The sequence below is a fragment of the Tahibacter aquaticus genome, from assembly GCF_004363655.1.
Classification (GTDB): Bacteria; Pseudomonadota; Gammaproteobacteria; order Xanthomonadales; family Rhodanobacteraceae; genus Tahibacter; species Tahibacter aquaticus.
This window is the reverse complement of record NZ_SNZH01000012.1, coordinates 114,648-172,170: the sequence shown is the minus strand read 5'-3', so window position 1 is coordinate 172,170 and position 57,523 is coordinate 114,648. Positions and strand designations below refer to the sequence as shown.

Annotated in this window: 48 protein-coding genes (1 of these 48 running past the window's edge); 25 read left to right on the top strand and 23 right to left on the bottom strand. The window is 65.7% G+C overall.

Translation table 11 applies throughout. The annotated features are described in order from the left end of the window. Positions 1–121 precede the first annotated feature (121 nt). Together DFR29_RS18900 and DFR29_RS30350 are read right to left on the bottom strand one after the other, a co-directional pair. The gene (locus tag DFR29_RS18900) at positions 122–679 is read right to left on the bottom strand and encodes a DUF4166 domain-containing protein (RefSeq protein ID WP_166654199.1); all 558 of its coding nucleotides are present in this window, start codon (positions 677–679) and stop codon (positions 122–124) included. Positions 680–735: 56 nt separating this feature from the next. Then, on the bottom strand, positions 736–870 hold the full coding sequence (locus tag DFR29_RS30350) for a hypothetical protein (RefSeq protein WP_279571527.1): 135 nt from the start codon (positions 868–870) through the stop codon (positions 736–738). A 440-nt stretch (positions 871–1,310) separates the two neighbouring features. On the opposite strand from DFR29_RS30350, the gene DFR29_RS18895 reads away from it, so the two are divergent. Both DFR29_RS18895 and DFR29_RS18890 read left to right on the top strand, forming a co-directional pair. Continuing rightward, positions 1,311–1,697, top strand: coding sequence for a hypothetical protein (locus DFR29_RS18895; RefSeq protein ID WP_208113651.1), 387 nt, complete (start codon positions 1,311–1,313; stop codon positions 1,695–1,697). Further along, positions 1,694–2,209, top strand: coding sequence for a hypothetical protein (locus tag DFR29_RS18890; RefSeq protein ID WP_133820188.1), 516 nt, complete (start codon positions 1,694–1,696; stop codon positions 2,207–2,209). The genes DFR29_RS18895 and DFR29_RS18890 overlap by 4 nt, the downstream gene beginning before the upstream one ends. An 87-nt stretch (positions 2,210–2,296) precedes the next feature. On the opposite strand, the gene DFR29_RS18885 is transcribed toward DFR29_RS18890, so the two are convergent. Further along, on the bottom strand, positions 2,297–3,184 hold the full coding sequence (locus DFR29_RS18885; RefSeq protein ID WP_133820187.1) for a PhzF family phenazine biosynthesis protein: 888 nt from the start codon (positions 3,182–3,184) through the stop codon (positions 2,297–2,299). A gap of 541 nt (positions 3,185–3,725) precedes the next feature. On the opposite strand from DFR29_RS18885, the gene DFR29_RS18880 reads away from it, so the two are divergent. Beyond that, complete coding sequence (locus tag DFR29_RS18880) at positions 3,726–7,127, top strand: S8 family serine peptidase (protein ID WP_133820186.1); 3,402 nt, start codon at positions 3,726–3,728, stop codon at positions 7,125–7,127. A gap of 67 nt (positions 7,128–7,194) precedes the next feature. Here DFR29_RS18880 and DFR29_RS18875 read toward each other — a convergent pair whose 3' ends face one another. The 3 genes from DFR29_RS18875 to DFR29_RS18865 all read right to left on the bottom strand — a co-directional run bounded on the left by DFR29_RS18875 (position 7,195) and on the right by DFR29_RS18865 (position 12,320). Next, complete coding sequence (locus DFR29_RS18875) at positions 7,195–8,877, bottom strand: cytochrome c3 family protein (protein ID WP_133820185.1); 1,683 nt, start codon at positions 8,875–8,877, stop codon at positions 7,195–7,197. A gap of 74 nt (positions 8,878–8,951) precedes the next feature. Next, the gene (locus DFR29_RS18870; protein ID WP_133820184.1) at positions 8,952–9,860 is read right to left on the bottom strand and encodes a hypothetical protein; all 909 of its coding nucleotides are present in this window, start codon (positions 9,858–9,860) and stop codon (positions 8,952–8,954) included. A gap of 48 nt (positions 9,861–9,908) precedes the next feature. Continuing rightward, entirely contained in the window at positions 9,909–12,320 is a 2,412-nt protein-coding gene (locus DFR29_RS18865) for a cyclic nucleotide-binding domain-containing protein (RefSeq protein ID WP_133820183.1), read from the bottom strand. Positions 12,321–12,581: 261 nt separating this feature from the next. Between DFR29_RS18865 and DFR29_RS18860 the strand changes: the two genes are divergently transcribed. From DFR29_RS18860 to DFR29_RS18835, 6 genes are all read left to right on the top strand, one after another. Continuing rightward, a complete protein-coding gene (locus DFR29_RS18860; RefSeq protein ID WP_133820182.1) occupies positions 12,582–14,735 on the top strand; it encodes an acetyl-CoA hydrolase/transferase C-terminal domain-containing protein in 2,154 nt (717 codons plus the stop codon). Between the two features lie 93 nt (positions 14,736–14,828). Continuing rightward, positions 14,829–16,577, top strand: a complete 1,749-nt coding sequence (locus tag DFR29_RS18855; protein WP_133820181.1) for a hypothetical protein — start codon at positions 14,829–14,831, stop codon at positions 16,575–16,577. Positions 16,578–16,709: 132 nt separating this feature from the next. Continuing rightward, positions 16,710–17,963 carry a flavodoxin-dependent (E)-4-hydroxy-3-methylbut-2-enyl-diphosphate synthase gene (gene ispG, locus DFR29_RS18850; RefSeq protein WP_133820180.1) on the top strand — a complete coding sequence of 418 codons (1,254 nt, stop codon included), beginning with the start codon at positions 16,710–16,712 and terminating at the stop codon, positions 17,961–17,963. Between the two features lie 193 nt (positions 17,964–18,156). Continuing rightward, a complete protein-coding gene (locus DFR29_RS18845; RefSeq protein ID WP_133820179.1) occupies positions 18,157–18,570 on the top strand; it encodes a VOC family protein in 414 nt (137 codons plus the stop codon). Positions 18,571–18,891: 321 nt separating this feature from the next. Next, on the top strand, positions 18,892–20,739 hold the full coding sequence (locus tag DFR29_RS30140) for a DUF6351 family protein (RefSeq protein ID WP_243746108.1): 1,848 nt from the start codon (positions 18,892–18,894) through the stop codon (positions 20,737–20,739). Continuing rightward, entirely contained in the window at positions 20,736–21,272 is a 537-nt protein-coding gene (locus DFR29_RS18835; RefSeq protein ID WP_133820177.1) for a gamma-glutamylcyclotransferase, read from the top strand. Before DFR29_RS30140 ends, DFR29_RS18835 begins: the two co-directional genes overlap by 4 nt. A gap of 79 nt (positions 21,273–21,351) precedes the next feature. Here the strand turns inward: DFR29_RS18835 and DFR29_RS18830 are convergent, their stop codons facing one another. The 5 genes from DFR29_RS18830 to DFR29_RS29290 all read right to left on the bottom strand — a co-directional run bounded on the left by DFR29_RS18830 (position 21,352) and on the right by DFR29_RS29290 (position 24,106). Continuing rightward, positions 21,352–22,125, bottom strand: a complete 774-nt coding sequence (locus tag DFR29_RS18830; protein ID WP_208113650.1) for a DNA alkylation repair protein — start codon at positions 22,123–22,125, stop codon at positions 21,352–21,354. Beyond that, positions 22,122–22,547, bottom strand: coding sequence for a hypothetical protein (locus tag DFR29_RS18825; protein WP_208113649.1), 426 nt, complete (start codon positions 22,545–22,547; stop codon positions 22,122–22,124). Before DFR29_RS18825 ends, DFR29_RS18830 begins: the two co-directional genes overlap by 4 nt. Before the next feature lie 60 nt (positions 22,548–22,607). Next, a complete protein-coding gene (locus DFR29_RS18820; RefSeq protein WP_133820176.1) occupies positions 22,608–23,120 on the bottom strand; it encodes an SRPBCC domain-containing protein in 513 nt (170 codons plus the stop codon). 11 nt (positions 23,121–23,131) lie between these two features. Further along, positions 23,132–23,494, bottom strand: a complete 363-nt coding sequence (locus DFR29_RS18815) for an ArsR/SmtB family transcription factor (protein WP_133820175.1) — start codon at positions 23,492–23,494, stop codon at positions 23,132–23,134. Between the two features lie 210 nt (positions 23,495–23,704). Then, the gene (locus DFR29_RS29290) at positions 23,705–24,106 is read right to left on the bottom strand and encodes a DUF3574 domain-containing protein (RefSeq protein WP_166654198.1); all 402 of its coding nucleotides are present in this window, start codon (positions 24,104–24,106) and stop codon (positions 23,705–23,707) included. Positions 24,107–24,229: 123 nt separating this feature from the next. Here DFR29_RS29290 and DFR29_RS18805 point away from each other — a divergent pair, with 123 nt between their 5' ends. Then, the gene (locus tag DFR29_RS18805; protein WP_133820173.1) at positions 24,230–25,534 is read left to right on the top strand and encodes an amidohydrolase family protein; all 1,305 of its coding nucleotides are present in this window, start codon (positions 24,230–24,232) and stop codon (positions 25,532–25,534) included. Between the two features lie 107 nt (positions 25,535–25,641). On the opposite strand, the gene DFR29_RS18800 is transcribed toward DFR29_RS18805, so the two are convergent. Then, positions 25,642–26,670 carry a sensor domain-containing diguanylate cyclase gene (locus DFR29_RS18800; protein WP_133820172.1) on the bottom strand — a complete coding sequence of 343 codons (1,029 nt, stop codon included), beginning with the start codon at positions 26,668–26,670 and terminating at the stop codon, positions 25,642–25,644. 359 nt (positions 26,671–27,029) lie between these two features. Between DFR29_RS18800 and DFR29_RS18795 the strand changes: the two genes are divergently transcribed. From DFR29_RS18795 to DFR29_RS18785, 3 genes are all read left to right on the top strand, one after another. After that, complete coding sequence (locus DFR29_RS18795) at positions 27,030–29,192, top strand: putative bifunctional diguanylate cyclase/phosphodiesterase (protein WP_166654197.1); 2,163 nt, start codon at positions 27,030–27,032, stop codon at positions 29,190–29,192. Positions 29,193–29,282: 90 nt separating this feature from the next. Continuing rightward, positions 29,283–31,973, top strand: a complete 2,691-nt coding sequence (locus tag DFR29_RS18790) for a CHASE domain-containing protein (protein WP_133820170.1) — start codon at positions 29,283–29,285, stop codon at positions 31,971–31,973. After that, positions 31,970–32,419, top strand: coding sequence for a response regulator (locus DFR29_RS18785; protein WP_133820169.1), 450 nt, complete (start codon positions 31,970–31,972; stop codon positions 32,417–32,419). The genes DFR29_RS18790 and DFR29_RS18785 overlap by 4 nt, the downstream gene beginning before the upstream one ends. Before the next feature lie 6 nt (positions 32,420–32,425). On the opposite strand, the gene phbB (DFR29_RS18780) is transcribed toward DFR29_RS18785, so the two are convergent. The 4 genes from phbB (DFR29_RS18780) to gluQRS form a co-directional block, all read right to left on the bottom strand. Continuing rightward, on the bottom strand, positions 32,426–33,172 hold the full coding sequence (gene phbB, locus DFR29_RS18780; RefSeq protein WP_133820168.1) for an acetoacetyl-CoA reductase: 747 nt from the start codon (positions 33,170–33,172) through the stop codon (positions 32,426–32,428). A 166-nt stretch (positions 33,173–33,338) separates the two neighbouring features. Next, on the bottom strand, positions 33,339–33,857 hold the full coding sequence (gene phaR, locus DFR29_RS18775; RefSeq protein ID WP_133820167.1) for a polyhydroxyalkanoate synthesis repressor PhaR: 519 nt from the start codon (positions 33,855–33,857) through the stop codon (positions 33,339–33,341). A gap of 365 nt (positions 33,858–34,222) precedes the next feature. Next, positions 34,223–34,963, bottom strand: a complete 741-nt coding sequence (phbB, locus tag DFR29_RS18770; RefSeq protein ID WP_133820166.1) for an acetoacetyl-CoA reductase — start codon at positions 34,961–34,963, stop codon at positions 34,223–34,225. Positions 34,964–35,046: 83 nt separating this feature from the next. Beyond that, positions 35,047–35,979 carry a tRNA glutamyl-Q(34) synthetase GluQRS gene (gluQRS, locus tag DFR29_RS18765; protein WP_133820165.1) on the bottom strand — a complete coding sequence of 311 codons (933 nt, stop codon included), beginning with the start codon at positions 35,977–35,979 and terminating at the stop codon, positions 35,047–35,049. Between the two features lie 122 nt (positions 35,980–36,101). Between gluQRS and htpX the strand changes: the two genes are divergently transcribed. Beyond that, entirely contained in the window at positions 36,102–36,962 is an 861-nt protein-coding gene (gene htpX / locus DFR29_RS18760; RefSeq protein WP_133820164.1) for a protease HtpX, read from the top strand. Between the two features lie 140 nt (positions 36,963–37,102). On the opposite strand, the gene DFR29_RS18755 is transcribed toward htpX, so the two are convergent. Further along, on the bottom strand, positions 37,103–39,178 hold the full coding sequence (locus tag DFR29_RS18755; RefSeq protein WP_133820163.1) for an EAL domain-containing protein: 2,076 nt from the start codon (positions 39,176–39,178) through the stop codon (positions 37,103–37,105). 183 nt (positions 39,179–39,361) lie between these two features. Continuing rightward, complete coding sequence (gene epmB, locus DFR29_RS18750) at positions 39,362–40,372, bottom strand: EF-P beta-lysylation protein EpmB (RefSeq protein WP_133820162.1); 1,011 nt, start codon at positions 40,370–40,372, stop codon at positions 39,362–39,364. An 80-nt stretch (positions 40,373–40,452) separates the two neighbouring features. On the opposite strand from epmB, the gene efp reads away from it, so the two are divergent. The 7 genes from efp (at position 40,453) to DFR29_RS18715 (ending at position 49,293) form a co-directional block, all read left to right on the top strand. After that, complete coding sequence (efp, locus tag DFR29_RS18745; RefSeq protein WP_133820161.1) at positions 40,453–41,019, top strand: elongation factor P; 567 nt, start codon at positions 40,453–40,455, stop codon at positions 41,017–41,019. 100 nt (positions 41,020–41,119) lie between these two features. Beyond that, the gene (locus DFR29_RS18740) at positions 41,120–42,448 is read left to right on the top strand and encodes a TRZ/ATZ family hydrolase (protein ID WP_243746107.1); all 1,329 of its coding nucleotides are present in this window, start codon (positions 41,120–41,122) and stop codon (positions 42,446–42,448) included. 24 nt (positions 42,449–42,472) lie between these two features. Next, a complete protein-coding gene (gene ubiG / locus DFR29_RS18735) occupies positions 42,473–43,183 on the top strand; it encodes a bifunctional 2-polyprenyl-6-hydroxyphenol methylase/3-demethylubiquinol 3-O-methyltransferase UbiG (protein ID WP_133820159.1) in 711 nt (236 codons plus the stop codon). Continuing rightward, positions 43,180–43,854: a phosphoglycolate phosphatase gene (gph, locus tag DFR29_RS18730; protein ID WP_133820158.1), complete on the top strand. Its 675-nt coding sequence runs from the start codon at positions 43,180–43,182 to the stop codon at positions 43,852–43,854. The genes ubiG and gph overlap by 4 nt, the downstream gene beginning before the upstream one ends. Further along, entirely contained in the window at positions 43,851–44,687 is an 837-nt protein-coding gene (locus tag DFR29_RS18725) for a hypothetical protein (protein ID WP_133820157.1), read from the top strand. Before gph ends, DFR29_RS18725 begins: the two co-directional genes overlap by 4 nt. Positions 44,688–44,849: 162 nt before the next feature. Continuing rightward, complete coding sequence (folE2, locus tag DFR29_RS18720) at positions 44,850–45,818, top strand: GTP cyclohydrolase FolE2 (RefSeq protein ID WP_133820156.1); 969 nt, start codon at positions 44,850–44,852, stop codon at positions 45,816–45,818. Between the two features lie 553 nt (positions 45,819–46,371). Then, positions 46,372–49,293, top strand: coding sequence for a TonB-dependent receptor domain-containing protein (locus DFR29_RS18715; RefSeq protein ID WP_133820155.1), 2,922 nt, complete (start codon positions 46,372–46,374; stop codon positions 49,291–49,293). Between the two features lie 107 nt (positions 49,294–49,400). On the opposite strand, the gene DFR29_RS18710 is transcribed toward DFR29_RS18715, so the two are convergent. From DFR29_RS18710 to yidD, 3 genes are read right to left on the bottom strand one after another with little or no spacing between them, the layout of a single operon-like run. After that, entirely contained in the window at positions 49,401–50,270 is an 870-nt protein-coding gene (locus tag DFR29_RS18710) for a M23 family metallopeptidase (protein WP_166654206.1), read from the bottom strand. Between the two features lie 20 nt (positions 50,271–50,290). After that, complete coding sequence (locus DFR29_RS18705; protein ID WP_133820153.1) at positions 50,291–51,625, bottom strand: dihydroorotase; 1,335 nt, start codon at positions 51,623–51,625, stop codon at positions 50,291–50,293. A gap of 2 nt (positions 51,626–51,627) precedes the next feature. Beyond that, positions 51,628–51,885, bottom strand: a complete 258-nt coding sequence (yidD, locus tag DFR29_RS18700) for a membrane protein insertion efficiency factor YidD (RefSeq protein WP_133820152.1) — start codon at positions 51,883–51,885, stop codon at positions 51,628–51,630. 112 nt (positions 51,886–51,997) lie between these two features. Between yidD and dksA the strand changes: the two genes are divergently transcribed. Further along, entirely contained in the window at positions 51,998–53,032 is a 1,035-nt protein-coding gene (dksA, locus tag DFR29_RS18695) for an RNA polymerase-binding protein DksA (protein ID WP_133820151.1), read from the top strand. A 173-nt stretch (positions 53,033–53,205) separates the two neighbouring features. Here the strand turns inward: dksA and DFR29_RS18690 are convergent, their stop codons facing one another. Then, the gene (locus DFR29_RS18690) at positions 53,206–53,643 is read right to left on the bottom strand and encodes a SufE family protein (protein ID WP_133820150.1); all 438 of its coding nucleotides are present in this window, start codon (positions 53,641–53,643) and stop codon (positions 53,206–53,208) included. Beyond that, entirely contained in the window at positions 53,640–55,025 is a 1,386-nt protein-coding gene (gene cysS, locus DFR29_RS18685; protein WP_133820149.1) for a cysteine--tRNA ligase, read from the bottom strand. The genes DFR29_RS18690 and cysS overlap by 4 nt, the downstream gene beginning before the upstream one ends. Before the next feature lie 258 nt (positions 55,026–55,283). Here cysS and DFR29_RS18680 point away from each other — a divergent pair, with 258 nt between their 5' ends. From DFR29_RS18680 to DFR29_RS18670, 3 genes are all read left to right on the top strand, one after another. Further along, positions 55,284–55,823 carry a glycine zipper 2TM domain-containing protein gene (locus tag DFR29_RS18680; RefSeq protein WP_133820148.1) on the top strand — a complete coding sequence of 180 codons (540 nt, stop codon included), beginning with the start codon at positions 55,284–55,286 and terminating at the stop codon, positions 55,821–55,823. Between the two features lie 388 nt (positions 55,824–56,211). After that, positions 56,212–57,219, top strand: a complete 1,008-nt coding sequence (locus tag DFR29_RS18675; protein WP_133820147.1) for an N-acetylornithine carbamoyltransferase — start codon at positions 56,212–56,214, stop codon at positions 57,217–57,219. Between the two features lie 57 nt (positions 57,220–57,276). Then, positions 57,277–57,523, top strand: the 5' end (the start) of a protein-coding gene (locus DFR29_RS18670) for an argininosuccinate synthase (RefSeq protein ID WP_133820146.1). 968 nt of this gene lie beyond the right edge of the window; only the first 247 of its 1,215 coding nucleotides appear in the window; its start codon is at positions 57,277–57,279; its stop codon lies beyond the right edge, outside the window.

Genomic DNA, 57,523 nt, shown 5'->3' with positions numbered 1-57,523 from the left:
CGGTGCGCGTTGAAACCCACGATGGTGCAATTCGCCACGCTCATCGCACCCTAGGCAAGCGCTATGAGCAACGCGAATTGTGCCGGACGATTCCTATGGTCGTGCGCCTGTCGGCCCGCGTTCAGTGCGCGCCGGCCGCTTCAGCGCCGAGCGGCTGCGCATCCAGCACGCCGCGATACGACAGCACGCGTCCAAGCAGCGGCAGCGAAAACACCACGTCGAACACATAGCGGCCGTCGACCGCGCGCTTGCCCGCCTCGGAGTGCGGCAACAGCGCCAGCGGAACCGGCAAGCCATGCCAGCGCGCTTCGCGCAGGCGCCAGTACCAGCCGCCATCGACAATATCCACGCCGAGCTTGAGCGTGAACGGCCCGGTGTTTTCCACCCAGCCGCCATCGGGCCAGTTGCCGTAGGGCCGAAAGGCGGAATCCATCTGTCTGCCGCCGCTGAAGCTGCGTTGCCAGAGCAAGGCCTCGGGGGTGTGGCGGATATTCACCTGGAAACCGCTGCGCGCCTGCAGCGGAATGCCCAGGCGCCGCGCAAGGCGCTTGCCGACCACGGCGGCGAGGCCGCTGCCGGTATTGATTTCCACCTCTCCCCAAAGTCTGCCGCCGTTGCTATGCAGCGATTGCAGCAAAGGGTGCAATTGATAGAAAGCAGCGCCGAACCAGCGCGTCACGACATTGGGCGGACTGCCGCTTGCAGCGGTTGCGGAAACGCTGGCTGCAGCGGCGTTCAGCGGCCGCGCCACTGCAGCAGGCCGGCCATGCGCCAGGCGAATGCAAACAGCAGGATGGCGAGCAATGCGGGAACGGCCGCGGCGACCCACTCGGCGGCACCGTTGGCCACCCAGACCGCGAGACCGGTCACGATAAAACTGCACGCCAACAGCGATAAAAGCAGGGCAACTGCAGCGACCAAGCCCAAGGAGAGCAGGGAAACCGGGCTGCTGTCGTGGTTTTCGGTAACCTGGACAGGCGTGGCCAGATTCGGCCGGAAATGCAGACGGCGTCTCCGCGGCGAAAACGCTCTGGGCAGGTTACCCTGTGCAAGCGTCGCGGAAATAGCCTTTGAAGCGTTCATGGTAGGGCCAGTATGTGTGTGGCGGTGTGGAATACCTGTGATGACGCGCTGAAGGGGGTTTTCCCCTCATTGCATTGTCCAGGACGCTGATTTGGGTTGACGGGTGACAAGCACAAGCAGTCGCAGCTTGCGACCATGGTCGTAAACGGCCTGACCATTCGGACGTTGACCCTTGTGCGCGTTGACCTTACAAACGACGGCCAAGGGCCAAGGGGGAGATCGTCACCGTGTCGATAGAAGGAGCCGGCGGAACGCCGGGTGGTATAGGGCAGTTCCTGCTCGGATTTGCATTCGCCGTCGCCGGCGGCTGGCTGCTGATGAACCAGGTCGTGGTCAGCGGCGGCAGCTGGGGCTTGTGGGGCTACAACAGCTTCGGCCTGTCACTGCTGCCTTTCATCGTCGGCGTCGGCCTGCTGTTCTTCAACGGTAAGTCGGTACTGGGCTGGCTGCTGATGATTGCTGCACTGGTGATCATCTTCGCCGGGATCATCGTCAACCTGCGCGTGTATTTCATGTCCGCCAGCCTGTTCAGTACCTTGACCATGCTGGTACTGCTGTTCGGCGGCATCGGCCTGATTGCGCGCTCGCTCAGCGCCAAGGAAGCCAAGCGATGAGGCCAGTGCGCGGAATCGTCGTGGTGGCGCTGCTGGCTGGCCTGCCGCTGACGCTGGCAGCCTGGCCGCAGCAGGCGCCGTTGTTCGATCCCACCCCCTGGTCCGGCGATTGCGACAGCATCGAGAGCGTGCCGCTGCGCCAGCACGTCAACTACGACACCGACATCCAGCCGATCTGGAGCCAGCGCTGTGCCAACTGCCATGTCGATTGGGGCGAGTTTCCCGAAGCAGACCTGGATCTGAACCCGCCGAACTCCTGGTATTTCCTGGTCGACCAGGCCAGCAGCAATCCCAATGCCACGCAGATCCGCGTGGTGCCGGGCCAGCCGCGCCAAAGCCTGCTGTTCACCAAGCTCAATTGCGCGATACAGGACGTCGGCCTGCGCATGCCGCGGGCGCGGCCGGACTTGCCGTTGGACGAGCAGGCGTTGGTGCACGACTGGATTCTCGCCGGCGCGCCCGAACACGGCGACGACACGATTTTCCGCGGTGGCTTCCAGCCGCGCGGCTGAGCATTGTCAGAAGGAAGCGCGCGAGTCGGTCTGCCTCCTCGCGGTGTCGCAGGCATAGCCCGGCCGGCCCGGCGGCTGGGCAGCGACTCAGTCCGGCCAGCTGACCTGGCCGTCGACGACGGTATGCGTAATGCCGCCGACCCAGACCGCGCCGTCGCTGTCGATGCGAATGCCGATGCGTGCATCGTGGCCGATTTCGCGGCCCTGGCTGACACGGTAGCCACGGGACAGCTTGCCGTCGGGTTCGCCAGCGGCGATCCAGGCGCCGATCAGGCCGTTGGCTGCGCCGGATGCGGGATCTTCCACAATGCCTACACCGGCCGGGAAGGCACGCACCGCCACTTCGTAGTCGGCATGCGGGCTGCGCGCGAAGATGCACAGGCCCAGGCTGTCGCTGGCCTTGGCCAGGCGCGCGATGGCCGCATGATCGGGCTGCCACTGGCGCAAGGTGGTCTCGTCGGCGAATTCAGCGATCCACCAGCGCCGCCCGCCCTCGACAAAGGCCGGCGGCAGTGCGCCCAGCGGCGTGCGGTCGATGATGGCGCGCACCAGCTTGGCATGCAGCGCATCGGGTTCCAGTACGCGGGCGCGTGGCGCTTCCACCGACAGTACGCGCTGCGCACCGTCGTGACTGATCTGGATGGGCAGCAGACCGGCACCGCATTCCTGTACCAGGCGCAGCCCCTGCGGCTGTACCAGGCCGGTTTCCAGCGCGGCATGGGCGCTGCCGATGGTCGGATGTCCGGCAAACGGAATTTCCCGCTGCGGCGTGAAGATGCGCACGCGATAGCTGGCCTCGGGTCGGCTGGGCGGCAACAGGAAGGTGGTTTCCACCAGGCCGGTCCAGCGTGCGAAGCGCTGCATGGTGCTGTCGCTCCAGGCAGCCGCGCCGATGACGACGCCCAGCGGGTTGCCGCCGCCGACTTTCTCGGCGAATACATCGAGTTGCAGATATCGCACGGGAGGATTGGCCATGTGCCGAGCGTAGCGGGTTGGTCTGGGCTTGGGTAGCTTGGGCAGCGTCGATACGGCGCCCTGCCGCCGTGCCGCTGCTGATCCGCCGGGCGGGCGCCGGCTGTTTCGCATCAGGTTTCGTCGGTGCTGCGGCAGGGCTTAGAGCAGACAGGCATAAGGCGGATGGGTAGCGTACGCGGGCCGGATTAGACACTGTACAAAACGTATATTTTGTTCGGTCAGTTGTGCCATCGATTTACTTCGATGCAATACGGCCGGGTGCTGGCTGGTGTTTGATGGAGTGGTCGTGCCGCAGGAAATTTCGCGGCCGGCACTGCAGCAGTCATGCGTACGCCCGAAACCAGTAGGGCGTATGGAGGGGAGCTTCGTCAGTCGGCCGTTGCGGGGATGGAACATTTCCGGCGATGCGACCGACCGGCTTGCGGGCAGCGATGCCCCGTATATCGCCGGTACCCGTGAGGCGTGACTGCAAGTGGTGGTCGCGCTGTGATTTTTGGCATAAATATACGTCTCCACTCATTCGTATCGAGGGGAGTGAATCATGAAAGTGAGTCAGTTGCGGAGGCGGACGGCGCTGGTTGCGGCGATCGCCTTGACGATTTTCGGCACCGGCGCATCCGCCGGCAATCCCGGCGGGGAAGAGTCCGTCGCTGCGGGCGCCTCGCGCTCGGGCGAACGCGCCTTCACCGACCCGGCCACCGGCGCAGCGGTGACGCGCTCGCGCTTCATCGTTGGCCTGAAGGACGCGCCGCTGGCGCTGGCCGCTTCCATTCCGCGGCGCGAAAACCGGCGCCTCGCGCTGGAATCGATGGTCGCCCAAAGCTATGTCGCGCAGCTGCAGGCGCAGCAGGACCAGGTACTGGCCCAGGCCTCGGCGCTGCTGGGCCGCGAAGTGACCACCCTGCTGCGTTTCCAGCACGCCTATAACGGCTTCGTGGCCGAACTCAGTGATGCGGAAGCCAGCCAGCTGCTGTCGCTGCCGCAGGTGGCCCGGGTCGAAGCCGACGGCGAATACACGCTGGATACCGACCGCGGCCCGACCATGATCAATGCGCCGGCCGTCTGGGACGGTAGCGGCACGCTGGGCAATCTTGCGTCCAAGGGCGCCGGTGTCGTGGTCGGTGTGATCGACAGCGGCCTGAATATCGCCAATCCCGCCTACGCCGCCATGGGTGACGATGGCTATGCCCACGTCAATCCGCTGGGCGCCGGCAGCTATCTGGGCTGGTGCAATCCGTCCAACCCGAACCACGTGCCCACGCGCGACCTGTGCAACGACAAGCTGATCGGCGGCTGGGACTTCATGGACGCGCTGGCGGCAGCGCCGAATGTGGAGGCGCGCGGCTTCGAAGACGAAGGCGGCCACGGTTCGCATACCTCCAGTACTGCGGTCGGCAATGCGCGCCAGGTGACCTTCAACGGCATCAACCGCAATGTGTCCGGCGTGGCGCCGCATGCCAACCTGGTCATCTACGACGCCTGCTATACCAGCGCTGCCGGTGGCCAGTGTCCGTTTTCCGCGACTACTGCCTCGGCCAACCAGGCCGTCGCCGACGGTGTGGTCGATGTACTGAGCTATTCCATCGGCGGTGGTGCACAGCCCTGGACCGATGCCACCTCGCAGGCCTTCCTTGCCGCCCAGAACGCCGGCATCGTGGTCGTGGCCTCGGCCGGCAATTCCGGTCCGACCCCCGCCACATTGGGACATCTGGAACCGTGGACGATTACTGTCGGCGGTACCATGCATGACCGCGTGTTCGGCTTCAATTTCTCGCTGACCGCACCGGGTTCGCTGCCGCCGAATACGCAGAACCTCACGGTACGCCCTGGCGGAGCGCCGATCGCGACCGCAACCCTGACCGGGCCGATCATCGTCAGCCCCAACTTCGGCAACGGCGCCACCGACGGCTGCGTCGCGTATCCAGCCGATGCCTTCCGCCGGCCGGCGGCACCGGGCGGTGTGTCGGGCATTGCCGTGCTGCGTCTGGACGGTGCCACCAGTGCCTGTGCCAGCGGCGTGCGCCGCACCGCGGCCCTGAACGCGGGCGCTTCCGGCGTGATCTTCGTCGACGTGGCGCCGCTGAGCCTGGGCGCCAGCGCGACCAGCTACTCCATGCTGCTGCGCGACTGGGTCAATGTGGCCGCGCATATCGCCACCAGTCCGGCGACCGCCGATGCGCGTATCGAAGTGCCGCTGCAGGTCACTGCCGGTGCGCCGGATGCGGTGTACTACTCCACTTCGCGCGGACCGAACGCATTCAACCTGCTCAAGCCCGATCTCGCCGCACCCGGCGTCGAAATCCTGGCGGCCTATACGCGCTGGGCTTCGGCGGCACCGGCACCGTTCGGCGGCGCCGTGAACACGGCCAACAACACCGTCGTGAATGCCATCAGCGGCACCTCGATGGCAGCACCGCACGTCGCGGGTTCGGCGGCGCTGCTGCGTTCGCTCAACCGTTCGTGGACGCCGGCGCAGATCAAGTCGGCGCTGACGACAACGGCAAATCCGAACCTGATGGAAGTCGACGGCCTCACGCCGACTACGCCGTTCGCGACCGGCGCCGGCCGCATCGACGTGGCACGGGCGAGCAAGGCCGGGCTGGTGCTGGACGAAACCGGGGCGAACTACGCCGCGGCGAATCCGGCCCTGGGCGGCGATCCGGGACAGCTGAACATCGCCAGCTTCCAGAACCTGTCCTGCGTCGGCACCTGTACCTTTGCGCGCACGCTCAAGAGTACGCGTACCGCGCCGGTTACCTGGACCGCGACCGTCAACGGCTTCGCTGCCGGTGTGGTCACGGTGGCGCCGACCTCGTTCAGCGTGGCCAATGCCGCTACCCAGGCCATCACCTTGTCGGCCGATTCCCTGCAACTGCCGGACGCCCAGACCCTGTTCGGTGAACTGGTACTGACACCCAGCAACGCGGCGATTCCGACTGCACGCCTGCCGATCGCGCTGCGCCGCGGCCTGCCGGAAATCGACATCACGCCGATGTCGCTGAGCGCGGTTGTTTCCGCCGGCCTGTCGGTCACGCGCAACCTCGACGTGCGCAATCTGGGCAATCCGAGCGTCGATTGGGATATCGACCCTGCCGGCACCGCGCCGGTGAATCTGCAGAACCAGGCCTACGACGGTATCCGCGGCAACTCCTCGAATTTCTTCACCGGCCAGAACGCGGGTTTCTACCAGGCGGAAGATTTCACCTCGCCTGACGACGCCGCGCTGCGCTCCATCGACGTGAACGGTTTCATGACCGGCAGCGGCGGAACCTTGCAGGCGACGGCGACGCAGATCACCTTCAAGGTCTACTCCGATGCCGCCGGCCAACCCGCCGGCAGTCCTGAAGCCGGCGCGGCAGGCGAGCTGTATTCCTGCGTGCGTACGCCCAGCGGACCGAACAGCGGCGGACTGATTTTCCGCACCACCGACGGCGCTTCGTTCGGCCTTAACCTGGATACGGCGGCAGCTGCGGGTTGCCCGGCACCGCCGGCGCTGGCAGCCGGTGTGCGCTACTGGGCCGTTGTCTATCCGACCGTGCCCGGCACCACCGCGTCGCGGCGCTGGATCTATGGCCGTGCCACCAGCACCAACGGCTTGCCACCGATGTCCATCAGCACGCCGTCGCTGGGTACGCCGAACTGGACGGCGCTGACGGCTGTAGCCGGTCCGCCGCCGTCGATCGCGTCGCTGGCGCTGGGCATCACCACCAACGTTGTCTGCGGTGCGCCCTGGCTCAGTGCTTCGCCGACCTCCGGCAGCCTGGGCGTCGCGGGAACGGCCACGTCGGTGATCACGGCGAATGCCGCCTCGCTGGCGTTGGGTACCTACCGCGGCTTCGTCTGTGTCGACAGCAACGGTACCGATCTGGACGAACCGAAGACGGCGGTTCCGTTCGTACTGGAAGTCGGCGACGGCCTGTTTGCCGACGGCTTCGAACCGTAAGACGACCACGCTGTACTGCGGCTCCCGTGCCTGGCACGGGAGCTTTTTTTTGCGCCGCAGGGCGAAATTACAATTGCTTCAATTGCAGGCTTGTGGACTGGTGGTAGCGATGGCAGGCGATGCAGGTACTGGCCACCTTGCTGCCGCCGGACTCGCCCGCGTGGCATTGGCGGCAATTGTCGATGCCGGGAATCAGCAGGTCGGTCGCGCTGGCCGAGGCCTCGGCGTTGTGGCAGTCCTTGCACTGCATGGTGGAGTGCTTGGCGTGGGTGAAACGCGCCTCGCCGTACCAGATGCCGGCAACCCGCACCGGTGCGATCTTCCAGCCCGATCCCGGCGTGTTCGCCGCTGCCGCATCGCGGCTGACGGCGTGGCAGGTGACGCAGGCGCGGCCGGTGAACAGGCTGTCGGCGACCTGGCGCGATTTGTTGCGTGCCCAGCTCAGGGCCTCGACCGTTTCCTGCTGGCTCAGCGCTGCCTCGCCGGGCCGGCGGCGCTGTTGCACGAAGCCGGGCGCACTGGCCTCGGTATAGCCGCCTTCGAGCGCACGCTTGGCGTAGTAGTCGTCGAGCATGTAGACCACTTCGGCCACCTTGGCATGCGGTACCTGGCGATCCGGTGCGAACGTGTCGAAGCCCAGGGTGTGGCAATCGTGGCACATGCTCTCGAAGTCGACCGGCTTCATCGCCAGGCCGCCGGCATCGGGCTGGTGACAGGTGGAACATTGCAGATTGCGGCGCCCCTTGGGTGAATTGAGCTCGGGCTTCAGGTGCAGGGCGTGATCGAATTTCAGGCCCGAGTTCTCCTTCAGCCCTTCGCTCAGCCGGGTCAGCTGCGGTGCGAAGCCGCCGTCGGCCTGCCAGGCCGGCAGGCGCACACGGAATTGCGGGTGATGGCGTCCGAAATCGGTAGCGTCGTCGAGCTGGCTGGCATTGGCCGTGCGTGTCTTCAGGTCGGTATGGCAGGTGCTGCACAGCGATTCCTGCGTGTTGACCATGCCGGCCAGGCCAAGATGATCCTGATGACAGCTGGCGCAGCGTGCTTCGCCGAGCTGGGGCAGGTTGAAGCGGGCCGGATCTGCATGCGCCGCCATGCGCGTATGACAGGTGGTACAGGCGGTATCGCGCACGGTCAGGAACGGCGTGGCATGGCACTGCTTGCAGTCGTCGCCGAAAAAACGGTGTGCTGCATCCAGCGGGCCGGGGTTCCACGCTGCCGTGCTGGGCAGTGGCGAGTGATGCAGGGCCTTGCCCAGCGCCGGCAGGAAATGCGAGGCGGCGGGCAGCAGCAGGCCGAACAGCAGCACGGCGACGAACAGTATCCACGACGGCAGGCGCTTGCCCAGCCAAGTCTGCTTGAGCGAAGTCGGCTTGGCGCGCTTGGCCTTGACGGCTTCCTGTTCGGCCTTGTCCAGCGCGCCGATTTCCACCGCGGCTTCGAAATCCCGTGGCGGGTCGAGCAGGGTAATGCGGTTGGAGGCGATTTCCAGCACTGCGCCCGCGGCCACATCGGTTTCGTAGGTCAGCTCGCCGTTGACGCGGATGCCGGACAGGATCAGCGATTCGACCTTGTAGCGGCCCGGCCCCAGCGAAGTCACGCGCGCATGATTCAGCGCGGCGCGGATGTCGGACAGGAAAATGGCCTGGTCGGCGGCGCGGCCTATGCTCAGCACGTCGCCGAAGTGCACGTCTTCCTCGTAGGAGACGGCGCCCTTGCCTTGCTTGATGACGCGGCGGATCAGCCAGCGCATGCAGCGCTCTCCCGGTCGATGCTCGGCGGCTCAGGCGGCTTGCTCACAGTGCTTCCCTCGCCGGCGGTGGCGGCCTACCAATAGAAGAAAACGGATACGACATGGGCGATCAGCGCCGCCACGGTCGCGAACGACAGCGGCACATGGAAGTACAGCCAGATCTCCATCAGCGCCTGGTACTGGATGTCGCGGGCGACCTTGGACGCCAGCGCCTTCTTGCGCGACAGCAGGTCGATCAGCTTGCGCAGTGCCTCGGCCTGGCGGTCGTTGGTGCCGCTGGCGAGGAAATCGACCATGGCGAAGATGGTCTGGCCCGACTTGGCACCGCTGGCGGCCTGGCTGGTTTTTTCGCGCGCTTCCAGGGCTGCGCGGATGCCGGTCAGGGCTGCGTCTGAGTCGTCGTGGGCGCGCAGCTGGGTCAGCACGCCGCCGCCCAGGCGCGTGTTCTGGATCGAGCGCAGTACCACACCGTGCACCTTGGGATCGATGCCGTCGGCCAGGGCCAGGGCGTTCTGGTCCAGTTCGCCGATTTCTTCCAGCATGGCGTTGCGCGTGGTGCTGTCGCGGTTGCGCGTCATCAGCGTGGGATAGCGCAGGTAGCAGTAGACGCCGAAGAAGCCCGAGAAGATCACCAGCAGCATCAGCAGCAGGAAAAACGTGTGCAGGTTCCAGCCGGCCTGGAAGCCTGCATGCAGCAGGGCGAGCAGGATCAGCGTAGTGCCAAGGTAGATATGTGCAGAAAGCCAGCCGCGCAGGCTGGAACTGCCCGAGTAGGAGCGCTTGCGCAGGCCGAACAGCATCAGCCAGATGATCAGCAGTCCGGCGATGCTGCCCAGGGTGTAGCCCAGCCAGGTGCCGCCGTTGGGCGGCACCGAAGGCGAGTGCAGGGCGTAGGCGACGATCGCAGCCAGCGACAGCGTCAGCGAAATCCACAGCCAGCGCGAGCGGGCGTGGTTGAGGATGGAATCGTGGCGGGCGCTCATGCCGGTGCCGCCGCCGTTGCCGGGAAGGTGATCCGCGTCATGGCTTGCTCAGCGCCGGCTTTGCGCATAGGCCGGAAACTCCTCGGGCGAAATGCGGATAGCGGCGCCGGTGGGGCAGGCGCGTACACAGGCGGGGCCACCTTTTTCGTCCTTGCACATGTCGCACTTGACGGCTTTTTTCTCTTTTGGCTCTTTTTTCTTCTTGGGATCGTACGGCGCTTCGCCCGGGCCGCTGCCCAGGCCGAACAGCAGCCAGTTCAGCAGGCCCGGCTTGGGCGGCGGCTTGGAAGCCATGTGGATGACGCCATACGGGCAATTGCGTTCGCAGTTGCCGCAGCCTATGCAGTTGTCGGCAATGTATACCTCGCCGTTGGGGGCGCGGCGCAAGGCATCGGGCGGACAGTCCTTCATGCAGTGCGGATGTTCGCAATGGCGGCACGAAGTGGGTACGTGCACGCTGGCAAAGGTCGGCCCGGCCTCGCGGTCCAGGCGCGAGGTGCCGCCGTGGGTTTCGGCGCAGGCTTTTTCGCAGTTGTCGCAGCGCACGCAGAGCGATTCGTCGATCAGCAGGATATCGGTTGCCTCGCCGGCGCCCTGGGCGAGCAGGAACTGGATGATGTCGCCGCCGCTGGGCAAGGCCTGCATGGCCAGGTTGGAGGCGGCGCGCTGGCGATATTCGGCCTGCAGGCGCAGCTTCAGTACGGGCATGCGCTGCACCAGCTTCTTGAAGCTGTCGCCGTCCAGGCGCACGGTTTCGGTGGCGATTGCCGCGCGCGCGGTAGCCGAGCGGCGCGAATCGCCGAGCAGGGCCATCTCGCCGACGTAGTTGCCGGCAGGCACGTATGACAGCACCACGTCCTTGCCGCCGATGCTGCGCGAGATGGTCAGCGAACCGACGCGCACCAGGTGCAGGCAGTCGCCGACATCGCCTTCGTTGAACAGGACGTCGCCCGCGGCGAATTTCTGCAGCGTGGCGCCGGCAACCATTTCCTTGAGCTGCTCGACGCTGGCCTCGGGCGCGAAGCGCGACTGGATCGCGCGCAGGATGAATACCTCGTCGATCTCGCGCTTGACCGCAGCGACCGAGTTGATCAGGCGGTTCATCGAGCGGCGCGGCGTTTCCACCAGCACACAGCCGTTGCCGGCGGTGACCGTGGCCGAGCGGCGCCGGCCCGAGATCAGGCCCATTTCGCCGAAGAATTCGCCACGGCGCAGGGTGATGTGCTGCTTGCCTTCGGTATCCAGGGCGATATGCACTTCGCCGTCGACGATGGAATAGAAACTGTTGGTGTAGTCGTTGCGCGTAAACACGACCTCGCCCGGGCGCGGCGTACGCAGGTCGGAGTCGAGCATGAATTCGCGCAGCTGCAGCGGCGTGATATGCGACAGCACGCGCACGTTCTTCTGGATGCGTGCCAGAGAGTCGTCGACGCTGCGAAAGCCAGGCATGCCGTCGAGCTTGCCCTTCAGCAGCGGCTCGTCGGCCGGCTCGACCTTGTCGCCGCGGATGTATTCGATGACCTCGTAGCCCTGGTTCATCGCCTGCTTGATCAGCGGGTAGCCGCCGAGGGCGCCGACGATGTACAGGCCCTTGACGTTGGACTCGTACTGCGGGCTGATTGCCGGCACGGCGGCCGGGTCTTTGCTCGGAAAGGTCACTCCGCAGGCTTCGACGAAGCCGCGCGGCGCGGTGGCGCCGAGGCGGCCGATGACACGGTCGATCAGCAACTGGGCCTTGCCGTTGGGCGTGGACAACACCATGCGGCCTTTCTTGCGCCCGACGCTGAGGGCGTCGACGCGTTCGGGCGCCGCGTTGTAATAGCACTCGATCAGGCCGTCCTCGATCGCCTTGAGGATGGCGGTCTCGTTGCCTTTCTTGGCGCGGGCGAATTCGTCGCGGCGATTGATGATGACGACGTTGTTCTGCTTGGCCAGGGCGATGGCGTTTTCGATCGCCGCGTCGCCGGCGCCGACGACGACGATGGTCTCGCCTTCGTATTCGTCCGGGTCGTCGAGCTGGTATTGCACGAAGGGCAGGTCTTCGCCGGCGACGCCAAGCTTGCGGATATTGCCCTGCAGGCCGATGCCCATGACCACGAACTGCGCCTCGAAGCTGGCGCCGTTGACGCATTTGATGTCGAAGCCGCCGTCGCTGCGCTGCTTGATCGCGCTGACTTCGTGGTTGTGCCGCACATTGATCTTCAGCGCGGCGGCGGCCTGGTCCCAGCCTTCGAGGATGCTTTCGCGCGAACCGGCCTTGAACGGCACGGGCGAGCGCAGCGGCAGTATCCCGGGCTCGTCCATGACGAACTTGCCCTTCTGGTAGCGATAAAGGGTGTTGGACAGGTGGGGCTCGGCTTCCAGCAGCACATGCGACTCGCCGCGTTCGGCCGCGCGCGCGGCGGCGGAAAGTCCGCCCGGGCCCGATCCGACGATGGCAATCCGAAAACGCTCGCTCATGACTTCCTCGCTGGGCTGGCCGTGGGCCGCCGGGCTACTGATCGTGCGTCGCATGCGGGCCAGGACCGACGGCCGGTGCCGGCGCGGGGAGTCCCGCGCACGGTTGGCGTATGCGTGCACGGACTGTAACGCATTGTCGTGGCGATTCCTGACACCGGCCGCCCTGCCATTGCGCCCATGACAGGGGGCAAGGGCGGCCGCATACTCCGGGCGGATCCGGGCCTGGCTGCGTGCCGGCCCTGGCGGGCGAACGGAGGCGCGATGAGTCAGCAAGTGCAGCGGCAGACGGCAGTGGCAGAGACGGTGGCGAGCATCCTCGCCCATGCCGGAGCGGCGATACGCATGGCGGCGCCGCTGGGGCTGGGCAAGCCGAATGTATTGCTGAATGGGCTGTATCAGGCTGTCGCGGCCGATCCGGGCCGCACGCTGCATCTGTTCACGGCCTTGTCGCTGCTGCGGCCAGTGGCAAAGTCAGAGCTGGAAAAACGCTTCCTGCTGCCGTTCCTGCAGCGCCAGTTCGGCGCCGACTATCCCGACCTCGACTACGCCGTCGCCCTGCGCGACGGCAGGCTGGCGCCGAATGTGCGGGTCAGCGAGTTCTATATGCAGTCGGGCGCGCTGCTGAACAACAGCCTGGCCCAGCGCGAATACACCAGTCTCAATTACACCCATGTGGCGCGCGACCTGGCGACAGCCGGCATCAATGTCGTGGTGCAGCTGCTGGCGCGGCGCAGCGAGGACGGGCGCGAGCGCCTGAGCCTGGCCAGCAACCCGGACGTGACCCAGGATCTGCTCGACGAAATGGCCGCGCGCGGCCAGCCGCGGCCGCTGCTGGTCGGCGTGATCCACCCGCGCATGCCGTTCATCGCCAACGAGGCGGAGATCGGCGCGGATTTCTTCGACCTGCTGCTGGACGACGCGGCCTGCGATCACGAGCTGTTCGCCCTGCCGCGCGAACCGGTCAGCCCGGCCGAATTTGCCCTGGGCCTGCACGCGAGCAGTCTGGTGCGCGACGGCGGCACCTTGCAGATCGGCATTGGCGCTCTGTCCGACGCCATCGTCCACGCCTTGCTGCTGCGCCAGAACGACAATGCCGCTTACCGCGAGGCGCTGACGGCGCTGGGCGGCACGAGTGCGCTGGCAGCCGATATCGGCGGGCTGGATCGGTTCGAACGCGGCCTGTACGGCGCCAGCGAAATGGTGATGGACGGCTTCATGCATCTGGCCCGCGGCGGCGTGCTGAAGCGCCGCGTGTTCGACGATTTCGCGCTGGAGCAGGCGCTGGCCGCCGGTCTGATCGGCGAAACCCTGCAGGCTGGCGACGTGGAGCGACTGTACGCGGCCGGCGCCTTGCCCAGCCTGGTCGGCCTGCCGGAACTGGCGCGGCTGATGCGCTGCGGCCTGCTGCCCGGGGACTGCCGCCTGGACGGCGAGGAGGTCGTGCTGCCTTCCGGCGAGCGGCTGCCGGCGGACCTGCGCGAGCTGCCGGCACGGGCCGCGCTGGACCGTGTCATGAGCAGCCGCCGCCTGCGCGACGGACGTTATCTGCGCGGCGCGTTCTTCCTGGGCTCCAAAGCGTTCTACCGCTGGCTGCACGCGCTGCAGGGCGAGGATTTCGACGGCCTGTCCATGACCCGCGTGTCCGACATCAACCAGCTGTACGGCGGGCGCGAAACGCTGGACGCGCTGCAGCGGCGCCAGGGCCGCTTCTTCAACACCTGCATGATGGCCACGGCGCTGGGTGCGGCCGTATCGGACGCACTGGAAGACGGCCGCGTGGTCAGCGGCGTTGGCGGCCAGTACAACTTTGTCGCGATGGCTCACGCCCTGCGCGACGGCCGTTCGGCCCTGCTGCTGCGCGCCAGCCGCGGCTGCGGCGCCGAGGCGCGCTCCAGCATTCGCTGGAGCTATGGCCATACGACGATTCCGCGGCACCTGCGCGACGTTTTTGTCACGGAATACGGCGTGGCCGACCTGCGCGGCAAGTCCGACGAAGACTGCGTCAAGGCGATGCTGGCCATCAGCGACGCGCGCTTTATCGACGGCCTGGTCGGCGAGGCCACCCGTGCCGGCAAGCTGGCGAAGGATTTCGTCGTGCCGGCGGCCTGGCGGCGCAATACGCCGCAACAGCTGGCCGCGGCGCTGGCGCCGTTTGCCCGGCGTGGCCTGTTTGATGCATTCCCGTTCGGCACGGATTTCACGCCGGTAGAACTAGGCTTGGCCGGCGCCCTGCGGTGGCTCAAGCGCGAAAGCGGCAGCCGGCGTGGACAGCTGGGCCTGCTCTGGCGCGCACTGCGCAGCAGGTCTCCGCGGGCGCACGAGGTCGAGGCGCTGCAGCGACTGGGCCTGGATCGTCCCGCCAGCTGGCGCGAACGCGGTCTGCAGCGGTTGGTGCTGGCGGCATTGCGCCGCTGAGCAGTGCCGCGACCATACGTTAACGTAATGAGAAATCTCAGCTTTGCAGTCTAGACTGATGACTATCCGAAGGAAGCCACAGGGGCAACCTCGATGAATGACTGGTTGAACCGGCTGGCCCGTGGCTGGCCTGAACGGCATCCGCCGCTGCGCGACGACTTCGCCACTGATGCCAAGGCAGTACGCAATTGGCTGAATCACCTGCCACTGGCCAACCCGGCGGCGACGGCGCGGCAATTGCTCGATGCGCTGATGGTGATGAACCGCATGCGCATCGATGCGCAGCAACGGCTGGACGCGCTGGAGCTGTTGCGCGGGCCGATGCTGCAGGTGGTCGGTGGCGTCGACCGGCAGATCCTGCTGGAAAGTTTCCCGCTGCCGCCGGCCAAGCTGCAGCAGGCGCGCATGGCGCAGGATTTCGAGCGCGAGATCGCCCTGGGCTATACCCAGTCGCTGTACGACTTCTGTGCCCCGGCGGGCAAGGTGCCCTTTCTCAAGAGCAAGGCGGTTGCCACGGCGGCCGTGCGTGCGCTCCAGCACGGCGGCAGCCTGCTGGCCAAGGCCTATTCGCTCTACCACACGCCGCCGCCGGGCGTATGGCTGCGTCTGCACGACATTTTCCTCGCCACGCTGGCCTTGCGCCTGGACGACAAGGCCGTGGTCGATCCGACCCTGGGCGGGGCGGAACTGTCGGCGCGCCACGCCTACGCCCATGCGCTGCTGCTGGCGCTGAGCAATCCGTATCGCTACACCCAGCGCGAGATGGGCGACGTGTTTGCGCTCACCCGCGCGCTGGCGCCGTTCTGCCGTATCAGCCAGGGCCGCGGCGCCAGCGCCGGCTTTGCCGTGCTGACCGACGTCGATCAGGGCGTAGGCTATGTGCCGGAAGAACGCCAGGCGGCGGCGGAGGGGCTGCTGTCGTTCGATCCGCACCCGGTGCAGGACACCGTCGAAGGCCATGTCCGCCTGCTGCCCAGCGGCGCCGACCTGCTCAGCTTCCGCCTCAAGGGCGGGCCGGCTGTGCAGGCACGCCGTTTGGTGGTCGAGCGGCTGATGCGCAGTTGGGGCGGCAGTGCCGAACGCGGCCATGCCCGCTTGCCGGCCGGGCATCAGCTCGACAGCGTGATCGGCCTGCACGCACTGCACCATATGCTGGCCGGTGGCGAAGATTTCGATACCTTCCTGCGCCGCGTGCGCGGCCAGGCCATCAGCCTGTCCGAGCGGGACAGCATTGCCGGCTGGGCCAGCCAGAGCAGCGAAGTGCGGCCGGCCGTGCAGAGCGCGCGGGTGCTCGATCAAAGCCTGGGCGGTTACCGCCTGGTCTGGGACCAGGCCGACCTGGCCCGGGCCAAGGTCGGCGAGCTGGTCGGCCTGGCACCGTCTGCGGCCGATGACGATGACGAGACGCAGGACTGGATGGTCGGCGTGATCCGCTGGATCCGCATCGACGATGCGGACTCGGTCGACGCCGGTATCGAACTGCTGGCGCGGCGTGCCCAGCCGGTCGGCGTGGCCAGCTTCGATCCAGGCAGCCAGGTGCGTGCAGCCATGCGCGGCGTGCTGCTGATGGACCAGGACAACGGCCATGCCATGACGGTACTGGCACCGCATCTGTTCGACCGCCATGCACACGAGCTGGAACTGACCCGGCCGGCAGATCCGCTGGACTGGGAGGCCCGTGCCAGCGTGGCGCGCCTGGGCGATGTCACCGTGGTCGATGCGAGCAATTCCTACCAGCGCGTGCTGATCGGGCGAGCCCCGACCGCGGTCGAGCTGGAAGAGTCGCAGGCCGTGAACGAGGACGAGGAACTGGACCAGCGCGCCGACGGCACCACGGGCTAGGCGGTTGCGGCAGCGTGCCGCAGCCCCCAGCTTGCGATCCGGCAGAGCCGGCGCAACCTGCCTGGCCATCGGGCCGGCTACAATTCGCGCCGCCCAGCAACGTCGCGGCGATTCGTTCGCATAGCCCAGGTAATGACCTCCCAGACCGAAATTCGCGTGGCCAGTGCCGCGCTCCGCCGCGCCAGCATCGGCGTGGATGTTGCCGGCGTCCGCGTCGGCGGCAGCGCACCCATCGTGGTGCAGTCGATGACCAATACCGACACGGCCGACGTGGCCGGCACCACCAAGCAGGTGGCCGAGCTGTGGCGGGCCGGTTCCGAGCTGGTGCGCCTGACCGTGAACAGCGCCGAAGCCGCCGCGGCAGTGCCGCGTATCCGCGAACGCCTGGACATGATGGGCATAGGAGTGCCGCTGATCGGCGACTTCCACTACAACGGCCATACCCTGTTGACCCAGGAGCCGGCGGCGGCGACCGCGTTGGCCAAGTACCGCATCAACCCGGGCAATGTGGGTTTCGGTAAAAAGAAAGACCTGCAGTTTTCCACAATCGTCGAGCTGGCCATCCGCCACGGCAAGCCGGTGCGCATCGGCGCCAACTGGGGCTCGCTCGACCAGGAACTGCTGGCGCGCATGATGGACGAGAACCACGAACGCGCGCAGCCCTGGGATGCACCGCGGGTGATGCGCGAGGCGCTGATCCGCTCGGCACTGGATTCGGCCGCGCGCGCCGAGGAACTTGGCCTGGCGCGCGAGCACATCATTTTGTCCTGCAAGGTTTCCGGCGTGCAGGAGCTGATCGCGGTCTATCGCGACCTGGCCCAGCGCAGCGACTATGCGCTGCACCTGGGCCTGACCGAGGCCGGCATCGGTTCCAAGGGGATCGTCGCCAGCGCCGCCGCCCTGGCGGTGCTGCTGCAGGAAGGCATCGGCGACACCATCCGCATTTCGCTCACGCCGGAACCGGACGAGTCGCGCACGCGCGAAGTGATCGTCGCGCAGGAGCTGCTGCAGACCATGGGGCTGCGCGCGTTCACGCCCATGGTCACCGCCTGTCCGGGCTGTGGCCGCACCACCTCGACGTTCTTCCAGGAACTGGCCAAGACCGTGCAGGACCATGTGCGCGCGCGCATGCCCGAATGGCGCATCCAGTACGACGGCGTGGAGAACCTGACTCTGGCCGTGATGGGCTGCGTGGTGAACGGGCCGGGCGAATCCAAGCACGCGAACATCGGCATTTCCCTGCCTGGCAGCGGCGAGGCACCGTCGGCACCGGTATTCATCGACGGCGTCAAGAGCCGGACCTTGCGCGGTGATTCGATCGCCCAGGACTTCGTCGCACTCGTTGAGACGTACGTGGCGGAAAAGTACCGGACCAAGGCGGGCTGAAGCGGTAGCGGCAGCAGCGCGAAATAGTTTTTCGCGCGCGTGTCGAATCCGGCGTTGCTGCTTCGACGCTTTGGTCAGAGCCGGCTTTTGTCCCGCGCCTGCCGTCGGGCATGCTGGTTTCTGCTTGCGCCGGTGCGCTCCCGCGGCGTCGATCCGGCATTCCCGCGACCCTGACCGAACAAGGAATCTCCGCATGAAAATGAATGCCTACCTGACCTTCAACGGCAACTGCGCCGAAGCCTTCCACTATTACGCCGAGCATCTGGACGGCAAGATCAACGCCATCATGAAGTTCGGCGACGCACCCGAAGGCGGCGGCTGTGGGCCGGAAATGGCCGACAAAACGATCCATGCCTGCATGACCATCGACGGCCAGGACCTGATGGGTTCCGATGCGGTCAGCCAGTACTGCCCCTACGAACCGCTGAAGGGCATTTCGCTGTCGCTGCATCCGGCCTCGCTGGCCGACGCCGAACGCGTCTTCGCGGCGCTGTCGGCGGGCGGAAGTGTGGGCATGCCGTTGGAGAAGACCTTCTGGGCTGCGCGTTTTGGCACCTGCACCGACCAGTTCGGTGTGCCGTGGATGATCAATCTCGAAAAGGAATAAAGCGCCGCTCTGCGTCCTGCCACGTCCCCGTAGGGCGCGATAAGCACAGCGAATTGCGCCGCCCCGGTACGCGACGGAGGCTTGCCGTGATACCTCGCGGCGCAATTCGCGTTCGCTCATCGCACCCTACGGGAAGTGGGGCATCTGGCGAAACGTATTGCGCCGTCCTCCGTACGTGACGGAGGCTTGCCGTCATGCCTTGCGGCACAATTCGCGTTCGCTAATCCCGCCCTACGGAGGCGGGGCAGGGCAGGTAACCTTTGCGCCGGACGGCTGGGAGTACGACAGATGCGGTTTGGCGGTCGGAGTGCGGTTGCGGGTTTGCTTCTTGCGCTGGGCCTGGGCTTGGGCATCGGCGGTACTGCCGCCGCCGATGCGTCGCCGCGTATCCTCACCGGCGAACATGCCGGCGCAGCCTGGCGTATCGACATACCGGCGCAATGGAACGGCAAGCTGATCGTCTCTTTCCGCGGCAATTCACCCGAGCCGGTCAAATTCGACCAGCAGCCGTATACCGCTGGCGGCCGCGTGCTGATGCTGCAGCGCGGCTATGCCCTGGTGCAGTCGGGTCATGCCCGCGCCGACTGGAATATCGAAGACGCGTATCGCGATACCGAATGGGTGCGGCGCCATTTTGTCGCGACGCTGGGCAAGCCCGCGCGCACCTATGCCGTTGGCCAGTCCATGGGCGGTCTGGCGGTCGCGCATGCACTGGAACAGGCGGATTCGCCGTATGACGGCGGACTTTCGCTCAGCGGTACGCTGGGCGGCGGCGACGCCCTGTTTGAGCAGGCATTCGCCAATCTCGCGGCGTTCGACTACTACCTGCCCAACACGCTGGGACCGCTGCAACCGGTGCCGCCGCAACAGCGCCTGGACGCCGCCGTGGTGGCAACGCTGGCGACGGCACTGAAGGAAAAACCCGATGCGCTGCGCAATCTCAGCCTGCTGGTCGGCGTGGCGCCGGAGCAGGTGGCCGAGCAGATCGCGATCAATCGCGACATGTTGCGCCGCATCCAGCAACTATCCGGCGGCAATCCGGTCGGCAATGCGCATTATCTCTACCAAGGCACGCACGACGATGCCGGCCTCAACACCGGCGTGCGCCGCTATGCGGCCGAGGCCAGGGCGTTCGAATTCCTGCGTCGCAACTACACGCCTACAGGCAAGTTGGCCAAGCCGCTGCTGGCTTTGCAGACCGTGCACGATCCACTGGTCAGTGCCGCTGCCACGAACAGCTATGCCATGGCCGTGCGCCGCGCCGGTCGGGAAAATGACTTTGTGCAACAGTACACGCCGGGCGAAGGCCATCTCGCTTTCAGCGTGGAGCAGATCGTGGCGGCGCTGGACAGTCTTGTCGCCTGGGTGGAGCAGGGCCAGCGTCCGCCTTCAGGCATGCAGCCGGGCGCTGCCGCAGCGCTGGCGGCCGATCCGTTGCCGCCGCACGAGCTGTTCGAGATCGACTCGGCCGTACTGCAGGAAAAGCGCCGTATCGCTGTCTACACGCCGCCGGGCTATGCCGCGGATACGGCGCAGCGCTATCCCGTGCTGTACATGCCCGACGGTGGCCTGAAGGAAGATTTTCCGCAGGTGGCCAACACCGTCGATGCGGCCATTCGCGCCGGCCGCCTGCGCGCGTTGATCGTGGTCGGTATCGAGAATACCCAGCGCCGCCGCGACACCACCGGGCCTACCGGGGTCGCGTCCGACCGCACGATTGCGCCGGTAGTTGGCGGCTCTGCGGCGTTTCGCGGCTTTATCCGCGACGAACTGATGCGCGAGGTGAATGCGCGCTATCGCAGCAACGGCGAGACGGCGATCATCGGCGAGTCGCTGGCGGGCCTGTTCGTGATCGAGACCTGCGTGCTGGAACCGAAGCTGTTCGGCACCTGCATCGCGCTGAGCCCCAGCCTGTGGTGGAACGGCGAAGCACTGCTGGGCGAGGCCGCGGCGCGGCTGAAGACCGGTACGGACTGGCAGGCGCGCTGGTATTTCGCCTCGGCCGACGAAGAAAACATCGCGCCTGCGGCAGCGCGCCTGGCGGAACTGCTAGGAGCGCATGCGCCGGCCGGCCTGCACTGGCAGTACGAACCGCGCCCGGATCTGCGCCACGACACCATCTACCGCGCGCTCGCACCGCAGGTTCTGCCGATGCTGTTCACGCCATGAGCGAAGCGGTGCCTGTGCCGCTGTGGCTTTTCGGCTACGGCTCGCTGATCTACAAAGTGGATTTTCCCTATCTGCAGCGGCAGCCGGCCCAGATCCACGGCTGGGTGCGGCGGTTCTGGCAGGGCTCGCACGATCACCGCGGCACGCCGCAGGCGCCGGGCCGTGTCGTGACCCTGGTGGCGCAGGCCGAGGCGGTGTGCCGCGGCATGGCTTACCGCATCACGCCTGACGTATTCGCCCACCTGGATCATCGCGAGAAGAACGGCTACGTGCGCGAGGTGGTGGAATTCTGTTTCGACGACGGTAGCCGCGTCGACGGCGTGGTGTATGTGGCCAACCCCGGCAACGAAGCCTTTCTCGGCGCCGCGAGCGAAGGCGAGATTGCGCGGCATATCGCCGCCTCGGCCGGGCCCAGCGGCGCCAACAGCGAGTATCTGTTCAAACTGGCTGAAGCCCTGCGCGAGCTGGGCAGCGAGGATGCGCACGTGTTCGCGATCGAGCGCGAATTGCGTACCCTCGTCGCATCCGCGTAGTGGGTGCCGGCGCGGCGCTGGCGGCGCCCGTCGTGCAGGCTTCGTCACGGCGGCGCTATCGTGGATGTGCGACGGCGCATTAGATGGCTTTGCGCGACTTGGCCGCCAGCCGCGATTTCACCGCCGCGCTGTTCAATTCGCGCAGCGCGTCCTTGCCGATCCAGCGCGGCGTTGCTTCCGGCAATGCGGCCAGCCGCTGCGCGACCGCGACCGCCGCGGCATGCAATTTCGAATTGCGCTTGCCAATGGAGCGCAAGGCCCAGTTCACCGCCTTCTTGACGAAATTGCGTTCGTCGCCGGCGGCCTGTTCGATCAAGTCCAGGCCGTGCAGGTAGTTTTCGTCGGGTGCCTGCTTGTCGTGCACGGTCAGGCTGGCGAGCAGGGCGAAGGCACCGCGCTTGACGAATTCCTCGCGTTTTCCGGCCCATTGCTGCACTTTTTTCCAGGCATGCGGCGTGCGGTCGAACAGCACGAAGCAGGGGGTATCGCAATGCGCCCAGTTGTCGACGCTGGCCATCCAGCGATCCATCTGCGCCGGCGTCACGGCAGCCGGATCGTCGATATAGCAGGCCAGCATGCGCGCGTCGTACAAGTCGGTCTGCCATAGCGCCTCGGCCAGGGCGTGGTCGCGGCCCAGCGTCTTGGCGACGGCTTGCACGTCGCGCATGGACACGCCGAACGCCTTGTCGTTGGGAATGGCGTAGCGCCGCATGCCGTCGCGTGCGGCCGGATCGGCGTGGCTTTTCAGCGCGGCGACGGCCTCGGCGCAGCGTGTCGCGAGCGCGGGCACGGCGGCCGTCGCTGCCGGCCGTTTGCGCCGGAGTGCTGCTTCGCTGGAGGCGGCGCGCTTCACGGCTGCACCTGTGTCGCCAGCGCGCTGCGCAGGCGTGCGCCCAGCCAGGTGCTGGGCACCGCGATCAGCACCAGCAGCAGCGGATACCACATCGGCCCGTATTCGCTTTCCTTACCCCAGGTGGCGACTAGGCCGAGCAGGCTGAGCAAAAGACCGATGCTGCCCAGCACCAGGCCGTGCAGCAGCGGCCGCCGCGGCGCCAGCCAGGCGGCGACATAGCCGCCGACAGCGCCGTAGACGATGCGGTAAGCGAGGGCGAGCGCAAACAGGGCTGCAGTCATGCGGCTGCCCTCGCGGGGAAACAGGCCGCTGGCCTGCAGCGCCGCGTCGGTGGCAACCGACAGCAGCACGGTGGCGAGCAGGCCGGCGAACACGGCGCCTGTGCTGCGCAGGATACGAAGTGGAAGAGGAGATTCATGCATGAGTGAACTCCGGTATCAATGAAAAAAGCCGGCGCGCACGGACGCGCCGGCGGGGCGGGTTCAGCCCAGCTGGGCCAGGGCGGCCTCGCCCTCGGCGCTGGCCATCCAGGCCGCCAGGTTGTCGTAACCCATTTCGACGCCCTGGGCCATGGGGAATTTCAGCACGGCGTCGCGAATCTGCTCGGAATCGTATTGCACGGTCAGGGTCAGCGTCGTCCGTCCGCCGGTTTCGCTCAGCTCGATGCGGGACGTGGCCGAACCCTCGTACCAGGGCTGGTCGAATTTCTCGCTGCTGACCATGAATTCGGGCGCGACGAATTCCTCGATCGTGCCGCCCATGCCCATTACCTCGCCGTTGCTGCCATGCCAGACATAGCGGTATTTGCCGCCCTGGCGCGCGTCGATCTCGCACACGGCCAGGTTCCAGCCCGGCGGGCCGGAGAACCAGCGCTTGAGCAGTTCGGCCTGGCTCAGTGCAGCGAAGACAAGCCGGCGCGGCGCATCGAACACGCGCGTCATGCGCACTTCGCGCGGGCCGGGGGTGGTCAGGGTCAGTGTTCCGGAACCTTGCATGGCGTACTCCTTCAGGATGGGCGGGATTTGCGGCGGACAGGTTTCTTCTCGGCGGCCTTCAGTTCTTCCAGCAAGGCGTCGAGGTTGGCAAAGCGGGTTTCCCAGAGCTGGCGGTACTCCTCCAGCCAGGCGTTCGCGTCGGCCAGCGGGGCGGCCTCGATGCGGCAGGGGCGGCGCTGGGCATCGCGGCCACGGCTGATCAGGCCGGCCAGTTCGAGCACCTTGAGGTGCTTGGAAATGGCCGGCTGGCTCATCGCAAACGGTTCGGTCAGTTCGCCGACCGAGGCTTCGCCCAGGGCCAGGCGGGCGAGGATGGCGCGCCGGGTCGGATCGGCGAGCGCGGCGAAAGTGGCATCGAGACGGGCGCTGTTCATTGCATAACCTGATCGTTACATAACTTATTGGTTATGGAAATTAACGGCCGGTCGTGGCGCTGTCAAGCGCGGCGTCGTTTCAGCATGCCGATGCGCTGTTGCCTGGGAATCCGGCGCTGCCGTCAAGGCCGGTAGTGCCTGGCGGCGTGGTTTTTAAGTGGTAAAAGATTCCGGACGGATTTCGCCGCGAACCCCCTGCATCGGTCGCTTTCAGAAACTGGCGCAGGCACGCTGTTTCAGGCGCATCACAGCTTCCTGTTCGAACTGCTGCTTGTAGGCGTCCATGATGGCCTGTACTGCCGCTTCGCTGGGCTTGTCGTCCGCATGCGCCAGGGTCAGCACCTTGGAGTTCTCCTGCACGATGCCGCCGTCGTTGCCGCGCCACTGGCCGGCAGCGTCGACCACGCTGAGCCCGGCCGGGAAGCGCGGCGTGACTTCGCTACGCAGAAAGCCTTGCCATTGCTCGGCGCTGATCTGCCCGCCGCTGGGGGTGGAGAGGCCGAAGAACAGTACGTCCTGCACCAGTGTCTGGTTGCAGGACGCGACGCGTACGCCGCTGCAGGCGGCAAGCGACAGGCCAAGGCAGGCGATCAGGGCGAGGCGGTGCGGCATGGCGATGCTCACATGTGGAATTGGCGGCCAGGTTAGCAATTTCCGCAACATGCTGCAGCGCGTGCTGCGCGTTGCCGCGCCACATGCTAGAACCGGCCCGGACAGGCGAGGCGAGAGGAATCGATGAAAGGTCTGATGGCGTGTTTCGTGCTGCTGCTGGCGGCGTTGCCGGCGCCGGCACTTGCCGAGGAATGGCTGGAACTCACCGGTTTCCAGCTGATCGACGGCAGCGGCGCGGTGGCGCGGCCGGTGCAGTCGATGCTGGTGCGCGATGGCCGCATCGTCGCCATCGACGGCCAGGGCAGCCGGCCCGCCGCCGGTGCGCGCTGGACGCGCATCGACCTTGCCGGAACCTGGGTCATGCCCGGACTCATCGACACGCATGTGCACGTGAGCAACTTCGCCGACCCGCGCAAGGGCGAGCGCATCCTGCGCGCGGCCTTGCGCGGCGGCGTGACCGCCGTGCGCGACCTGGCCGGAGACACGCGTTCGCTCGGCGAACTGGAACGTGCGATTGCGGTACGCGAATGGCTGGGGCCGGACCTGGTCTACAGTGCGCTGTTCGGCGGGCCGGATGTGTTCCGCAACGACCCGACCAGCACCATGTCGCCGGGCCGCGTACCCGGCCAGGCGCCCTGGGGCCGGCAGATCGACGCCGGTACCGACCTGCGCCTGGCGGTGGCGCAGGCGCGCGGTACCGGCGCGAAGAATCTCAAGGTATATGCCGATCTCGATGCCAGGCAGGTGCGCGCGATCCTGCGCGAAGCGCGCGCCCAGGGCATGCAGACGACGGCGCACGCAACCGTGTTTCCGGCGCGGCCCGGCGATCTGGTCAAGGCCGGCGTCGGCTCGCTGGCGCATGCGCCGTATCTGATCTGGGAAGCAGTGGACACGGTGCCCGACGATTACTCCCAGCGCACCAAAGCGCCCTGGGACAAGGTGCCAGCCGATCATCCGCGCTTGCTGGCGCTGTATCGCGACATGGCCGAACGCGGCGTTTTCCTTGATGCAACCTTGTATATTTATAAATCGATGAAGGATTTTGCGCCGGGCCGGCTGGAAACCGCCTGGACCGACGCAGCCCTGGCCTGGGGGGCACAGGCGACGCGCCTGGCGCGTGCCGCCGGCGTGCGCGTGACCACCGGCACCGATTGGTTCGAATCCCGCGACGAGGGCGGCCTGCCGAATACGCATGCGGAACTCGCCCTGCTGGTGGAGCTGGCCGGCTTCACGCCGCAGCAGGCCATTGTCGCCGCCACCCGCGACGGTGCGGCAGCGCTTGGCCTGGACGACCAGGGCAGCGTGGAGGTCGGCAAGCTGGCGAACCTGATCGTGCTCGACGCCGATCCGCTGGCTGACATCCACAACACCACGCGCCTGCGCATGACGATCAAGCGTGGCGAGCCCGTGGCCGCGACCGGTTTTTAGCCGCGCCGGCGGACAGCGACTTCGTGCTGAGCCGCGTGGATCTCTGAGCGTGCCACCGCAGCGCTCCGGCCCGGCGTTTTACCGCAGCCTCGGCGATTCGGCGCGGTCTATTCGCCGCGCCCGCTGCGCGCGCCGGCCGGCTTCTTCGCGCGCTTGGTCAGGTACATGGACTGGTCGGCGCGATCGAGCAAGGTATCCAGCTCGGCGCCGTCGTTGGGGAATACGGCGACGCCGATGCTCGCATCCAGGGCAATTTCCTGGCGCTCGAATTCGAACGGTTTGACGATCTGCTGGGCCAGGCGCTGGGCATGGGCTAGGGCACCGTCGCGATCAGACACGCGCGACAGGATCACGCCGAATTCGTCGCCGCCGAGGCGCGCGACCGTATCGGACTCGCGCGAAGCCTGTTTGATGCGCTGGGCCAGCTCGCGGATGGCGGCGTCGCCGGCACGGTGGCCGTAGACGTCGTTGATCGGCTTGAGTCCGTCCATGTCGAGATTGAGCAGGCCGAAATGCTTTTCCTCGCGCTGCGCCTGGGCCAGGCACTGGCGCAGCCGTTCCAGGAACAGGGAGCGATTGGCCAGCCCGGTCAGGCCGTCGTGGGTGGCCAGATAGAACAGCTCGCTGGTGCCGTATTTGGCCGCATGGAACATTGCGGCCGCGATCAGATCGGACATCAGGCCGAGCAGGTGCAGGTCATCGTCGTCGAAGGCCTGGGGCCGTTCCGACAATACCTTGAGCACGCCGACGACAGCATCGTGGTGGCGCAAGGGCACGACGATCATCGAGCGCAGGCCGATGCGCCGGCAGGCTTCGCGGTCGACGCGCGTATCGGTTTCCGCGTCCGGGCATTGCAGCGGCTGGCCTTCGCGTATGCACAGGCCGGACAGACTGTTGCCTTGCGCCAGGCGCATGCCCAGGTGGGATTCCGCCACGCCGGTCGCAGCGCGGTAGACCATGTCGCTGTCTTCGGCCAGTTCGACGACGGCGCCTACGGCCTGGGTCAATGCCTGGGCGCGCTCGGCCACCAGCGCCATCACACCGCCCAGGTCCAGACCGAGCTTGGCGATGTCGGTCTGGGTACGGATGACCTCGAGCAGGCGCTCGGAGCTGCGGCCAGCCAGCGATGCACTCACGCAATTTCTCCGCAGGGGGCGATAGTCGGGGCCGCGCCGCCGCAGGGGGCGCAATACCGGAGCGAATCCTGCGGAATCTACCGCGCCATACGCACACCATTTGCCGAAATCGGCACTTGTTTACATTAGTTTTGCGTCCCTTGCGTTATTGCTGCCGGCGTGGGGGTTTTTCCGATTTCTATTTGCGGGTTTTCCCGGTAGTTCTGCGGCGCAATGCGAGGGCAGGGCTCTATTGCAAGCCGGCTGGCAGTGCACAAGCGGCCAGTCCGTGCAATGGCTACGAGTACACATCGCTGTTAATTCGGCGTACCTTCGTTGGCGTATGGTTTGACGGGCTGGGAGCGACGACAGGATCGACGATGGGCCAGGAAATTACCGGACGGCCGTTGGAAATCCTGCTCGTCGAGGACAACCCCGGCGATGTCCGCCTGACGGCAGAAATGCTCAAGCAGGCCAAGCTGCTGAACCGGCTTACCGTCGCCTGCGACGGCGAGCAGGCCTTGGCCATGCTGCAGCAGACAGGCGCGTATGCGCACCAGCCGCTGCCGGACCTGATCCTGCTCGATCTGAACTTGCCGGGCCTGGACGGTCGCGAGCTGCTGGAGCGCATCAAGGAAGAACCTGGCCTGGCGCGCATTCCGGTAGTGGTGCTGACCCAGTCCGGCGCCGAGGCTGACGTGCGCCGCGCCTACGATGCCTATGCCTGCTGCTATGTGCGCAAGCCGCTGGATATCGACCAGTTCCTCGGCGTGATGCAGAGCATCGGCCATTTCTGGCTCAGCGTCGTCACCTTGCCGGCAGGCAGCGGCAACCGCGCCGATACGGTGCCGGTGCTGCTGGTGGAAGACGAGCCCGGCGACGCGCGCCTGGTCGGCGAACTGCTGCGCGAAGTGGAGCCGCGCTACAGCCTGCATACCGCCGGTAGCCTGGCCGAGGCCTTGCGTCAGCTGGCACTGCAGCGGTTTGCCGCCGTGCTGCTGGATCTTGGCCTGCCTGATTCGCAGGGCCTGCCGACCTTGCGCGCGATGCTGCAGGTGGCCGGTGCCGTGCCGCTGGTGGTGCTCAGCGGCCGCGACGACGAGACCGTCGCCATCCGCGCCATCCAGCTCGGTGCGCAGGACTATGTGGTCAAGGGCCGCGGCGACGGACAGCATCTTGCCCGGGCGCTGCGCTATGCGATCGAGCGCAAGCTGGTGCAGGAGCATCTGGAGTTCGTTGCCAGCCACGACAGCGTCACCGGCTTGCCGAACCGGCGCCGCTTCATCGAAACCGTGCGCCAGCTGCTGCCCTCGCTGCTGCGCCAGGGCAGCCAGGTGGCGGTACTGGTGCTGACCCTGACCGGGCTGGGCGCGGTCAATCAGAGTCTCGGCCACGACATCGGCGACCTGGCCTTGAAGGCCGCCGTCGGCCGCATGCAGCGCGTGATGCCCGAAGGCACCGTGCTGGCCTGCAGCGGCAGCAGCGAGTTCGCCATGGCCGTGGCCGACCGCGATGCCATGGGCGCGGCGGCGCAGCTGGCCGAGCGCCTGCTGGCCGCGCTGCGCCAGCCCTATCGCGTGGGCGAGCAGGAGTTCTACCTGGGCAGCCAGATCGGCCTGAGCCTGGCACCGGGCGACACCGACGAAGCCGCCACCCTGCTCAAGTACGCCGAGACGGCGATGTACCAGGCCGGCCAGCGTGGCGGCGGCACCATCGATTTCTATTCGCCCGCGCTGAACCACGAAGTGCAGGAGCGGCTGGAGCTGGAGCGCGAGCTGCGCCATGCACTGGTGCGTGGTGAACTGCTGCTGGAATTCCAGCCCATAGTCGACGTGCGTGGCCAGGTGGTCAGTGCCGAAGCGCTGACGCGCTGGGAGCATCCGCGGCGTGGCCGGCTGGGGCCGGACCAGTTCCTGCCGCTGGCCGAGCAGTCCGACCTGATTCTGCTGGTCGGCCGCTGGGTGCTGCAGCAGGCCATGCAGATGGCGATGGAGTGGGTTGCGCTGTCGCCGCAGCCGCCCTGCGTGGCGATCAATGTGTCGGCACGCCAGCTGGCCTCGGGTACCTTGCTCGACGACGTGCGCGAAGCGCTGGCAGCCAGCGGCCTGCCGCCGCACCGGCTGGAGCTGGAACTGACAGAGTCGATGATGCAGCGCGCCGATTCGCGCGAAGCCTTGAACGCCTTGCGCGCCATGGGCATCAGCGTGGCTATCGACGACTTCGGCACCGGTTTCAGTTCCTTGAGCTATCTCAAGGTGTTTCCGGTCGACGTGATCAAGATCGACCGCAGTTTCGTCACCGAGGCGATCAGCGACCCCCGCGACGCGGTGATCGTGCGCGCCATCATTGCGATGGCGCATATCCTGGGCATCGACGTAGTCGCCGAGGGCGTGGAGAGCGAACGCCACCAGATCGTGCTGCGCGCGCTGGGCTGCAACCGGCTGCAGGGGTTCTTCATAGGACGGCCCGAATCGCCGGCGCAGTTCTGCGAGCGCCTGCGGCTGCAGACGCTGAATCCGCCTCCAGGCCCCGGGCATGGCTGAAGGCGGCGCTGCGCGCACTACGCCCCGCGATCCTGTGCATAAATCCATTTTGCGCAGGGTGGACAATGCCTTGATGTGGCGGTTGCACGCATGAGCCGGCGCGAACGCCGCGTCCTGGCCGGTGCGCTCGCCGCCCTGGCATGCGCGCTGGCCGGCGCCGGCCTGAATCTGGCCGGTGCCGATGCCTGGGCGCCGACCTGGCCGGCGCTGCTGGCGCTGGGCCTGCTGGCGCTGGCTATCCTGGCGCAACGCTACCGGCACCGCCTGGCAACCCTGGCACTGAGCCTGCCGGTGCTGCTGTTGGGCATCGCTGGCGCGCTGGCTGCGGCGCACGGCCGGCGTGAAGTCTGGAGCGGGCAGCTGGCCCATTTGCAGGACTTGCCGGCCAACAGCGCTGCCGGGCTGGCCGCGGTGGCACTGGCGCTGATCCTGGGTACGCGCCGGCGCGGCGGCATGCTGACCGAACTGGCTGTGATCGCCCTCGCTGCCGCGGCGGTCGCGCTGGGAATTTTCGGCCTGTTCGGGCGCCTGCTCGGCATTGCGCCGGGCCTGGGCTGGGGCGCCGTGAGCAGTGTGTCGGTGCCTACCGGCATCGGCCTGGTGCTGTGCGGCATCAGCGTGCTGCTGCTGCGTACCCGCGGTGTCGGCAGCGACGACGACGCGGCGCCATCGCAGGAGGGGCTGTTGCCGGCTTTCCTGGTGCTGGCGATAGCGCTCGGCGCAACCGCGCTGGCCTGGCGGCTCAGTGTCGACAGCGCCGCCGCGGCACAGCGCACGCGCTTCGAGCACCAGCTGCAGCAATTGGGTGCGGCGGTGCAGTCGCGCCTGCTCGGCTACGTCGACGTGTTGCGGGGCGCCCAGGGTTTGTTTGCCGCTTCCGTGCAGGTCGATGCGGACGAATGGCGGCGCTACTGGGACCGCATGGACCTATCGGCGCGCTATCCCGGCATCGATGCCATGGGTTATGCCCAGCGTGTCGCGCCGGAGGATCGCACTGCCTATGAGGCGCAGCTGGCAGCGCGGATACGACCGGATCTGCGCATCTGGCCGATACCCGGCGATGTCGCCTTTCCGGTGACGTTTGCGGAACCGCCCAGCGCGCGCAACATGGGCCAGGTCGGCTTCGATCTGGCTAGCGAGCCGTTGCGCCGCAGCGCACTGCTGCTCGCCCTGGCTACGGACGAGCCGGTACTCAGTGGCCGCCTGGAGCTGGGCAGCAACGGATCGGTCCAGTCCGGCTTTCTGGTGTTTGTGCCGCTACGCCAGGGCAAGCGCGACGAAGACCCGCCCAGCCGCACCTTCGGCGTGGCCTATTTCGCCTTTCGCGCGCAGGACTGGATGCAGCCGACCGGCGCCGAATTTCGCGACGGCCTGCACGTTCGTCTGTACGACGGCGAACAGGAACAAGCACTGCATCTGCTCTACGCCGATGCGCCGGCCGCGGGCGGCACCGCGCGGCAGGCTGCGATGTATTCCGGTTCCCAGGCCATTACCGTGGCTGGCAGGCGCTGGACCGTTTTCGCGCAGACCACGCCGGACTTTTTCCGCGCCAATGCCTCGACCTTGCCGCGCTGGGTATTGCTGGGCGGCTTGAGCTGCAGCGTGCTGCTGTTCGCGATTGCCTGGCTGCTCAGCGGCACGCGGGCGCGCGCCGAGCGCGCTGCCCAGCGCATGACCGGGGAATTGCGCCGCAGCCAGCAGGCCTGGCAGGCACTGACCGATACCGCCAACGACGCCATCGTCGCGGCGGGCAGCGATGGCCGTATCCGCTACGTCAATGCCGCGACCGAGCGCTGCTTCGGCTATGACGCGGCGGCGTTGCTGGGGCAGGAGCTGAGCGTGCTCATACCCGAGCGCTACCGCGAAGCGCATCGCCAGGGCATGGCCGGTTTTCTTGCCGGTGGTGCGCCGCGCATCATCGGCCACTCGGTCGAGCTGGCCGGCTTGCGCCGCGACGGCACGGAATTTCCGCTGGAAATCTCCCTGGGCCACTGGCGCAGCGGCGACGAGGACAATTTCACCGCCATCGTGCGCGACATCAGCCGCCGGCGCGCAGCGGAACAGGTGCAGGAAACGCAGCGGCGCGAGCTGGCCCGTTCCAATATGGATCTGGAACAATTTGCCTATGTCGCCTCGCACGATCTGCAGGAGCCGCTGCGCATGGTTGCCAGCTACGTGCAGCTGCTGGCGCGGCGCTACAAGGGCAGGCTGGACCAGGACGCCGACGATTTCATCGGCTATGCGGTAGACGGCGCACTGCGCATGCAGCGGCTGATCGACGATCTGCTGGCTTACTCGCGGGTGGTCACGCGGGCCGATGCCGAGCGCGACATCGATGCCGGCGAGTGCCTGGCCGTGGCTTTGCGCAACCTGGCAGCGCGCATCCGCGAGACCTCGGCGCAGATCCAGGCCGGCCCGCTGCCGCTGGTGCACATGGACCCGTCGCAGCTCAGCCAGCTGCTGCAGAACCTGGTCGGCAATGCGCTGAAGTTCTGTGCCGACGCATCGCCGCAGATCGACATCGATGCACAGCGCGAGGACGCGTTCTGGCATTTCCGCGTGAAAGACAACGGCATTGGCCTGGACCCGCAATATGCCGAGCGCATCTTCGTCATCTTCCAGCGCCTGCACGGCCGCCAGCAGTATTCCGGCACCGGCATAGGCCTGGCCATCTGCAAGAAGATCGTCGAGCGCGCCGGCGGCCGCATCTGGGTCGAATCCCAGCCCGGCCAGGGCGCCACGTTCCATTTCACCTTGCCCGTTGTGGAGAAGCCGACATGAATGCGGAAGCCGACGCCGTGCGTCCGGTGGAGATACTGCTGGTGGAGGACAACGAAGGCGACGTGCGCCTGACCCGCGAGGCATTGCGCGAAGGCCATCTGCGCAATCGCCTGCACGTGGTCGAGGACGGCGAGCGTGCGCTGGATTTCCTGTTCCGCCGCGGCGAGTACGCGCAGGCGCCGCGGCCCGACCTGATCCTGCTCGATCTGAACCTGCCGCGCCGCGACGGCCGCGAGGTATTGGCCGAGATCAAGACCGATCCTTCGCTGCGGCGCATACCCGTGGTGGTGCTGACCACCTCGCGGGCCGAGGAAGACCTGGCCCGCAGCTATGACCTGCACGCCAATTGCTTCATCACCAAGCCGGTGGATTTCGATCAGTTCATCCAGGTGGTGAAGACCATAGAAAACTTCTGGTTCACCATCGTGGTGTTGCCGCCGGCCTGAGCAGCTTCAGAAATCCATGAAATAGCCGCCGTTGACCGGGATGTTCGCGCCGGTGATGAAGCCCGAGTCGGCGGCAGCGAGGAAGTCGACCACGCGCGCGATCTCGCTCGGCCGGCCCAGGCGCCCGACCGGAATGCCGGCAACGATCTGCTCGCGGATCTCCGCGGCGATCTGCATCACCATGGCGGTTTCGCAGTAGCCCGGCGACACGCTGTTGACGGTGACGCCCTTGCGCGCCACTTCGCGGGCCAGCGACATGGTGAAGCCGTGCATGCCGGCCTTGGCCGCGGCGTAGTTGGTCTGGCCGAACTGGCCGGTCTGGCCGTTGACCGAGGAAATATTCACGATGCGGCCGTAGCCGCGCGCACACATGCCGTCGATCGCGTTGCGGCAGAGGTTGAACACGCCGTCGAGATTGACCGTCAGCACGCTATGCCACTGGTCCTGGCTCATCTTGCGCAAGGTCGTGTCGCGGGTGATGCCGGCGGCATTGACCAGTACGTCGACGCTGCCGTGACGCTGTTCGGTAGAACGGATCAGCTCGGCACAGGAATCGAAATCGGCGATATCCAGCGCGGCGAATTCGATCTGTGCGGCCAGATCGGCCGTTTCCGCGCGGAAGGCTGCCAGGCGCTCGCTGCGCGTGGCCAGGTCGGCGGCGATGACGACATGGCCGGAGCCGGCCAAGTGGCGGCAGATTTCCGTTCCCAGGCCGCCGATGCCGCCGCTGACGATTGCTACCCGCTGGCTCATGCTTTCCCCTTGAGTTGAAGAGAGCACGCATCGGTTCCGGCTCTCGCCGCCGGCGGCGCTGCCGGCGAAAATGCTGCGCCTGCGCAGCTAGTGCGCCGCACCAATGCGGCGTTCTGGATTCGTCGAAAAACGATACCGGCGCGGGCGGAATGCGGCGCCGGGCCGATCAGGTCTTGTCTTTGTTGCCGCCGCCGCTGCTCCCGCTACCGCCGCCGGAACCGGGGGGTGGGGTCTTCAGCGTACTGGTGGCGGCATTGATGAAGCCTTGCTGCAGCGACTTCCACATGTCCATGTTGCGCTCGGTCAGATCGTTGAGCATGGACCAGGGTGTCTGCCCCATCATGGTGTTGAGCTGGCTGCGGAACTGCTGCTGCTGGTCGAGAAATACCTGCAGGCTGCGCTCCAGATAGCCGCCCATGAAGCCTTGCAGCGAATCTCCGTAGAAACGGATCACCTGCGACAGCAGCTGCGTGGTGAACATGGGCTGGCCGCGTTCCTCGTGCTCGGCGATGATCTGCAGCAGAACGGAGCGGGTCAGCTCTTCGCCGGACTTGGCGTCACGGACTTCGAATTCCTCGCCATCGACCACCAGCTGGCGAACTTCTTCCAGCGTGATGTAGCTAGAAATCTCGGTGTCGTAGAGCCGGCGATTCGGGTACTTCTTGATGACTCGGACTTGTGCCATGCAGCGAAACTAGCATGGCTTGTGGCGATGCACCAGCCGGTTTGCTGCGCAGCATGACCTTTGGCCTAGTCGCTCCTGGTCGCAGCCGCGAGAAGGCCTTGCCGGTATGCCGCAGTGACGGCTGACCACAGCGATGCGGAAGGCATCGCTGTGGGATTTGCTGCAGTTCCGGCTTCCCTGGAGCGGTTTTGCGCTCGCCATGCATGACGAGCCGGTTAATCACAGCCGATGCCATTCATGGCACGAGGCAGTTGGTAAGGGTGTCGCCAGCAGCCGTCCCTGGAGCATCCGCCCGCTCGCCATCCATGGCTCGCCTGGTAACCACCGCAGCCGATGCCATTCATGGCATCGGCTAAGCGAAGTGGTTACCAACCCATGTAGTGCCCGCCGTTGATGGACAGGTTGGCGCCTGTGACCCAGCCGGCATCGTCCGGAATGAAGAAGCCGACCGCATAGGCGATCTCGTCGGGCTTGCCCAGGCGGCCGACAGGGATCTGCGCGGCAATCTTGGCGCGCACTTCCTCGGGCACGGCCATGACCATTTCGGTCGCGACATAGCCGGGCGAGACGGTGTTTACCGTGATGCCGAACTTGGCGTTCTCCTGTGCCAGCGAAATGGTAAAGCCGTGCATGCCGGCCTTGGACGCAGCGTAATTGGCCTGGCCGTACTGGCCTTTCTGGCCGTTGATGGAGCTGATCTGGATGATGCGGCCCCACTTGCGCTCGCGCATGCCGTCGATGACCGGACGGGTCACGTTGAAGCACGAGTTGAGGTTGGTATTGATCACTTCCTGCCATTGCAGGGCCGACATCTTGTGAAAGGTGCCGTCGCGGGTGATGCCCGCATTGTTGACCAGGATGTCGACCGGACCGATCTGGTCGGTCACTTCTTTCACCATGGCTTCGGCCGTGGCCGGGTCGGCCACGTCACCGGCGGCCAGTACGACATCGACGCCGTCGCGCTTGAGCGCTTCCTGCCAGGCCGTTGCCCGGTCCTTGTCGCGATAGTTGGTTGCCACCTTGTGTCCCATCGCCGCCAGCTTGCGCACGATCGCTGTGCCGATACCGCCAGTTCCGCCTGTTACCAAAGCTACGCGTGAGGTCATGCTCCACTCCCAGTTTGTCGTTGTGGTCCGTCGCAACGCGGGATTGCCGCGTGACGCGGACTTCGCACGATTCTACACAAGCGCTAGGACATCCCATGACGCAGGTGCACATTGGCGGGTAATTGTGGAATTGCGGCGAGATCGAAGCGGGTTGTTGCCGCAGTCAGCAGATTCGTCGGCGTATGTGCGCCGGCGAGCAATGGCGCCGGCAGGCCAAGGAAACCCAATGCTGCGCGCAGGGCGGGCAGCGGGTCAGCGGCATCCACCGGCAGGGCTGCATACTGCTTGCTCAGCTTGCGCCCATCCGGGCCCAGGGCAAGCGGCAGGTGAACGTAGTCTGGTTGCGCCACGCCCAGTTGCCGCTGCAGCCAGAGCTGGCGCGGTGTGGAGTCGAGCAGGTCGGCCCCGCGCACGATTTCGCTGATGCCTTGCCAGGCGTCGTCGACAACCACGGCGAGCTGGTAAGCGTAGTAGCCCTCGACGCGGCGCAGCACGAAGTCGCCGACATCGTCGGCCAGGTTCTGCTCGAAGCGTCCGGCAAGGCCGTCGTCAAAGCCGATACAAAGATCCGGTACGCGCAGACGCCATGCCGGTGTGCGTGCCGGGTCGGCGGCAGCCACGCAAGGCCCCTGGTGCAAGCCATTGCTGCGCAGCAGATCGTTGCGGCTGCACCAGCATGCAAAGGCCTGGTCATCGGCGACCAGCTGCTGCAGCGCAGCGGCATAGGCTTCGCTGCGCTGGTGCTGCCAGACGATGGGCTCGTCCGACTGCATGCCGAAGGCGGCCAAGGTGGCGATCTGTTGTTGCGCCGCACCGGCGATCTCCCGCGGTGGATCGAGGTCCTCGATGCGCAGCAGCCAGCTCCCGCCGGCCTGGCGCGCGCGCAGCCAGCTGCCGACCGCGGCGACCAGGGAGCCGAAATGCAGCGCACCGGTGGGGGATGGCGCGAAACGGCCGCGGTAAACGCTGCCGCCCGGCCTTGGCACGGCCTTTACAGCGAGGCTGTCAGGCTGCATTGCAGATTTCATCCCCGGGGCGGAGTCGTTCCCGGTCTTTCAGGCTGAGCTTGAACGCGGCGGATTCGCACATAACTAAGGCTTCGGTTGGATCGTTTGTCCGGAGAACGGGAAAAAACACTATGCGCATCGTGCTTTACCTCGCCACCAATATTGCCATCCTGTTTCTGCTGACCATCGTCATCAAGCTGTTTGGCCTGGATGCGGCCAGCCACCGCAACCTGACCTCGCTGCTGATCATGGCCGCCGTCGTCGGCATGGGCGGCTCGTTCATTTCGCTGGCCTTGTCCAAGTGGATGGCCAAGCGCGCCACCGGCGCGCGCGTGATCACCCAGCCGCAGAACGAGGCAGAACAGTGGTTGTACAGCACGGTGCAGCGCCAGGCCCAGGCTGCGGGCATCGGCATGCCGGAAGTCGCCATCTACGACGGCCCGGAAATGAATGCGTTCGCCACCGGCATGAGCAAGAACAAGGCCCTGGTCGCGGTCAGTGTAGGGCTGCTGCACAACATGGACCGGCGCCAGGTGGAGGCGGTGCTGGCGCACGAGATCAGCCACGTGGCCAACGGCGACATGGTGACCATGGGCCTGATCCAGGGCGTGTTGAATACCTTTGTGGTTTTCCTCGCCCGCATCATCGGTTCGCTGGTCGACAGTTTCCTGCGCGGCAACCGCGATGAGGGCGGTAGCGGCATCGGTTATTTCGTTACCGTGATGGTCGCCCAGGTCGTACTCGGCCTGTTCGCCAGCATGATCGTGATGTGGTTTTCGCGCTTGCGCGAGTTCCGTGCCGATGCGGGTGCCGCAGGGCTGGAAGGCAAGGGCGCGATGATTTCCGCGCTGCAGCGCCTGGCCGCGGGCCATGGCGACAACAGCCTGCCCAAGGAGGTTGCAGCGTTCGGTATTTCCGGTCACTGGGGCAAGCTGTTTTCCAGCCATCCGCCGATCGAGGATCGCATCGCCGCGCTGCAGCGGCTTGCCTGAGCCACAGGGCCAGACCGGATGTAAGCGCGAAGTGCCACCAGGCGCCTTGCCTGGCAAAAACAAAAGCGGCCTCAAGGCCGCTTTTGTTTTGAGGTCAGGTACATGAGCAAGGCATTGCGCGCCATGCTGCAGTAGCCGCACTAGGCGGGGAGGTCATAGACCATGACTTTCTCGGGTTCCTGCAGGAAGTTGCCCTGGACGAAGTTGACGCCGCAGCTGAACAGGATTGACATGCTGGCCGCATCTTCCACAAATTCCGCCACGGTCAGCTTGCCTGCGTGGTGCGCCTGGTCGCACAGGTCCTTGAGCTTCTCCTGGTTTTCCTTGTGCTTGGGCAGTTCGGCCATGAAGCTGCGGTCGAGCTTGAGATAGTCAGCGTCGATGTGCTTGAGCAACTGCATCGAGTTGAGACCGGAGCCGAATTGCTCCAGGGCGAAGCCGCAGTGGATCTGCTTGAGGCCGGCGACGAAGCTGCGCGCCGGTTTTAGGCTGGTGACGACCTTGCTTTCCGGCATCTCGAATACCAGCGCATCGCCGCGCAGGCGCGCGTTCTTCAGCTGCTGGGCGATCCACGGCAGCAGCGTCTGGTCTTCCAGCGACTGCGGCGTGAGCTTGATGAAATATGTGGTCTTGATGCCGGACTTCTCGCGTTCGACCAGGGCCTTGATCGCGTGTGCGATCACCCAGCGGTCGATTTGCGGCATCAGGCCGTGCTGCTCGGCGATAGGCAGGAAGAAATTCGGCGTGATCTCGCCCTTGGGCCCTTGCATGCGCAGCAGGATCTCGAAGAAATCGCCGTCGGCGCCGTGCAGGCTGATGATGGGCTGGTTGAACAGCACGAAGCCGTTGTTGTGCAGCGCATCCTGCACCAGTTTCAGCCAATGGCGCTGCTTCTCTTCGACGGCCTTGTCCTGCGCCGCCGGGTCGAAGATGTTGGTGCGGTTGCCGCCTTCGGTCTGCGCGGCGCGCAGGGTGCTGTTGGCGTTGCCGAGGATGGTCTGGGCATTGGCGTTCTTCTCGCCGATCAGGCAGCCGCCGACGCTCATGGTCACGTTGATCGACTGCTTGCCCACTTCGAAGATGCGTTCGTTGAATGCCTTGAGCAGGGTCTCGGCGATCTTCTTCGAGCCTTCCTGGTCGCGCCCGACCAGCAGCACGGCAAAGGTGTGGTCGGCGAAACGCGCGGCGACGTCGGCATCGGACAGGTGGCGGCGCATCAGGTTGGCCAGGTCGCCCAGCAGTAGATCGGCATTGCCGATGCCGATGGTGTCGAGCACTTTCTTGAAATTGTCCGGTTCCAGCAGCAGCAGGCAGCGATCGTTCTTGCCGGTGGCAGCGGCGGCCACGCTGCGGTCCAGTTCCAGCAGCAGGTGCTGGCGATTGAACAGGTCGGTCACCAGGTCCTTGCTGCGCAGCGCGTCGAGTTCTTTTTCCAGCTCCGGGTTATTGGTCTGCTGGCGGAAGATGATCTGCTGGCAGGGCTCGCCTTCGTAGGTGGCCTCGGCGAATTCCATGACCGAATCAAAGGTGGAGCCGTCGGAGCGCTGCGCCTTGAGATTGAGCTTCTGCGGCGGCTTCTCTCCCTTGGACAGCTTCTTCAGCAGGGATTTGAAATCGTCGGCATCCTCGGGGGCAATCATGTCGAGGATGGACATGCTTTCGATATCTTCGAACTCGTCGAAGCCGAAGATTTCCAGATAGGCCTTGTTGGCGCGCACATGCATGCCTTCGTGCACGTAGGCGATGGGATCGCGCGAGGAGTCGAGCAGTGAATCGCACCTGCGCTCGATTTCGCGCAGCGCCGACTCCAGCCGGCGCACGCTGCGGCGCATCAGCAGGCTCTCGAATTCGCGCTTGACCACCATCTGGGTGTGGTCGGGCCGGCCGCGCAGGGCGATCGCGCGGGCGCCGGTGCGGAAGGCGCTGACGATCAGGTCTTCGTTGGGGTTGATCGCCGTGCCGATGATGGCGATGTCCTTGCCACCGCGGTTGGCCGCGTCGCTGACCTGGTCCAGGCGCAGCGACTTGGCTGCGAGATTGACCAGGATCAGGTCGGGGGTGTTCTGCACGATCTGGTCTTCCAGCTCCGCCTCGTTGGTGGCGCGGGAAGGGCGTACGGCGATGCCGCCGTTGCGCAACACACTGATTTGCTGTTCGGCATCTTCGACCGAATCTTCGACCAGCAACAACCTGATAACACTATCCTGTTTACTCATGTCCGCTCGAGGGCTGGGCGAGTGCGGGCTGGCCGGCCAGGGTAAGAACCCGGCTCCAGCCCCGCATCTGGCAGGTTCATTCCTTAGGTAAGCACGGAAGGTATGGCGAGCAACCGCTTGTCGTTGTTTTTACCGGATTCGTCCGGTCATTTCCACACTGGAGACTGCTGGTTGCGGCCAAGTTCACACCGGTGTCTTGGACTTTTCGCCGGCGGTCTCGCGCACCAGGCGGGGTACCAGGTAGCCGGGCAGCCGCGCGCGCAAAGCCTGCATCAGCGTCAGTGCCTGTGCGTCGTCGACTTCGAAATGCGCCGCGCCCTGGACCTTGTCCAGCTGGTGCAGGTAATACGGCAGCACGCCGCTGGCGAGCAGGCGCTCGGACAACAGCGCCAGCGCATCCTCGTTGTCGTTGACGCCGCGCAACAGCACCGACTGGTTCAATAAGGTACAGCCCGCTTCGCGCAGTTGCGCATGGGCGGTATCGACACTGGCGTCGAGCTCGTTGGCATGGTTGGCATGGATCACAACCACTTTCTGCAGCGGCAGCTGTGCCAGCCACTGCACCAGGCCCGCATCGACGCGTTCGGGCAGTACCACTGGCAGGCGGGTATGAATGCGCAGGCGCTGTACATGTGGGATTGCCGTCAGCGCCTGGCCCAGCTCGGCCAGCTTGGCATTGGACAGCGACAGCGGATCGCCACCGGACAGCAGCACTTCGCTGATCGAGGTGTCGGCCGCGATCGCCGCGACGGCGCCTTGCCAGCGGTTGGCGGCCGCAGTCTGTTCCCCATAGGGAAAATGGCGGCGGAAGCAGTAGCGGCAATTCACGGCGCAGGAGCCGGTGGCGATCAGCAGGGCGCGGCCGTTGTATTTCTGCAGCACGCCCGGCGCCGCGCTGGCAGCCATGTCGCCGACGGCATCGAAGGCGTAGCCCGGCGCGTTGACCAGTTCGGCCGGTCGCGGCAATACCTGCAGCAACAGCGGGTCGGCGGCGTCGCCGGCTCGCATGCGGGCGACATAACCCCGCGGTACACGCAGGGCAAAGCCGGTGTCGCGGCTGGCCAGCAGCTCGGCGGAGCGATGTTCCAGGCCAAGCAGGCGCAGCAGTTCCAGCGGATCGGTGACGGCGTCGCGCCATTGCTGCTGCCACGCGCGTACGGGCAGCTGCGCGAGCCGGCGGTTAGCGGTTATCATTGCGGGCTAGTTTCCGGCTTTACGGCCAATCGACCATTGTAGCCGCAGATCTGCGGCAATTCCCTTTGCAGGAGCGACCCATGGCCAGCTATGGCATGAATGACGTCAAGAACGGCATGAAGATCATCGTCAACAACGAGCCGTGCGTCATTACCGATACGGAATATGTCAAGCCGGGCAAGGGACAGGCTTTCACCCGCGTGCGCTACCGCTTCATCAAGTCCGGCCGTGTGGTGGAACTGACCATGAAGGCGACCGACGCGCTGGAACCGGCCGACGTGATGGATACCGACATGGAATACCTGTATTCGGACGGCGAGTTCTGGCACTTCATGCACCCGGAAACGCATGAACAGGTCGGTGCCGAGGCGGGCGCGATGACGGAAGCGTCCAAGTGGCTCAAGGGCAATGAAATCTGCGTGGTCACCCTGTGGAATGGCGCGCCGCTGATCGTGGCGGCACCGAACTTCGTCGAACTGGAAATCGCCGAGACCGACCCCGGCGTGCGTGGCGATACCTCGGGCGGCGGCGGCAAGCCGGCCAAGCTCGAAACCGGCGCCACGGTGCGTGTACCGCTGTTCGTCAGCCAGGGCGAAAAGATTCGTGTCGACACGCGCACCGGCGAATACGTCTCGCGCGTCAAGTAAGCATCGTTGTGCTGCTCAGCAAAGGGAAACCGGGCTTGCCCGGTTTCCCTTTTTCGTATCCGCCCCCATCATGCGCGGATCGCCAAGGCAGGAGTCGGGTGTGACCGAACACGGCAAGATCGATCTGTTGATTGAGGCACGCTGGGTGGTTCCCGTGGAACCGCACGCTGTCGTGCTGGAACACCATGCCGTGGCAGTAACGGCTGGGCGCATCGTCGATGTGCTGCCGATTGCCGCAGCGCGGGCCAGGTACGCGGCGCGCGAGACCTGCCGCCTCGACGAACACGTGCTGATGCCGGGGCTGATCAACGCGCATACGCACAATCCCATGACGCTGATGCGCGGCATCGCCGACGATCTGCCGCTGATGGCCTGGCTCACGGAACACATCTGGCCGGCCGAGGCGCGGGCGATGAGCGCCGAGTTCGTCCGCGACGGCGTTGAACTGGCCATCGCCGAGATGCTGCGCGGCGGTACCACCTGTTGCAACGAGAACTACTTCTTCCCTGACGTGCAGGCCGGCACCTACAAGCGCCACGGCTTCCGCGCCCTGGTCGGCCTGCCCATCATGGAATTCCCCAGCGCCTGGGCGCGCACCCGCGACGAGTATTTCGACAAGGCGCTGCAGGTGCACGACGAATACCGGGGCGACCCGCTGGTCGGTACCTCGTTCGCGCCGCATGCGCCGTATACGGTCAGCAACGAAAGCTTCGAGCGCGTGCGCATGCTGTCGGACCAGCTCGACATCCCCGTGCATATCCACGTGCACGAGACCGCGCAGGAAATCGAAGACTCCCGGCGCGAGCACGGCGTGCGGCCGATGACCCGTCTGCAGGGCCTGGGCATTGTCAACGACCACCTGATTGCCGTGCACATGACCCAGCTGGACGAGGCGGAAATCCGCCTCTGCGCCGAAGCCGGCGTGTCGGTGGTGCACTGCCCCGAGTCCAACCTGAAACTGGCCAGCGGCTTCTGCCCTACCGAAGAGCTGCGCCGGGCCGGTGTGAACATCGCCCTGGGTACCGACGGCTGCGCCAGCAACAACGACCTGGACATGTTCGGCGAAATGCGCACCGCCGCGCTGCTGGCCAAGGGCGTCGCGCGCGACGCCAGCGCCTATGACGCGGCCTTCGCGCTGCGCACGGCCACCTTGAATGCAGCAAAGACGCTGGGCTGGGGCGAGCGCATCGGCTCGATCGAACCAGGCAAGTCGGCCGACCTGACCGCCGTGCGTCTGGATGCGCTGGAAACCCAGCCCGTGTTCAACGTGATTTCGCAGCTGGTTTACGCCTGTGGCCGGCATCAGGTCAGCGACGTCTGGATTGCCGGCGTGCCCAAGCTGGTTGCCGGCATTCTGGTCGACATGGACGTGCCCGCGCTGCGCGCCAGGGCGCGCGAATGGGGCGAGCGCTTGCGCAGCCAAGGCTAGGAATCCGTTTGTGAGTATCGATAAATGAATACAACGGTAGAAAATGTGGATCGGGCCGAGACGGCTAAATTCGACCGTCTCGCCAGCCGATGGTGGGATCCGGACGGCGAATCGCGCCCGCTGCATGACCTGAATCCGGTGCGCCTGGCCTATGTGGCGCAACGTACGCCGCTGCGCGGCGCGCGCGTGCTCGATGTCGGTTGCGGCGGCGGTCTGCTGAGCGAAGCGCTGGCTGCGGCCGGGGCGGAAGTGACCGCGATCGATCTGGCTCCCGGCGTGCTCGACGTGGCACGCCTGCACCTGTTCGAATCGGGCCTGCAGGTGGATTACCGCGAGATCAGCGTCGAGGCGCTGGCGCAGCAGCTGCCCCAGCACTTCGACGCGGTCACCTGCATGGAAATGCTGGAGCACGTGCCCGACCCGGGCAGTGTGATCGAGGCCTGCGCCCGCCTGCTCAAGCCCGGCGGTCGCTGGTTTGCCTCCACACTGAACCGCACGCCGCAGGCGTTTGCCCTGGGTATCGTCGGCGCCGAATACCTGCTGCGCCTGCTGCCGCGCGGCACGCATCACTATCGCCAGTTCATCAGGCCCAGCGAAATGGCCGCGGCCCTGCGCGCGGCCGGACTGGAGCTGGAACACCTCAGTGGCCTGGACTACAACCCGCTGACACGCCGCGCCAGTCTCAAGACGTCGGTCGCGGTGAACTATCTGGTCGCTGCGGTAAAGCCCGCATGAGATTGCTTGCGCGCGAACTGGATGCCGTGCTTTTCGACCTCGACGGCACCCTGGTGGATTCCGCTCCCGATCTGGTTGCCGCCATGCAGCGCCTGTGTCGCGAGCTGGGCCAGGCCGACCCCGATGCCGACGGCGTGCGCGCTGTCGTATCCAAGGGCGGTCGCGCCATGCTGCGGCGTGGCCTGCCCGGGCTGGACGATGCGCGCTACGACGCCTTGCTGCCGCGCTTTCTCGACCTCTACGCAGCCGATATTGCCCAGCTGTCGCGGCCCTTCGACGGTGTCGAGGCACTGATCGCCGCGATCGAGTCGCGTGGTGCGCGCTGGGGCGTGGTTACCAACAAGCCCGGCTGGTTGGCGCGTCCGCTGCTGCAGCAACTGGGCTGGAGCCAGCGCAGTGCAGCCCTGGTCAGCGGCGATTGCCTGCCGCTGAAGAAGCCCGATCCGGCGCCCATCCTGCATGCCTGCGAGCTGGCCGGCATTGCGCCCGGGCGCTGCATCTATGTCGGCGACGATTTACGCGACATCCAGGCGGGCAGGGCGGCCGGCATGTTCACTGTGGCGGCGGCCTGGGGCTATCTCGACGGCGAAGACCCGCAGGACTGGGCCGCCGACTGGGTGGCCGAATCGGCCGAGGATCTGCGCAGCGCGCTGGAACTGTCGCCCGCATGAGCGAGGCCGATGCGGCCTTTGCCAGTTTCGTCGCGAAACTGGAGCAGGCTTATCCCGAGTTTCGCGTGTTGCGGCCGTTTCTGGCGCGGCGCGGCGTGGCCGAGCTGGCGTTCGAGGGCATCAGCCACGAACTGAGCCAGGCCGTCTTCCATCTGCCCGAACTGTCGATCGCACTGAACAAGCTGCAATGGTGGGGCGAGGAGCTTGCGCGCTGGGGCCTGGGCGAGGCACGTCATCCGCTGACCCGGGGCTTGCCGCCGCAAGCCGCCGCCGCGACCGCCGCCAGCGCCGCCAGCGCCGTCGCGGCCTTGCAGCGCGCCGCGACCCAGGCACACGACGCCGTACCGGCCAGCGATTTCGACAACCAGCTGGTGCTGCTGCAGCCGGCTTTCGCAGCAATCGAATCGCTGCGCGCACTGCTGCTCGGCCGCGCGGTTGCGCCGCAGGCGAGTGCGCGTCTGGCGGCCTTGAGTCATCTGCTGCGCCAGTTGGCCCGATTGCCGCTGGTGGAAAACCGCGAAGCACCGGCGCTGCCCATGCAATTGCTGGCAAGGCACCAGCTGGCCCGCATCACGCTGACCCAGCCCGGGGCTGCGCGCGAGGCGGCAGTGAGTGAACAATTGGCCAGTATTTCAGCGGCCTTGGCTGGCCTGTCCACCAGCGGGCTGGAACATATGGACTGGGTCAGCCGGGTCCGCTGGCGCTGCGAACAGTGGCGTGCCAGGCCGGTTGCCGGCTCCGGCGATGCGTTCCCGACATTGTGGGGCCGGCTCAATCGTGCCCCCTGGTCCCTCAGCTGGCATGCCTGGCGCGAGTTGCGCCGCGGCGGCTGAAACGCCCTGTTAAGCTATTGAGCCGCGACGATCCGGCCCCAGTTGCTGTGGCGTTCGCTGTACGACAGCAGTCATTGCGAGCGGTCTTGCCCCGGTCCGCTGCACTCTGGTCATGCCGCGCTGCGCCAGGCAGTCCGGCTCTCGCGTTTGCAAGGATTTCGTATGCGCCCTACCGAAAATGCCGTCCGCTCCCTGCCCGACGTGGCCAAGGAAATGCAGCCCCATGTCGCCGGCACCCTCGACTGGGTCGGCATGGGCGAGATCGAAGTACCGGTCAGCATCAACAATCCCGATGGACGCACCGTGCAATCGGGCGCGCGCGTCACTGCGTATGTAAACCTTACCGATCCCGATGCCCGCGGCATTCATATGTCGCGGCTGTACCTGCATGTGGACAAGTCGCTGTCGAACGAGCCGCTGACGCCGTGTTCGCTGCGCCGCCTGCTCAAGGATTTCCTCGACTCGCATACCGGCCTGTCCGACCGGGCGCTGGTACGTATCCGCTTCGATCATCTGCTGCGCCGGCCGGCCCTGGTCAGCGACAACAGCGGCTGGAAATCGTACCCGATCGTGTTGACGGCACTGATGGATCGCGGCCAGTTCAGCCTGGAAATCGGCTACGAAGTGGTCTATTCCAGCACCTGTCCGTGTTCCGCCGCGCTGGCGCGCCAGCTGATCCAGGAACGCTTCGGCCAAGACTTCGCCCGCGGCAGGCCGCTGGATTACGACCAGATCGTCGCCTGGCTGGGCAGCGAACAGGGCATCTGCGCCACGCCGCACAGCCAGCGCAGCTCGGCCGAAGTGCGGGTCAAGCTGTTACAGGGCTTCGAGCTGCCCCTGATCGAGCTGATCGACTGTGTCGAACAGGCCCTGAAAACGCCGGTACAGACTGCGGTCAAGCGCGTCGACGAGCAGGCCTTCGCCCGCCTCAACGGCGAAAACCTCATGTTCTGCGAAGACGCGGCGCGCCGGGTACAGCAGGCGCTGGACGCGGACGAGCGCATCGTCGATTTCTGGGTGCGCGCCTCGCACTTCGAAAGCCTGCACCCGCACAACGCCGTCGCCGTGGCGACCAAGGGCGTAGCGGGTGGCTATGCCGGCGGCATGGATGCGTTTGCCGCGCTGCGCTGAATTTTTAGCTACTTATTGCTTTTTCAATTTATAGCCGCACTGCGGCTGCGCAAGCGGCTGCCTCGGCGTAGCCTGCGCGTTGCCAAAATTGCGCAGGTGAGTGCGCGAAACCTCTCCCGTCTTTTCGACAAAACCTCGCCAGGCCAGCGACTTGCGTGGTCGATCGCGAATTTCTGCGGTGCCGCAGCTGATTGTGAGGGTTGCGTCAAAAAATCGTAACCCGTATATCGCTCGGGCGGTCTGAGCCGACTCTTTACTGCCTTGAGCATCGTACGAGCTATTTCGTAGCTCGCCTGCGGTCTTATTGGCAACGACGACGGCGTGTCGTGGTAAACGCGCATCTCGCGCAAACTACGATTTCCTTCGTAAGGTTTCGCAAGGCCGCACCTCCCGTTATTGTTGCGCGGGGGAAGTTCCAACTGCTGCATTGTCAACACCACGACCAAAAGCACTCGTATGGCACCGGCTTTCAGGGGCGGCGGCTACAGGGTGACCTGGGGATCGGGATGGATGCGTTCGTCCCGAAAAACACCTTTGAGCAGGAGAGTTACGAATGTCATGTGATCAGAATCTGCTTGTGCGGGCTGTACGTTTCGCTCTGGCCAGCGGTGCGGTCGGCGTTGTCGGCCTTGCACCGGGCTTTGCCTTTGCGCAGTCGCCGGCCGCCGCCGACGAGCCTGCGCAACTGGAACGCGTGGAAGTGACCGGCTCGCGCATCCGCAAGGTCGATCTGGAAACCGCGCAGCCGGTGCTCGTCATCGATCGCGCCGAAATCGAACGCCAGGGCTTCCAGTCGGTCGCCGACATCTTGCAGAACGTTTCCGCGACCGGTTCGCCGACCATCAGCCGTGCCCAGCCGCTGAGTTCCGGCGAAGCCGTCGGCGGTTCCTTCATCAGCCTGCGCAACCTGGGCGCCAATCGCACCCTGATCCTGGTCAACGGCAAGCGCCTGGGCATCACCACTGGTGGACTGCAGGACATCTCGGTGATTCCGACCGCGATGATCCAGTCGGTCGAAATCCTCAAGGACGGCGCTTCCTCGGTATACGGTTCCGACGCGATCGGCGGCGTGATCAATTTCATCACCCGCAGCAATTACGAGGGCATGGAAGCCAACGCCTACTGGGGTCAGTACGGCGAAGGCGACGGCGACATCGAGAAGTACGACATGGTGCTGGGCTACAAGGGCGACAAGGGTTCGCTTCTGGTCACGGCCGAGTACAGCGACGAGCAGAAGGTCCAGTCGTCCGACCGCGACTTCAGCCGTTATCCGCGTTCGCACCTGCATCCGTTCCTGGGCTGGACCACGGTCAGCCAGTGGGGCGCCATCACCACCGGGGGCACGCGCGTGCTCGATCGCGGTGCAGACCCGTATAACTATGCCAATTTCCACCCGGTCAACGGTTCGGCGCCCGACGGCGACGTGAGCAATACCAACTCGCAGACCGACCTGCGCACGCCGCAGTCGACCAAGACGCTGTTCGTCAGCGGCGACTACAACATCAACGAAGCCGTCCGCTTCAAGGGCGACATCCTGTACAGCAACCGCGACGCAGCGCGCCAGGTTGCTGGCTATCCGTTCCAGAGCATCGCGTTCCCTGGCACGCAGATGTCCCCCAACAGCTACTACAACCCGCTGGGCAGCTGGCACGGCAACACCAATACCAACCCGATCAACTGGCTGCGCCGTACCTGGGAGGTGCCGCGCGTATCCGACAGCGATCTGGATACCTTCCGCGTCACCGCTGGTCTGGACGGCTCGTTCAATTTCGCCGACCGCACGTTCGATTGGGACGTGGGCTACATGTACAACCAGAACAAGCTGGTGCAGAGCAACTACGGCAACCTGAACCTGCCACGCGTCGCCGCTGCAGTCGGCCCGTCGTTCCTCAACGCAGATGGCCGCGTGCAATGCGGTACTGCCGCCGCGCCGGTCAGCTTCGCCAATTGCGTGCCGTGGAACCCGTTCCTGCCGTTCGGCCGCGAAGGCGACGGCAGCCTCTACAACAACCAGGAACTGCAGGATTTCCTGTTCCAGGAAGAGCATTCCACGGGCAAGACCGAAACCAAGGTGTATTCGGCCAACGTGACCGGCCCTATCGTTGCGCTGCCGGCCGGCGATCTGTCGTTTGCGTTCGGTGTGGAACACCGCAAGGAAAGCGGCGAGTTCATTCCTGACGCGCTGTCGCAGACCGCGTCGTCGACCAATCTCGCGTCCAAGCCGACCAGTGGCAGCTACAAGGTGCAGGAGGTCTATGCCGAATTCTTCGTGCCGGTTCTGCGCGACGTCGCCTTCGCCAAGGACCTGAGTCTCAGCGTCGCCACGCGCTTCTCCGACTACGACACCTTCGGCAATACCACCAACAACAAGTTCGGCTTCACCTGGAAACCGATCGACCAACTGATGTTCCGCGGCACCCGCGCCGACGGCTTCCGCGCGCCGACCATCGCCAATCTGTACGGCGGCGGCTCGCAGACGTTCTCGTTCTATACCGATCCCTGCGACACACGTTTCGGCGCGGCGACCAATAACGCGAGCGTGCGTGCGCGTTGTGCCCAGGACATCGCCAACGCTGCCACCTTCCGTCAGCTGCAGCAGGGTTTCGTGCCGACAACAGTAGCCAATGCGCAGACGCCGCTGGCCTTCGTTTCAGGTTCCAACGCCAACCTTGTGCCGGAAGAATCCAAGTCCAGCACTTTGGGCGTAGTCTGGAGCCCGACGTTCTCCGACGGCCTCAACATGAGCCTCGACTGGTGGAAGATCAAGGTCGAAAACACCATCACCGCCGATACGCCGACTCAGAAGCTCAACGACTGCTACGTGGAAGGCATCGCCGCCCGCTGCAATGACTTCACCCGCGATCCGATCACCGGCATCGTCGATACGCTGGTCTTCCGCGTGCGCAATGGCGGCTATGAGGAAACGCAGGGCTTCGATTTCGATCTGTCCTACCGCCTTCCCACTGAAAGCTGGGGCAATTTCAACCTGGTCTGGCAGAACACCTACGTCAACAGCTATGAGTTCAAGAGCAGCAACGACTCGCGCGTAAGCCCGAGCCAGCAGAACGGCTTTGCCGTCACCGCCAACAGCAGCGCCAGCTTCCGCCTGCGTTCCAACATCACACTGGGCTGGGACAAGGGCAGCTTCGGCGCCAGCTGGAGCACGCGCTACTTCTCCGGCCTGAAGGAAACCTGCCTCAACGCGGCGGCCTTCCCCGACGAGTGCAGCAACCCGGGCTATATCGCCGCGAATCCGGCCGATTCGCGTGCGATCAACGAAATCGGCTCCAACACCTTTCACGACCTGCAACTACGCTGGAAGGCGCCCTGGAACGCAACGATCTCGCTCGGCGCCAACAACGTGTTCAACCACCAGGCGGCGCCGATCTACTCGCAGCCCAGTGCCAATGTGTCCTACTACGGCGGATTCGACATCGGTCGCTTCTACTACGTGAAGTACCACCAGCGCTTCTGACCGGGACCGCGTTGCTCGTGCAAGTCGAAGGCCCCGCCTGGCGGGGCCTTCTTTGGTTTTGCTTGTGGAAAAATCGGGAAGCGGCTACGCCTTGCTGCCGGCTTTTCTCAGCGCGTGGCGGCAGGCGTCAGCAGTTCCGGATCCAGCCGCACATCGAACCAGTTGAACCCCCAATGGACATGTGGTCCGCTGGCGCGTCCGGTTGCACCGGCCGCGGCGAATACCTGCCCTCGGGTCACTTTGTCGCCGGCTTTCACATCGATACGGCTCAGGTGCAGGAAAGAACTGCTCAGGCCATGGCCGTGATCGATCAATACCGTGCCGCCGGTCAATATCAGGTCGCTCGCAGCAAAGCTGACGATTCCTGCGGCCGGCGCCTTCACCGGCGTGCCGGTGGGTACAGCGATGTCCAGGCCATAGTGCGGTGACTTGGGCACGCCGTTGTCGATGCGCTGGCTGCCGTAGACGCCGCTGATGCGGCCCTGGACCGGGCGCTGGAAGCCGGCAAGATAGTCGTTGCGGTCGTCGTCGCGCTCCCGCGCCTGGCTTACGCGCGCCTGCTGTTCGGCGATGCGCTTGGCCAGTTCCGGATCGGGCGTGACGGTGTGCTGCGGCAGGCCGTTTACTTTTTCAATCTTGTACTGGCGCTGGGTCACTTCCAGCGTATGCCGCTCGGTCTTGCCGCCGGGCTTGCGGATGACGACTTGCAGCTGCGCCGACGCATCGCGCTCAATGCCGAACACGTAGCGGCCGTCGGCGCCGACACGGGACTGGCGTTCGCCGACGCTGACTTCGCTGCCCGGTTCGGTCTGCGCGGCCACCAGCTGGCCTTGCTGTACGCGCGATGGCAGCGCCGTTGCAGCTGCCGATGGAGTGGGCTGCGGCTTTGCCGGTGCCGGCGCAGCCGCCAGGGCAGTGCCGTGGGCGAGCAGCAAGGGCAGGGCAAGCAGGGCGGCGCCGCGAACCTGCGCCCGCAGCACGGGCGAAACGACAGGCCTCATCGATCGAACGCCAGGCGCTCGCCGCGTACGCTGTCGTCGATGCGAATGCCGTCCCAGACGCGCCGTCCGTTGACCCAGGTCGAGGCAATGCTGGAGCGGAAGGTATGCCCTTCGAACGGCGACCAGCCGCAGCGCGACAGCACTTCCTCGCGCTTCACCGTATGCGGCTTGTTCGGATCGACCAGCACCAGGTCGGCCTTGTAGCCCTCGCGCAGATAGCCACGTTCGGCCACCTGGAACAGTTGCGCCGGTGCGTGGGTAAGGCTTTCCACGATGCGTTCCAGCGGCAGGGTGCCGGCGAAATGCTGTTCCAGCGCGCATTGCAGGGCGAACTGCACCAGCGGCAGGCCGGACGGTGCCTGTTCGTAGGGCAGGGCTTTTTCCTCGATGGTATGCGGCGCGTGGTCGGTGGCCAGCACGTCGATGCGGCCGTCCCTGAGTGCCTCGATGATGGCCAGGCGATCCCTTTCGGACTTGATCGCCGGGTTGCATTTGATCTGGTTGCCCAGCGTGGCGTAGTCGCGTTCCGAAAACTGCAGGAAGTGGATGCAGGTCTCCGCGGTGATGCGCTTGTCCTTGAGCGGGCCGGGCTGGAACAGAGCCAGTTCCTCGGCCGTGGTGATATGCAGGATATGCAGGCGCGTGCCATGGCGGCGTGCCAGGCTCACGGCCAGCGTGGACGACTTGAGGCAGGCTTCGCGCGAGCGGATGTACGGATGGCGTTCGACCGGAATGGCGCCGTTATAGAGTTCGCGCTCGCGCGCGAGGTTGGCGTCGATGGTCGGCGTGTCTTCGCAATGCGTCACGATGATGGTCGGTGCGTCGCGGAAGATCGCGTCCAGCGTGTCCGGGTTATCGACCAGCATGTTGCCGGTGGAGGCGCCCATGAAGATCTTGATGCCGCAGGCGGCGCGCGGGTCGAGCGAGCGGATCACTTCGAGATTGTCGTTGGTCGCGCCCAGATAGAAAGCATGGTTGGCGGCCGACTTGGCCGCGGCGCGGACATACTTGTCTTCCAGCGCGTCCAGCGTCGTCGTCGTCGGCTTGGAATTGGGCATCTCCATGTAGCTGGTGATGCCGCCGGCGACTGCAGCGCGCGATTCGGTGGCGAAATCGGCCTTGTGCTCCAGGCCCGGCTCGCGGAAATGCACCTGGTCGTCGATCATGCCGGGCAGCAGCCAATGACCGGCGGCGTCGACGACGCTTTCGCCGGCCTGTGCCGCCAGTTCGCCGGCAATGGTTTCTATGCGTCCGTCGCGCAGACGCACGTCGGCGACGTAGCGCCGCCCTTCGTTGACCAGCTCGGCATTGCGGATCAGCCAGTTCGTCATCGTCATTCCTTGGATGGTGGCGGTGGCGGCTGTCGCCGCAACGTGAAGTGCTCGGGTACGTAGTCGAAACCGCCGGCGCTGAAGGGGTTGCAACGCAGCAGGCGCCAGGCCGCCAGCAGCGAGCCACGCGCGGCACCGTGCCGGCTCACCGCAACGCGCGCATAGTGCGAGCAACTGGGATGATAGCGGCAGCGTGCGCCGAACAAGGGACTGATCAGGCGCTTGTACAGGCCAAGCAAATAGAGTATTAGCCGGGTCACGGAGGCGAAAAGCGAAGGACTTGGCTTGCGCGCTGCGCAAGTTTCCGGCGGTTGCCGGTGCTGGGGACTTAGGCTATAACACGCCGCCGCCTAGCCACAACGGTGAACGGAAATGGCGAAAAGCACGGGAAGTACGGCTAAGACAGTTGCCGCCGCGAGCAAGACGTCCTCGGGTGCCAAGGCGGCGCTGAAGTCAGCAGTTCCAGCCAAGAAGAGCGCTGCCAAATCGGCGGCGCCGAAGAAAATGGCTGCCAAGCCGGTCAAGCCGGCAGCTAAGTCTGCGAAAGCGGCCAAGCCCGCCGCGGTTGCGGCCAAGGCGGTAGCGAAAGGCGGCGGCAAGCCTGCGCCGAAACCATCCGCCAGCAATGGCAAGAATGTAAAATCGACAGCTGTAGCGAAACCCGCGCCTGCCGCCGTCAAAAGCAAGACCGAGGCTGCGCCAGTTTCCGCAAATGTGAAACAAGCGACGCCTACCATTCCGTCGGCCGCCAGTTCGGCGGCAAAGCCGGAAGCAGCGAAGAAACCCGCTGCCGCCGTGAAGCCGGAGCCCGTCGCCATCGCGGCAGCTGCGGTAGCCAGTGCGACACCCGAAATACCAGCCCCTTCCAGCAAACCGACGAAGCAAGTGATCACAGAAGAAAGCAAAAAGAATTCGCGCAAAGGTGTCATCACACCGACCGCCTCCGAAGCCGGTATCACGATGGAAGGTGGTCGCTATGCGCTCGCCGCCACCACGAATATCGATCTGCCGCCGGGTTTCCGTCCGTCCTCGGACGAGGAATACATGAACCCGATGCACCTGGCTTTCTTCCGCAACAAGTTGCGCGACTGGCGCGACCAGTTGGTGGAAGAATCCAAGCAGACCATCGACAACCTGCGCGAAGAAGTGCGCGATATCGGCGACGAAGCCGAACGCGCGACGCGGGAAACCGAAAACTCGCTGGAACTGCGCACGCGCGATCGCTATCGCAAGCTCATTGCCAAGATCGACAAGGCGCTCAAGCGCATCGAAGAAGGCCGCTACGGCTATTGCGAAGAGACCGACGAAGACATCGGTCTGGAGCGGCTTGAAGCACGTCCCATCGCCACGTTATGCCTGGACGCCCAGGAGCGCTGGGAACATCGCCAGCGCCAGATGGGCGACTGAAGCCGACAGGAGAGCCCCGCTTTGCGGGGCTCTTGTTTTTCGCGGTCGCGAGCGGCTTACAGCCGCTGCACCGATGTTGCGGCGGATACCCTTGCGAAGGTACCTGTTTCGGCACCTCGCGGTGCAATTCGCGTTCGCTCATCGCACCCTGCGACGGCGTTGTCGCAGCGCGTTCAACCCGCCGAAACGCTGCGCGCGTATTGCTGGATGGTCTTGAGCATGGCGGCCAGCCCGTTCGAGCGCGTTGGCGACAGGTGCTTGGCCAGGCCGATCGCATCGACGAAGCGCGGTTCGGTCGCAAGTATCGCCGCGGCCGAACGGCCCGAGTAGACGCGCAGCAGCAGCGCGATCAGGCCGGTGACGATGGACGAGTCGCTGCTGGCGGCGAATTCCAGCCGCTCGGCGCTGCCGCTGGGCACCAGCCAGACCTGGGATTGGCAGCCGTGTACCTTGTGCGCCTCGGTCTTCCATTCCTCGGGGAAGGGCGGCAGTTTGCGGCCCAGGTCGATCAGGTACTGATAGCGTTCGGTCCAGTCGCCAAAGAAGGCGAACTCGTCGACGATGGTGTCCTGGGCGGCCGCCGCCGCCGCCGCGGTAGTCTCTTGGCTCATGGCCGCGTCACGCGCCAGCGCGTGCCCTGTGCGCCGTCTTCGATGGTGACGCCCAGCGCCGTCAGCTCGGCCCGCACCGCGTCGGCGCGGGCGAAGTCGCGCGCTGCGCGCGCGGCATTGCGTTGCGCGATCAGCGCCTCGACTTTTTCCGCATCGATTTCAGTGCCGGCGGCAGCCTGCTTGAACCAGGCTTCCGGTTCCAGCCGCAGCAGGCCGACCAGCCCGGCCGCGGCCAGCAGCTGTGCCTTGGCCTGGCTTGCCTCGGCTGTGCCGGCGCTGCGCCGTGCGGTATCGGCCAGTCCGGCGAGAATGGCGAAGGCGTCCGGTGTGTTGAGGTCGTCCAGCAGCGCGGCTTCGAAGGTCTCGGGTACGGACGCTTCGGCAGCGGTGTCGACCGTGGCCAGATCGCGCAGCACGCCGTACCAGCCGTCGAGCGTCGCGCGGGCCTGGTTCAAGGCTGCTTCGGACCAGTCCAGCGGCTGCCGGTAATGTGCCTTCAACAGCACGAAGCGCAGCACTTCCGCCGGGAAAAGATCCAGCAGTTCATGCAACACCAGCGTGTTGCCGACCGACTTGGACATCTTGCGGCCTTCCAGCGTCAGCATGCCGTTGTGCAGCCAGTAGCGCGCGAAGATCTTGCCGCCGTGGGCGCAGGTGCTCTGCGCAATTTCGTTCTCGTGATGCGGGAACTGCAGATCGACGCCGCCGGCATGGATGTCGATGGTCTCGCCCAGGTGGGTCTCGCTCATGGCCGAGCATTCGATGTGCCAGCCCGGGCGGCCGCGGCCCCAGGGGCTGTCCCAGCCGGGCAGGTCGTCGCTGGAAGGCTTCCACAGTACGAAATCGGCGGGGTTTTTCTTGTACGGCGCCACTTCCACGCGCGCGCCAGCAATCATGTCGTCGAGCGAGCGGCCGGACAGATGGCCGTAGTCGGCATAGCTGGATACGTCGAACAGCACATGGTCCTCGGCGGCATAGGCATGGCCACCGGCGATCAGGCGTTCGCACATGGCGATGATCTGAGGGATATGCGTGGTCGCATGCGGCTCCACGTCGGGCGGATCCACGCCGAGGCGGGCCATGTCGTCGCGATAGGCGGCGGCGTAGCGGTCGGTGACAGTGCCGATTGATACGCCGGCTTCGCGCGCGGCGGTGTTGATCTTGTCGTCGACGTCGGTGATGTTGCGTGCGTACACCACGCCGGGGTAATGCCGGCGCAGCAGGCGAGCGAGCAGGGCGAATACCACGGCCGGGCGCGCATTGCCGATATGCACATAGTTGTAGACGGTCGGGCCGCAGCAATACAGGGTGACCCGGTTCGGGTCTTGCGGAACGAAGTCCTCGACGCGGCGGGACAGGCTGTTGTGTAGACGAAGATTCATGCTGGTCGACCGTTGATGAGCCGCAAATTGTAGCGTGCACAGGGCCCGCTGCGCCGGGCCGGCGTGAGGCCGGGGCGGGGCGCGACCTGTTCAGCTGGAACGCCAGATTGGCAATCCCTGCCTTGGCCTTATCGCTGATTCAGCCAGATGAGGTTAAATTCTCATCAAGTCTATGCTGTTAACGCGCGGCTCCGGGGCTATCCGGGGCGCCAGGGATCCAGGCCTCAGGCGCGATACCCAGCCTCCCGGAGATTCAAGATGTCAGGTCGGTTCCCGCTCTTGTTTGCTGCTGTTCTGTTCTCTACTGCGGCCGTGGCCCAGCCGCAGGAACGTCGCGAGTATTCCGACGAAGGCGTCCACTTCGCCTGGGCCGATGTAGTCCGCGTCGATCCTATCTATACCTACGAACGCGTCGCCCGGCCCGAGCGCGAGTGCTACGACAGCGAAGTCGTGCGCCGCGAAGACCGCCGCGGCAACAACACCGGCGCGACCGTGCTCGGCGCCATCATTGGCGGTGCGCTGGGCAACCAGGTCGGCAAGGGCGACGGACGCAAGGCCGCCACCATTGCCGGTGCCGTCGCCGGCGGCGCTATTGGCAACAGCGCCGGGCGTCGCGATGACGAAACCTATGTGAGCAACGAGCGGCGCTGCCGCGAGGTCGACGGCGGCTACGAAGAGCGCCGCATCAACGGCTACGACGTGGAATACCGCTACCGCGGCGAGACCTATATGTCGCGGCTGAACTACGATCCGGGCGAGCGTATCCGCGTCCGTGTCGCGGTTACCCCGGCCGAGTAGAAATTTTCCCGCTGTTTTCAACACCCCGGGCGGTTTGCCGTCCGCGGTGTCTGTCGTCGCCGCGCCTGCCGCTCGCCGTAGCGAGCTCGTCAGCTGTGCTTATGCCTTCGTGTTGTTGCGCCGCGCAAAACTTCCGTGCATCATCCCGCGGCCTTTACTGCCGACACCCCATGAACGCGAACTACGCCGACGCCGATGTCCTGACCAGCGCCCGCATGGCTGCCGGCATGACTTCGCGTGCTCGCCGACCGTTCCCGTACTCATACGCCGGGTAGGTGTCGCACAGCTTTAACGTGTATCGACGAAAACCCGGCCCCAGTGCCGGGTTTTTTCTTGTTCGCTTCGAACGCCCCGGACACCAGGCCCACTGCCCACTCCGAGGATTTCGATGACTCTGCGCCATTTCCTGAACACCAACGACTGGTCCCGCGCCGAACTGGACGCCCTGCTCGAGCAGGCGGCCGACTTCAAGCGCAGCCGCCTGGGCCGGCAGATGGCCGGCAAGTCGATCGCGTTGCTGTTCTTCAACCCCAGCATGCGCACCCGCACCAGCTTCGAGCTGGGCGCCTTCCAGCTCGGCGGTCACGCCGTTGTGCTGGAACCCGGCAAGGCCGCGTGGCCGATCGAATTCGAGCCCGGCGCGATCATGGAAGGCGATACCGAAGAACACATCGCCGAAGTGGCCCGCGTGCTGTCGCGCTATGTCGACCTGATCGGCGTGCGCGCGTTTCCCAAATTCCAGCAGTGGGAAACTGATCGCCAGGACAAGGTGCTGAAGGCCTTCGCACAGTATTCCAGCGTACCGGTGATCAACCTCGAAACGATTACCCATCCCTGCCAGGAACTGGCGCATATCCTCGCCCTGCAGGAGCACTTCGGCGCGCTGCAGCGCAAGAAGTACGTGCTTACCTGGACGTATCACCCCAAGCCGCTGAACACTGCCGTGGCCAATTCGGCCCTGCTGATCGCCACGCGCTTCGGCATGGACGTAACCCTGCTCTGCCCGACGCCGGAATACACCCTGGACCCGCGCTATATGCAGCTGGCGCAGCAGAACGCCGCGGAGAACGGCGGCTCGCTGCAGGTCAGCCACGATGTGGAAGCCAGCTATAGCGGTGCCGACATCGTCTATGCCAAGAGCTGGGGAGCGCTGCCGTATTTCGGCCGCTGGGAGCAGGAAAAACCGATCCGCGAAGCCCACCGTCACTTCATGGTCGACGAGGCCAAGATGGCCTTGACCAACAACGGTGTGTTCAGCCACTGCCTGCCGTTGCGGCGCAACGTGAAGGCGACCGACGCGGTGATGGATTCGCCCGCCTGCATCGCCGTCGACGAGGCGGAAAACCGCCTGCACGTGCAGAAGGCGATCATGGCTGCGCTGCTCGGCCAGCGCTGAAACGCGGTCCGCCGTCCGATTTCCATTATTTACTTGACAACTTTGCGGAAATTTCCCATGTCAGAATCTTCCAGCGCCGCCAGCAAGGACGTCGTGCTCGCCTTTTCCGGCGGCCTAGACACCAGCTTCTGCATCCCCTATCTGCAGGAGCGCGGCTATGCCGTACATAGCGTTTTCGCCGACACCGGCGGTGTCGATGCGGAAGAACGCGCCTATATCGAGGCGCGTGCGGCCGAGCTGGGGGCGGCCAGTCATGTCACCGTCGACGGCGGCCCATCCATATGGTCGGGTTTCGTCAAGCCTT

Bases quoted from the DNA above. Each gene is read 5' to 3' on its own strand.
- DFR29_RS18890 (WP_133820188.1), top strand. From the start codon at position 1,694: ATGAGGCCAGTGCGCGGAATCGTCGTGGTGGCGCTGCTGGCTGGCCTG.
- DFR29_RS18885 (WP_133820187.1), bottom strand. From the start codon at position 3,184: ATGGCCAATCCTCCCGTGCGATATCTGCAACTCGATGTATTCGCCGAG.
- DFR29_RS18880 (WP_133820186.1), top strand. From the start codon at position 3,726: ATGAAAGTGAGTCAGTTGCGGAGGCGGACGGCGCTGGTTGCGGCGATC.
- DFR29_RS18875 (WP_133820185.1), bottom strand. From the start codon at position 8,877: ATGCGCTGGCTGATCCGCCGCGTCATCAAGCAAGGCAAGGGCGCCGTC.
- DFR29_RS18870 (WP_133820184.1), bottom strand. From the start codon at position 9,860: ATGAGCGCCCGCCACGATTCCATCCTCAACCACGCCCGCTCGCGCTGG.
- DFR29_RS18865 (WP_133820183.1), bottom strand. From the start codon at position 12,320: ATGAGCGAGCGTTTTCGGATTGCCATCGTCGGATCGGGCCCGGGCGGA.
- DFR29_RS18860 (WP_133820182.1), top strand. From the start codon at position 12,582: ATGAGTCAGCAAGTGCAGCGGCAGACGGCAGTGGCAGAGACGGTGGCG.
- DFR29_RS18855 (WP_133820181.1), top strand. From the start codon at position 14,829: ATGAATGACTGGTTGAACCGGCTGGCCCGTGGCTGGCCTGAACGGCAT.
- ispG (WP_133820180.1), top strand. From the start codon at position 16,710: ATGACCTCCCAGACCGAAATTCGCGTGGCCAGTGCCGCGCTCCGCCGC.
- DFR29_RS18845 (WP_133820179.1), top strand. From the start codon at position 18,157: ATGAAAATGAATGCCTACCTGACCTTCAACGGCAACTGCGCCGAAGCC.
- DFR29_RS18835 (WP_133820177.1), top strand. From the start codon at position 20,736: ATGAGCGAAGCGGTGCCTGTGCCGCTGTGGCTTTTCGGCTACGGCTCG.
- DFR29_RS18825 (WP_208113649.1), bottom strand. From the start codon at position 22,547: ATGCATGAATCTCCTCTTCCACTTCGTATCCTGCGCAGCACAGGCGCC.
- DFR29_RS18820 (WP_133820176.1), bottom strand. From the start codon at position 23,120: ATGCAAGGTTCCGGAACACTGACCCTGACCACCCCCGGCCCGCGCGAA.
- DFR29_RS18815 (WP_133820175.1), bottom strand. From the start codon at position 23,494: ATGAACAGCGCCCGTCTCGATGCCACTTTCGCCGCGCTCGCCGATCCG.
- DFR29_RS29290 (WP_166654198.1), bottom strand. From the start codon at position 24,106: ATGCCGCACCGCCTCGCCCTGATCGCCTGCCTTGGCCTGTCGCTTGCC.
- DFR29_RS18805 (WP_133820173.1), top strand. From the start codon at position 24,230: ATGAAAGGTCTGATGGCGTGTTTCGTGCTGCTGCTGGCGGCGTTGCCG.
- DFR29_RS18795 (WP_166654197.1), top strand. From the start codon at position 27,030: ATGGGCCAGGAAATTACCGGACGGCCGTTGGAAATCCTGCTCGTCGAG.
- DFR29_RS18790 (WP_133820170.1), top strand. From the start codon at position 29,283: ATGAGCCGGCGCGAACGCCGCGTCCTGGCCGGTGCGCTCGCCGCCCTG.
- DFR29_RS18785 (WP_133820169.1), top strand. From the start codon at position 31,970: ATGAATGCGGAAGCCGACGCCGTGCGTCCGGTGGAGATACTGCTGGTG.
- phbB (WP_133820168.1), bottom strand. From the start codon at position 33,172: ATGAGCCAGCGGGTAGCAATCGTCAGCGGCGGCATCGGCGGCCTGGGA.
- phaR (WP_133820167.1), bottom strand. From the start codon at position 33,857: ATGGCACAAGTCCGAGTCATCAAGAAGTACCCGAATCGCCGGCTCTAC.
- phbB (WP_133820166.1), bottom strand. From the start codon at position 34,963: ATGACCTCACGCGTAGCTTTGGTAACAGGCGGAACTGGCGGTATCGGC.
- gluQRS (WP_133820165.1), bottom strand. From the start codon at position 35,979: ATGCAGCCTGACAGCCTCGCTGTAAAGGCCGTGCCAAGGCCGGGCGGC.
- htpX (WP_133820164.1), top strand. From the start codon at position 36,102: ATGCGCATCGTGCTTTACCTCGCCACCAATATTGCCATCCTGTTTCTG.
- DFR29_RS18755 (WP_133820163.1), bottom strand. From the start codon at position 39,178: ATGAGTAAACAGGATAGTGTTATCAGGTTGTTGCTGGTCGAAGATTCG.
- epmB (WP_133820162.1), bottom strand. From the start codon at position 40,372: ATGATAACCGCTAACCGCCGGCTCGCGCAGCTGCCCGTACGCGCGTGG.
- efp (WP_133820161.1), top strand. From the start codon at position 40,453: ATGGCCAGCTATGGCATGAATGACGTCAAGAACGGCATGAAGATCATC.
- ubiG (WP_133820159.1), top strand. From the start codon at position 42,473: ATGAATACAACGGTAGAAAATGTGGATCGGGCCGAGACGGCTAAATTC.
- gph (WP_133820158.1), top strand. From the start codon at position 43,180: ATGAGATTGCTTGCGCGCGAACTGGATGCCGTGCTTTTCGACCTCGAC.
- DFR29_RS18725 (WP_133820157.1), top strand. From the start codon at position 43,851: ATGAGCGAGGCCGATGCGGCCTTTGCCAGTTTCGTCGCGAAACTGGAG.
- folE2 (WP_133820156.1), top strand. From the start codon at position 44,850: ATGCGCCCTACCGAAAATGCCGTCCGCTCCCTGCCCGACGTGGCCAAG.
- DFR29_RS18715 (WP_133820155.1), top strand. From the start codon at position 46,372: ATGTCATGTGATCAGAATCTGCTTGTGCGGGCTGTACGTTTCGCTCTG.
- DFR29_RS18705 (WP_133820153.1), bottom strand. From the start codon at position 51,625: ATGACGAACTGGCTGATCCGCAATGCCGAGCTGGTCAACGAAGGGCGG.
- dksA (WP_133820151.1), top strand. From the start codon at position 51,998: ATGGCGAAAAGCACGGGAAGTACGGCTAAGACAGTTGCCGCCGCGAGC.
- DFR29_RS18690 (WP_133820150.1), bottom strand. From the start codon at position 53,643: ATGAGCCAAGAGACTACCGCGGCGGCGGCGGCGGCCGCCCAGGACACC.
- cysS (WP_133820149.1), bottom strand. From the start codon at position 55,025: ATGAATCTTCGTCTACACAACAGCCTGTCCCGCCGCGTCGAGGACTTC.
- DFR29_RS18680 (WP_133820148.1), top strand. From the start codon at position 55,284: ATGTCAGGTCGGTTCCCGCTCTTGTTTGCTGCTGTTCTGTTCTCTACT.
- DFR29_RS18675 (WP_133820147.1), top strand. From the start codon at position 56,212: ATGACTCTGCGCCATTTCCTGAACACCAACGACTGGTCCCGCGCCGAA.